Origin of the sequence: Streptomyces sp. NPDC050422, assembly GCF_044458665.1 — a bacterium.
Lineage (GTDB): Bacteria > Actinomycetota > Actinomycetes > Streptomycetales > Streptomycetaceae > Streptomyces.
Genome location: NZ_JBITIE010000020.1, coordinates 1 through 45,237 on the forward strand (window position 1 = coordinate 1; position 45,237 = coordinate 45,237).

The window sequence follows — 45,237 nt, forward strand, 5'->3', positions numbered from 1 at the left end:
GAAGAACCGGCCGCACTACCTGGTCCGGGAATCGAGTGACCACCCGGGCCCGCCCGCTCCGGATCCGCCGATACGTGCCGGCGGCGGCGCTTCGAGCACCTCCGGTTCCACGCGATCCCGCACGCTGCGTCAGTTCATCGTCTTCGCGATGATCGGTATCGTCAATACGGCCGTCTATCTGGCGGTGTACGCGACACTCAACAACTGGATCCCGTACCTGGCCTCACACGTCATCGGATACTGCGTCAGTATTGTCGGATCATTCCTGCTCAACTCCTTCATCACTCTGCGGATCAGGCCGACATGGCGGTCGTTTCTCCGCTATCCGCTGTCGAGCCTCGTCAACCTCGTGCTCTCCGGCGCCCTTCTCTATATCGGGGTGAGTCATCTCGGCATCGGCAAGAACATCGCCGCGCTTGCTGCGGGGATTCTCGCCACACCGTTCTCGTTCCTGGTCGCCCGGTGGGCGATCACCTCGGGTGCGGCCGCCTCCCTGCCACCGGAGCCCGAGCAGGTGACCGCCGGCACCCGCTCCGGCCGGACCGGCGACTGAAGTAGCGCCGCACCACCCCTCCACGCGTACACACAGGCACCGAACGAAGGGCACCGTCACACCCATGACCGCGGAAACACCGGGAACGGCAGGCACCCCGCAATCCACCGAGGACGCGCCTCGCCAGGCCGGTCGCGGCACCGGACAGAGGTTCGGAGCCCCGTTCCGGGCGGCCGCCCTGGCCGTCTTCCCGCTGGGCCTGCTGGCCGCGGCGATGTGGATCGGCCGGCTGGTGCGGCCCGGCGGCGACGACTGGTGCTTCCTGCCCGTGCTGCGGGACGACGGCGTCGCGGGCATGATCGGGAAGTTCTACCTCCACGACAACGGGCGCATCGCGAACGCCCTGATGGTCGCGGCGTACGGGGCCTACGGCGTGGCGGGCCACCAGTGGTACGCCGCAGTCAGCGGGCTCCTGATCCTCGCTGCCGTGTGGGCGCTGGTCGTCGCCGCCCTGCACCGTACCGGGCGGACCGCGCCACGCGGGGTCCCGCTCCTCGTCGCATCGATGATCGTGGCGGTGTTCCTCTTCGCCACCCCGAACACGTACAAGACGTTCTACTGGCCGGCCTCCTCCGTCTCCCACACACTCGCCCCGGTCTTGGCCGCCGCGGCGGTGATCCCCCTCCTGCGCACCCGGACCCGCCGGGGACACGTGTTCGCCCTCTGTGTCTGTGTCGTGGCGGGTCTGTTCATCGGCACCCTTTCCGAAGGAACATCGATCACAGCGGGCGTGCTGCTCTGCGCTGCGCTGCTCCTCAGCTTCCGCTCGTCGCCCGGGCCCGAGCGCACCCGCACCCGCCGCTGGTGCGGCGTCGCGCTGGCCGCTCTGGTCGTGGGGATGATCGTCCTCTACACGTCCCCCGGCTCCCGCTCACGACGCACCCGGTTCGGCACCGACGCCACGTCCCTCGCGGACCCTCAGTCGCTGAGCACCGCACTGCGCATGTTCGGCGACATCCTGGGAACCGTCCTGACCACCTGGACCTACGTCGGCGCACTGGCCGTCGGCATTCTGCTGGGCGTCCTGCTGCGAGACGCCGACGCGCGCACCGACGGCCCCCTGCTCAGCCGGCCTCTCATCCCCGCCGTGGCCGGCGTGGTCGCCTTGCTGCTGGCCGGATACCTCTGCACCCTCGTCACCCTGCCCGCCTTCGGGAACAGCATGATGACGTATGGAACCCGCACCTGGAACGACTACCTCTTCGTCTACGTACTGCTGCTCACCGGAGTCGGCGCCCTGCTGGGCAGAGCCCTGCGGGGCGCCCCCAGATCCGCCGCCGCCCTGACGGCTGCGGCGGCGCTGCTGTGCGCGGTGACCTGTGTGGGGTTCGCCGTCCCCCTGATCGGCCTCGAGCGGGACATGGCCGACCGGGCGGCCCACTGGGACCGCCAGGACCGACTCCTGCGGGAGCAGGTACGGCAGGGGGCCGAAGTCCTGCCGTACGTACCGGCGTCAGTGGGGCACATGCGCGACCCCTTCGGCAACCACGGCCGCACGCTGTGGCCCGGCACCTGTGTGGCCGACTACTACCACCTGAAGCGGATCACCCAGGCGACGGGCTGAACCGGCTCCGCCCACCCCGGCCCGTGCGGGACCGGTATTCCACGGCCCGCGACGGACCGTCGGACGATCGACGAGCTCTCACTCCCCGCCGAGCTGTCCACCCTCTCCCGATGTACGACACTGCTGGCCCACGGACGGCCCAACGCCACCGTGATGCCCGGAGCGGGTGACCTCAGGCGGAGGAGAGGCCTGGCACCGAGTCTCCGTTCAGGGCCCACAGAGCGGCGGTGTACCAGAGGAGGGCCACACCGAGTACGAGCAGGGCGCCCATCATCGGGAGCAGCCGGCCGGGCAGGCGCCTGCTGCGTACGACGATCACCTTGGCCACGAACGCACCGTAGAGGGCGCATCCGGCGAAGGAGTGGATCGCGACCCGCGGGGACGTCGTCTCGATCCCGTAGGTCGTAAGACAGTGGTAGGCGATCGGCAGCGAGAAGAGGAAGGCGAGGAATCCGAGCGCGCGGTGTCCCCGGCGCACCGGTCGGGGCGCGGAGCGGGCACCGGGCACACGGCCGTACATCCACAGGGCGAGGCCGAGCTGGATGAGGGCGAGGCCGAGCAACGCGGTGCTGAGTCGGGCCTTGAGTTCGACTGCGGCGTTGCCATGGTCCCCGAAGAGTCCGTTGTTGTAGTGCGGGGTGTGGTGGGCTCCGAATAGGTAGATCCCGACGGCTACCGCTATAGGCAGCAGCACGGCGAGCACGGCACTGGTTGCGAAGGCTTTGCGGTCGGCTTCGCCGTGGTGCGAACTCATGCCGTCCTACCGGCTCAGCTCTCGACCTGCTTGCCCTTGGCGTCCAGGACGTACCACTCGGCGCCGAACTGATTGAGGGCCTGGCCATTCGTCTGGCCAGGCTTCTTGTCGCCGGCGTAGTAGTACAAGGGATGGCCGTTGTACGTGACCTGCTGGTCTCCGCCGGAGCGCTTGGTGATGCCGAGCAGTTTCTGGTTCACGCCCATGCCGGCCTTGGCGTCCCCCTTGCTGAGCAGCGGAGGCCAGGCTTTGGCGCAGTCACCCGTGCAGTTCGATTTGTTCTTCTTGTCGGCGAGGAAGAGGTAGAGGGTGCGGCCCTTCTCGTCGACGAGAATGGCGCCGTGTTTGTCCACGGACTTCGTGTCGACGGTGGCCGGTTTCGAGGGCGAGGCGCTCGGGGTGGAGCCGTATGCCTCCTCCGATGTGTGGCTCGTACTGTCGGAGCACCCGGTCAGGGCTGCGGCGAACAGTGCGGCGGCACAGGCGGTGGCCATGGTGGCGCGCTTCATCTAGGGCTCCTTGGGTGAGTGTGCGGCGTGGCCCCATGTCTCTCCCCGCCTGTGCCCGCCCACTCACAGCGCCATCGTCAACGCCACTCACTCGGCGGTAACGCTCCGCCGCACCTTCGAAAGACCCAACGACGCCTTCGCCCGGCGTGCCTCCCTCCGCCGCTCGTGCGCCGGACGGTGGCAGCCGGGCTCCAGGATCCGTTCCGCCGAGGAAACCTGACCCGGCTCACGAGGACACGAAGGCCGGTTCCCGCCGACCGGACGCCCAGGCAGCCAGATCAGGGGCGTAAGGAGGCCGGCCGGCTACGGGGTCGGGCCGGGAATCCGCAAGCTCCTCTTTCCGTCAACGTCAGGACTCTTCGTGTTCTGAAGCGAATCGAGGATGGCCAGGCCCTGGCCCACCACACCCGCGGCGATCTGATTGACGCCCTCGGTGCCGTTGAGGACGGTGAGCGTAGCGCTCGACATACCGCGGGCGGCCGCGTCGGCGAGGGCCGGCAGGTTCTCCACCACACGGTTGGCGGCGATCAACTCCTGGTTGCCATCGCGCAGCGAGAGGGCGCGGGCGGCGTTCGCGTCGGCCTGGGCCTGTGCGAGAGTCCGCTCGGTGTAGGCGTTGCCGTCCGCCTCGAACTTGGCACGGTCCCGGGCGGCTTCGGCCAGGGTGCGCTGTCGGTATGCCTCGGCGTCCGCCGGGCGCCTGACTTCTCCTTCGAGGCGCTGGGCTGCCAGTTCGGCCTGGCGCTGGGCGAGCGCGGTCTGTTCTTCGATGACCTCGTGGGACGCTCTGGCCTGAGCGAGCGGGCCGGCCTGGGCGGCGCGGGCGTTGGACTGCTCGGTCTCGGCGAGGAACCCGGCCCGCTTGATCGCGGTGTCCCGCTCGTACTCCGCCTTGAGGGCGGCCGCCTGCTGTTCGCGTTCGGTCGCCTCCTGGTCGGCCTTGGCCTGGGCGATTCGCGCCTGGCTGGCGACTGCGGCGGCATGCGGAGCCGCAAGGTTGTTGATGTATCCCGTGGCGTCCTCGATCTCCTGGATCTGGAGCGCGTCGACGACGATGCCGAGCTTCTCCATCTCGCTGTGACTGCCCGCCATCACCTCCTGGGCGACCCGGTTGCGTTCCCGGATGATCTGTTCGACGGTCAGTCCGCCGACGATGGACCTGAGGTGGCCGGCGAAGATCCGGCCGACGAGCTCCTCCATCCGTTCCTGCTCGGAGAGGAATCGGCGGGCTGCGTTGGCGATCGAAACCGCGTCGTCACCGACCTTGAACACGCAGACCGCGCGCACACTCAGCCGGATGCCCTGCTGGGTTACGCAGTCCTCCGCGATCTCCGCTTCCCGCAGTGCCAGGGACAGCATCCGGGCCTTCTGCTTCACAGGCAGTACGAAACTGCCGTGACCTGTGACGATACGGAACTGTGTCGCCTGCGCCTGCCGTTTCGTACCGGATATGAGCATGGCCTCATTGGGCGCGGGGACCTGCCAGAACAACATGAGAGAACTCCCGTCGAGTATCGGGACGCAACTCACTTTTCAAGGCCTTCGCAGGACCGTTCAGGACGGCAGCGGCTCGACGATCACCGAGCGTGCCGAAATGGAGTCGATGACGACGACCCGTGTGTCTCTTGCGAGGGCGGTGCCGGTACGCGACCACGCCGCGTACGTCTCCGAGCCTCCGCGCACAGACACCAAGACCTCACCCGGTCCATCCGGAGGGATCCCCACGGTGATTCTTCCGATGGCTCCGACCGGGCTTTGGAAGGACTCGTCAGCGCTGGGCATGGGCCCTCTCGCCGGGCATACGTTCCATGATCACTCACGATCGCCTCCGGCCCTGTTCTCGATCGGGAGCCGCCACGGCGCATGAGCCGTCGGTGACGATTCTCCCGATGTCTTCACGGTACTCCCGTCCTCTGCTGGGGTGGGGCGCGGCATCAGTTCCCGCCGCCGGTCTGCTGGGCCTTTCCTGACGATCTTCGGGGTTGCTCCAGAGCCGGGACGACGTTTCCAGTGGCGCCTCGCTGCTACCGCAGCCCGGGATCGCGTGACTCGGCGGCTCCGGCGGCCACCGGCATGGTTACGGTCAGGATCAGCGCGGCGATCATGCCGTCGGAGTCGGGTGAACAGCGCAGCGCGAGCGCGATGCCCGAGATGATCAGCAGCGGAGCCGTCAGGTGAAGCGCGAGACCGGCCGGCAGGATGCGGGGGCGGCGCAGTGTCCGGGCCAGGGCGCGCGGGCGGGGCGGGAGTGAAGGCCGGCGGCGAGCAGGATCTGAGCGGTGTTGAGGCCGACGCGCAGGTCCGCACCCGGGCTCTGTCGCGGTCAGCATGGCGGGACGCTGTCGCCGCGGACGGGCCGGCCGTGCCGCATGAGTGCGCCGGGGGTGCACGTGCTCAGGATGCGTTCAGGTGGGGACTGGCAACGTCTGGCGGCATGACATACGAGACGCAGCAACCCCCTGCCTCCGACAGTGGCACGGCCCGGGTGCGCTGGAACAAGGTCCCCGAGATCACCGCCTACTTCTGGGTGATCAAGGTGCTGTGCACCACGGTGGGCGAGACAGCGGCGGACTACCTCAACGGTCAGCTGGGCATGGGGCTGACCGGCACATCGGTGGTGATGAGTGCCCTCCTGGTCGTGGCCCTGATCGCACAGATGCGCACCAGCGCCTACCGGCCCGGGGTCTACTGGCTGGTCGTCGTGCTGGTCAGCATCGTGGGCACGCTGATCACCGACAATCTCACCGACAACCTGGGTGTGCCGCTGCAGACCACCACCGCCGTGTTCGCGGTGGCGCTGGCGGCCGCGTTCCTCATCTGGTTCACGACCGAGGGAACTCTGTCCATCCGCCGCGTCGACTCGGTGCGCCGCGAGGCGTTCTACTGGGTGGCGGTGCTGCTCACCTTCGCTCTGGGCACGGCCGTCGGTGACTTGTTGGCGGAGCAACTCTCCCTGGGCTACTGGGTGGCGGCGCTGCTGTTCGGCCTCGTGATCGCAGCGGTCGCCCTGGCTCGCTATGCCATGGGGCTCGGCGCGGTCCTGAGCTTCTGGACCGTCTACGTCCTCACCCGGCCGCTGGGCGCGTCGGTGGGCGACTACCTGTCGCAGCCGGCGGACGAGGGCGGCCTGGCCCTGGGCACGGTGATCACGAGCGTGCTGTTCCTGGCCGTGATCCTCGCACTGGTGGTGTTCCTGGCCGTGTCGCGGCGTGATGTGACGGAGCGGGAGGAGTTCAGCCAGCCGGCAACGTGACGACGAACCGGGCGCCGGGGCCGTGCTGTTCGTCGTGTCGCACGTCTCCATCGGCGGAGCGGGCGAGGCGTTGTGCGAGCGGCAGCCCCAGGCCCGCTCCGCCGTGGCCGTCGTCGGGATCGGCTCGCCGTCCCGGACGGAAGAGGTCCGCGTTGAAGGACGGGGGCACGCCCGGACCGTCGTCGGTCACTTCGATGAGAACGCTCCCCTCCTGTCCACGGGCCGTGACCCGGACGCTGGAACGGGCGTAGCGCAACGCGTTGTCCAGCAGCGGGCTCACCGTACGTTCGAGCAAGGCGACCGGCACGCCGGCCGTCAGGCCCTGGTCCGCGACCGCGACCTCGACCTTCCGGGGAGCGGAGCAATGGTCGACGAGGCGGAGCAGGGCGGGCAGTATCTCGGCGGTCCCGGGCAGCGCGGTGGCGGCGGTGCCACGGGCGTCGTCGAGCAGGGTGTCGCAGATCGTTCGCATCGACTGGGCGGCATCGGCGATCGCCGCGCAGGCGAGTTCCGTCTCGGCGGCGGAGCGGGGCCGGCCGCGCCACCAGTCGAGTTCGGCGATGATCCGGGCGAGCGGGTTCCGCAGTTCGTGTGAAAGCTCCCTGGCCAACTGCTGTTCGTGGCGCAGCCCTGCCCGGATACGGTCCAGCAGCGCGTCCAACGAGGTGCCCAGCCGTTCGAGTTCGGCCGGCCGGCTGCCGTGGCCGAAGCGGCCGTCGGCGGCCGACGCGCTCCATCTGGTCGCCTGGTCGGTCATGGCCTGCACCGGGCGCAGTGCGCGGCCCACTGCGAGCCGGGTCAGGACGTAGGTGCAGGCGAGCATGGTGACGTCCAGCGCGAGGGACGCGTACAGCGCGGTCTGCGCGAGGCTGCGGTAGGGGGCGAGGGCGAGCGCGGTGACGACGGCGGCGGGGGAGGGCCCGGAGCCGGGGACGGGCTGGGTGCACAGCCGTATCGGCTCCTTGCCGTCCAGGGTGAGGCAACGGCTGCCGCCACCGGCGGCGAGGGCGTCGGCGGCAAGAGTGAGCGGCCCCTCGACGGCAGCGGGAGGCGCTTCGATCCGCTCCGGCCCGGCGTAGATCCACACGTCGGCGTCGAGCAGATCGTCGTGGGGAACCTCCACCACGCGGGCCGAGGCACCTGTGGTGTCCACGGTCGCGGCCACAGTGGTGGCCCGGGTGTGCAGGTGGTCGTCCGCCTGTTGCTGGAGCCGCTGGCGAACAAGACCGTTGAAGGCGACGGTCAGTGCGAGCACCAGGAGCGCCGCGGCGGTGACGGCGACCAGGGCGAGCCGCCCACGCAGGGTGCCGGGCCCGTGCCGGAGGATCCTCACGAGAGCCGGTGCCCCATTCCCCGGCTGGTCGCGACGGTCAGGGCGCTGCCCGCGCTACGGAGTTTGCGGCGCAGACGGGTCAGGTACTGGTCGAGGGTGTTGTCGGTGACCCGTGCGCCTTCCGGCCAGCCGGCCCGGACCAGCTCCCGGCGCTGCACGAGGCCCCCGGTGGCGGCGATGAGGGTGGCCAGCAGCCGGAACTCGGTCGGGGTGAGGTCGACCGGCTGACCTGCGGCGGTGCAGGTGAAGCGCACCGGATCGAGCACCAGGTCCCCCGCCACGGCCGGAGCCCTGGGGCCGGCACGTCTCAGGGCCGCCCGCAGACGGGCGGCGAGCTCAGCGAGGTGGAACGGCTTGGCCAGGTAGTCGTCACCGCCTGCGGAGAACCCGGTGAGCCGGTCGTTGATCGTGTGGTGAGCCGTGAGAAACACGACGGGGGCCACGTACCCGTTGGCCCGCAGGGCTTGGCACACGTCCCGGCCATCCGCGTCCGGCAGCCCGACGTCCAGCACGACCGCGTCGAAACCTTCGGCGGCCAGGCGCAGGGCACTCGCACCGTTCTGGGCCGGCGACGCGTCGAAGCCCTCGTCCCGCAGGCCACGCAGGAGTACGTCGCGCAGGGCGTGGTCGTCCTCCACGACGAGGATGCGGCCACCCGTCACCGTACGGTTCCTCGACCGGCCAGCAGGTACGCGCAGACGGTCAGTGCCAGCCAGGCGGCGGCGAAGAGCCAGCCGCCGACGACGTCGCTGAACCAGTGCACGCCGAGGTAGATGCGGCTCAGCCCCACGGCCGCGCCCCACATGCCGATCAGGACGGCGGCCACGCGCGGGATGCGCGGGCCCCGCAGGCGCAGGGCAGCGATCAGCAGGCCTGCTGTTATTGCGCCGGTGGTGGCGTGACCCGACGGGAAGGACCAGCCCGACGCGTGCGTCGCCCAGTCGGCGAGCGGTGGCCGGGGGCGGGCGACCCGCGTCATGACTCCGTAGCGCAGCACCTGCGCGGAGCCGAGACAGAGCGCGAGTGAGGCGGCAGTGATGACACGCCGCCTGATGGTGCCGCCCACGGACAGGCCCGCAAGGACCACCGCGGCGAAAGGAATGACTCCCGTCCCTGTCGCGGTGACCGCGCGGAAGAGAGCCACCGCAGCCGCGGACCGGTGCGTCAGGGACCAGTGGTGCAGCGCCGCGTCGCCGGGCAGCAGCCCGTGCGTCGCGCGGAGCGTGGCCGCGGTGAGCAGGGCGAAGGCGGCCGCGGCGGCCAGGGCCACTTGGCCGCACAGGCTCACGGGCGGGCGGCGCGTCACGCTGCGGCCGACCATGGGACGTGTACGGCCATGAACGGTGGCCTCTCACTGAATGGGGGCAGACGTGCGGGCGCCGGCCGGGGACAGGGCGATTGAGCGACTACAACCATGTAGACGTTCTGCTGAACTGTAGACGATCGGGAAAGGGCGGAAGGGCGTGGTGGAGTCGTCGGGCGTGATCCGGAGGGTGCGGAGACTCTCAGCCGAGGCCGGTGGTGTGTGACGAGGGCTCGGTCGTGAGCGTCTTGACCCGGCGGAGAGTGAGGACGGTCTCCGCCGTGTGTACGTCGTCCAGGGCGCCGATCTTCTCGGTGAGGAAGTCGTAGAGGCCATCGGTCGTGCGGCAGAGCCCGGAGGCGGCGAGATTGGTCCGCCCGGTCACGGCCGCGGCGAAACGCACCTCGGGGTACTGTGCGAGGGCCCGGCCGGTGTGCACCAGTGCGTGAGGAGCGACGGTGAGCCAGCAGCCGGTGAACGCGCTGCGGGCGTTGGACGCGATCGGCTGTGCCGAGGCGTGCATGGCCGTCGGATACGCGACCACGGCCTGGGGTCACATGCTGGATGTGGACGGCAATCTCATCCGCGAGATGCCCGGGGTCCGCATCCCCGGGTCCGACCTGCCGCCCATGAACGGCCTCACCAGGCCGCAGCTCCACAAGATCCTGACCGACAAGGCGCTCGAAGTCGGCGTCGTCATCCAGTACGACATGACGTTCACGACCCTTGCCGACGGGCCCCGTGGATACCACCATCGTGCTCAGTGGTTGCGGCGCCGGAGCCGACAGCGCGAGCGACAGCTCCGTCACCCTCGGCTTCGTCAACGGCGACACCAGCGAGTTCGCCACGTGCCTGCAGAAGGCCGTCGAGAAGCAGACGGAAGAGGTCGGCGCGAAGCTCTACTTCACCAACTCCAAGATGGACCCCGGCAAGGAACTGTCCAACATCGAGGACATGATCTCGCGCAACGTCGATGCGCTGATCGTGCAGACGGTCAATGTCGACGCGCTCGACGGAGACATCGCGAAGGCGGAATCCGCCGACGTACCCATCTTCCTGACGTCGGTCGCGACCGACGACGTCGACGGCATCCTCGGCGCGGCCGTCGTCGACCTCAAGAAGCTCGGCGCCCTGGACGCCGGCTGGATCGAGAAGGACGCCGGCGGGAAGCAGGCCGAGGTGGGCATCGTGGCGGGGGCGCCCGGGGCCGCGTCGGACCTGATGGTGGCTGGATTCACCGGGGCTCTGCCGGCGAATGCGAAGGCGGTGGCGAACCAGCCCGGGATGTTCAACCCCGTCGAGGCCCAGGACGTCGCGGAGAACATGATCCAGGCCCACCCGGGCCTCGACTACGCCTTCGTCGCCAACGAGGAGATGGCGTTCGCGGTCCGCAAGGCGTTCGACGAGGCCGGCGGGAAGGGGGTCAGGATCGTGACCGAGAACGGTACGGACAAGGGGCTGGCCGCCGTCAGGGACGGACGGTTCTCCGCCACCGTGGCCAACTCACCGCAGGTGATCGGCGAGACGGCGGTGAAGAACGCCGTCGCCAGGCTCGACGACCCGGCGAAGGCCGACAAGATCGCCCAGATCCCTCTCGCCCTGATCACGAGAGAGAATCTGGACGAAGCACCGCAGTACTGCGCCGAATAGCTCCGGCGGGCCGCTACATCGCAGCCCGTTCGGGTGTGCCGCCCGCCGCAGTGGCCGCCGCCTCGGCAGGGGGCTGGGCGGGGGAGCGGTGGGGCTTGACGCCGATCATGCCGACGGCGGTCAGGACCGCTGCCACGGCGGCGGCTATGCCGCAGATCAGGAAGGCGTTGCCGAAGCCGCTGCCCAGGGCGTCGAGCGCGAGATCGTGCGCCGCCGACCCCGGGGTGCCGGCCGGCAGGCTGTTCACGGCGATCGGGCCGCCCTCCGCGGCGATCCCGCGCGCGGCTCCGAGGTTCTCCACCGACAGGTCCGCCCCGCCCAGGTTCGATGAGAAGGCCGATGCCGCCTTGCTCAGGGCGACCGCGCCGACGACGACGGGTCCGAGCGCGAAGCCGAGGTCGCGGAGCATGTTGGTCGTCGCGCTCGCCATGCCCGCCAGTTGCGGAGGCACGCTGTCCAGCGCCACGGCCGTCACCGAGCTGACGCACAGTGCGAAGCCGACGCCGATCAGAAGGTCGGGAACGACGAAGGCGGTCAGGTCGAGGTCGGTGACATCGAGCTGGGTGCACAGGAGGCAGCCGACGGCCATCAGGAGGAATCCCGACGTCAGCAACCAGGTCGGGGCGACCCGGTGCAACAGCCGGGAGACGACCGGGATCAGGACGAACGCGGGCCCCTGCAGCAGCAGGAACGGGACGGCGACGCGCAGCGGGTCCTGGTGCTGGATCGGGCCGAGCCACATGCTCGTCGCGAAGCAGGCGCCGAGGAAGGCGAGCATGCCGATCACCGCGACGACGGACGACACGGCGAAGGCCCGGTTCCTGAACAGGGTCAGGTCGAAGATCGGGGACTCGGCGCCCACCTCGACCAGGACGAAACCCGCGAGGAAGCAGAGGCCGAGCATGGCGGACAGGATCACGGGGAGGGTCGTCCACCCCGACTCGGGCCCCTCGACGGCGGCGTACAGCACCAGGATGAGACCCAGGGCGAAGGTGATCTGGCCCGGGACGTCGAGCTCGCGGCGCTTGGCCGATCTGGACTCCGCGGTCAGCGAAAGCGTGAGCACGATGGACAGTGCGGCGAGCGCGACAAGGACGAGGAAGGAGCCGCGCCAGGAGCCGACCTTGGCGAAGGCCCCGCCGAGGAGGGGGGAGACGGCCGCACCGGCGGACAGGAATCCGCTCCACAGCGCGACGGCCTGAGCCCGTTCCCGGGGGTTACGGGTGACCGAGGCGAGCATGGTGAGCGAGCCGGGGAAGAGGGCTCCGGCGCCGAGACCGTTGATCGCGGCACCGATCCAGAGGACCTGCACACTCGGCGCGACCGCGGCCACTGTGCTGCCGACGGCGATGAGGGCCGCGCCGGCGGTGATCAGCTTCTTGCGGCCGAACCGGTCACCGAGCACGCCGAAGGTGAACTCGAAGCAGACCACCGCGATCATGAAGGCCGAGGTGATCCAGGTCAGTTGCGAGCCGTGGGTGTTCAGGTCCTCCTGGAAGAGTCCGTTGAGGGAGGCCGGCAGCGCGTTGGCGACCTGCGCCACGAACACCGCACAGCTGGTGGCAGCCAGCGTTCCCGCGTAGCCCGGCTTCCGGGCAGCCCCCGCGGTTGGGCCGTGGGACGTCGTCGTCCCGTTGTTGAGCGTCATTGCTTTCTCCCTGGCTGGGAAGGGTGTGTGCCCCGCCGTCGGGCGGGACGGGCTCCGGCCGACGGCCGTAGCGAGGGGGAGGGGAGCGTTGCGTCGCTCACCGTTCACGCCGGGCCCCTGGATCCGGGCACGCCGACGGGGTTGTCGTCGAGTGCCGCGGGTCTCTCCTGTGCGGACAGGTGCTACGAGCCGCCGCCGTGGTCATGGCGGAGGGGGGAAGGGCACGCGGCTCGAATCCAGCGCGGTGCCGTGGAGAATGTCACTTCGCCTTACGGTGTGTCAATGAAATCTACGTAACCTAAGGTGAATTGCCTTGATGTAAAGCGATGTGGTTCCGCCGGCCGGCTCAGAACGCCGCGGCCAGGTCCGTTTCCACCGCGCGTGCCGCGGCGTTGAGGGTCGCGACCAGGGACGGGAGGTCGTGGGGGTGGTAGCGCACGCTGGGCATCGACACCGACAGGCCCGCCTGCGCCGTCCCGCCCTCGCCGCGCACGGGGACGCCCACCGCGACGAGGCCGCGCTCGGAGCGTTCCTGGTTCACGGCGAAGCCGTTGCGGGCGATGCGCGTCAGTTCGCTCCGCAGTTGTGCGAGGTCGGGGCGGTCCGCGGGGCGGTCGCGGTAGCGCGTGGCGGAGTAGATCTCCGCCAGTTCGGCGTCGTCCAGTCCGGACAGGAGGAGCAGCCCCGCGGTCGTACGGTGGGCGGAGAACACCATTCCCTCCCGGGAGCCGACCCGCAGCGCCTGCCGGCTCTCCACGCTCGCGATGAACCTGGCCGTGTCCCCGGTGCGGATGGTGAGGTTCGCCGTCTCGTCCAGCAGGCTGACCAGCCGGTGGAGGTGGGGGAGGGCGGCGGCCCGGAGCCGGGACACCTGCGACTGCGAGTGGGCCGCCAGTTCGAGGACGGGGCCCGCCCGGTAGACCCGGTTCTCGTCCTGCACGGCGAAGTCCCGGTAGACCAGCATCGCCAGGAGCCGGTGAGCGGTGGACCGGGCCACTCCCAGCCGCTCGGCGATCTGCGAAACGGTCGCCGTGCCTTCCAACTGCAGCATGGTCGCAGCCCGCAGGGCGTGGTCGACGCTCGCGATGGGATACGGCGGCGGCGTCTTGAGCGGCTTGTCCACGGGGGCCTCCTGGGTACGGCCGCGGCTCGGCGGGACCCTTCAGGGGGCCCGAGCCCGAGCCCGAGCCCGAGCCCGAGCCCGAGCCCGAGCCCGAGCCCGAGCCCGAGCCCGAGCCCGAGCGTGGAGCCCGAGCGTGGAGCCCGAGCATCGAGCCGCAATTCTGCTCTCCAGAATCTACATGTCTTGTCTGCGAACCCGACGCACGCTGAGGCCGTGACTCAGTCCTCCCTCGCTCAAGACACCGCCACGGGCTCCCCCGTCCGTCTGCAGGCCGTTTCCGCGGCCGGTCAGCCCAAGGTCACCCCGGCACTCGAGGAGCTGTACCGGGGCTTCGAACAGGAACTCCTCGTCCCGCTGTGGACCGAGATCGGTGACCTGATGCCGACGCACCCACGCTCACGTGCCGTCCCGCACGTGTGGCGCTGGGAACAGCTGCGGGCGCTCGCGGCACAGGCCGGAGAGCTCGTCCCGGTCGGCCGCGGCGGAGAACGCCGTGCCATCGCACTGGCCAACCCGTCCCTGGGCGGCCGGCCCTTCGCCACGCCCACCCTGTGGGCCGCCATCCAGTACCTGATGCCGGGGGAGGACGCCCCCGAGCACCGCCACACCCAGCACGCGTTCCGGTTCGTCGTCGAGGGCGAGGGCGTGTGGACGGTCGTCGGCGGTGACCCCGTGGCCATGCGGCGCGGCGACTTCCTGCCGCAGGCCGGGTGGAACATGCACGCGCACCACAACGCCACCACCGAGCCGATGGCCTGGATCGACGGACTCGACATCCCGTTCCAGTACGCGAACGAGACCCAGTTCTTCGAGTTCGGCCGGGACGAGATCAGCGAGGCCGAGCACTCCACTCCCGACCGCTCGCGCGCCGAGCGCCTGTGGGGACACCCCGGGCTGCGCCCGGTCGCGGCCGCCGGGCCCAATCCGGGCACTCCCCTGCTCGCATACCGCTGGGAGCACACCGACCGGGCCCTCGGTGACCAGCTCGCCCTGGAGGCGGAGGGCTTCGCCGGCACCGTCGAGCCCGGCCACGCCGCCGTACGGTTCACCGACCCGGCGACCGGCGCCGACGTGCTGCCGACCATCCGCGCCGAGATGCACCGCGTCGTGCGCGACGCCGAGACCGCTCCGGTCCGTGAGACCGGCTCATCGGTCTACCAGGTCTTCGACGGCTCCGGCACCGTCACCGTCGGCGAGAAGTCCTGGACCGTGACGCGCGGCGACCTCTTCGTCGTCCCCTCCTGGCAGCCCCTGTCCGTGCGGTCCGAGGCCGGCACCACCGACTCCGACTCCGGCGCCCTGGACCTGTTCCGCTTCAGCGACTCCCCGATCTTCGAAGCCCTCCGGCTCGACCGCACCCATGTGGAAGGAACCACCCGATGAAGCTCGCCACCCTCCGTACCGACGGCACCACCAAAGCCGTCCGGGTCGACGGCGACGTCCTGATCGACCTCGGCGTCCCCGACGTGGGCACCCTGCTGGGCCGGGACGACTGGGCCGAGTACGCCGCCGCGGCCACCGCCGAGAACGCGGGGACGTACACCGTGGAAGGCGCCGAGTACGCGCCTGTCGTCCCGCAGCCCTCGAAGGTGATCTGCGTCGGGCTCAACTACCGCACCCACATCACCGAGATGGGCCGGGACCTGCCCGAGCACCCCACCCTGTTCGCGAAGTTCGCCGACTCGCTCATCGGCGCGGGCGACGACATCCTCCGGCCGGACGAGACCGAGCAGTTCGACTGGGAGGTGGAACTCGCGGTGGTCATCGGCAAGCGCGTGCGCCGCGTCCGGGGCGAGGACGCCGAGCAGGCGATCGCCGGGTTCACCGTGCTGAACGACATCACCTGCCGGGACTGGCAGTTCCGTACGCGTGAATGGCTGCAGGGCAAGATGTGGGACTCCAGCACCCCCGTCGGCCCCTGCCTGGTCACCCCCGACGAACTGTCGGGCGGCGTGCGCCCCGCTCTCGACGTCCGGCTGACCGTGGACGGCGAGGTCATGCAGTCCGACTCCACCGCCGACCTGCTCTTCGACCCGGTCGCGCTCGTGGAGTACGTCTCGACGATCACGCGCCTCAACCCCGGCGACATCATCGCCACCGGCACCCCGGGCGGTGTCGGGCACGCCCGCAAGCCGGGCCGTTACCTGGTGGGCGGCGAGAGCGTCGTCGCCGAGATCGACGGCCTCGGCCGCCTGGAGAACCGCGTCGTCAAGGAGAAGTCCGCCTGATGTCCCGTACCTTCGAGGACGCGCGCCGCTGGGCGCAGCTCGGCACCGCACTGTTCGTACAGGCGGCGGACCTCGCCGACGCCGGACTGGACGCACCGAGCGCCCTGCCGGTCTGGACCCGCAAGCACCTGGTCGCGCACGTCGCCGCCAACGCCGACGCCCTGGGCAACCTCGTCCACTGGGCCGCCACCGGCGAAGACACGCCGATGTACGCGTCGCCCGAGGAGCGCGCCGCCGGTATCGAGCGGGGCGCCGGGATGGCGGCCGTCGAACTGACCGCCTGGCTGCGCCGTTCCGCGGAGGAGCTGGCCCGCTCGACGGCCGCCCTCGGTGACGCGCAGTGGCAGGCCCCGGTCGTGACCGCCCAGGGCCGCACCGTGCCCGCCACCGAACTGCCCTGGATGCGCGCCCGAGAGGTGTGCGTCCATGCGATCGACCTGGGCACCGGTCCGACCTTTGCCGACCTGCCGGCCGGCTTCCTCGCCGCACTCTGCGACGACGTCGTCGCCAAGCGCGCCAAGGACGGCGGACCGGCGCTGGTTCTGGAGGCGACGGGCACCGGCGCGTTCTGGAAGCTCCCCGGGGAGGGCGAGCCGACCGTGATCGTCGGCGACCTCCACGAGATCACGGCGTACCTCACCGGGCGCGCGCACACACTCACCACGGCGGACGGCGGACCCGTACCGGCCCTGGCCCGCTGGCTCTGACCGCTGGGGCCCAACAGCGCATCGACGACTTCAGCAGCCCGCACGCGATTCGAGGAAAAGACGATGAACCACCCTGCGACCCCACCCGCCGGCGAGAACCCTGACGTGATCATCGTCGGCGGCGGTATCGGCGGCCTCAGTTCCGCCTTCGCCCTCGCCCGGCAGGGGCTGCGCATACGTGTCCTCGAACGGGCCCCGGAGTTCGGCGAGGTCGGTGCGGGCCTCCAGATCGCGCCCAACTGCACCCGCATCCTCGACGAGTACGGCCTGCTCGACGAGGCCAAGGAACTGGGCGTGCTCCCGGAGAACATGGTGATGCGCGACGCCCTCGACTCCACGGAGCTGACCCGGCTCGACCTGCGGGATCTGGAGCGGCGCTACGGCTTCCCGTACATGGTGATCCACCGCAGCGACCTGCACGGCATCTTTCTGCGCGCCTGCCGGCGGGCCGGTGTGGAGCTGCTGACCGACCAGGCGGTCGTCGACTACGAGCACACCGACGGCGGAGCTGTGGTCCACCTGGAGAACGGTCGGACCGAGGAGGCGCCGGTGGTCATCGCCGCCGACGGCCTGCACTCGGTGGCTCGGCGCAAGCTGGTCGGCGACGACGTGGTCAGCTCCGACTACGTCGCCTACCGCGCGGCCGTCCCGATCGACCGGGTCCGTGACAACGGCATCGCGGAGAAGGACGTCACCGTGTACGTCGGCCCGCGCTGCCACTTCGTGCAGTACGCCCTGCGGGGCGGAGACATGTTCAACCAGGTCGCCGTGTTCGAGTCACCGAAGGCGCTGGCCGGGCAGGACGACTGGGGTACGCCGGACGAACTGGACGCGGCCTTCGCCGCCACCTGCGACACCGTGCGCAAGGGCATTCCCCTGATGTGGCGCGACCGCTGGTGGCAGATGCTCGACCGCGACCCGATCGAGACGTGGGTGCACGGCAGGATCGCGCTGCTCGGCGACGCCGCCCACCCGCCGCTCCAGTACATGGCGCAGGGCGCGATCATGGCGATCGAGGACGGCTGGGTCTTCGCCCGGCATATCGCCCGGCAGTCCGCCGCGACTCCGGGGGCCCTGGACTGGGACGCCGTGCTCGCCTCCTACGAAGCGGTCCGCGTCGAGCACTGCCGCCGGGTGCAGACCACCGCCCGCGCCTGGGGCGAGCTGTGGCACCTGGACGGGGAGAAGCGGCTGCAGCGCAACGCGATCATGCGCGGCCGGGACGACCACGACTACGGATTCACCGACTGGGTGTACGGCCCCACAGCGCTGTCCCCCGACGAGGAACCCGAGATGTTCACGCCCGTCCCGCTCGCCTCGGCCCGCAGCGGGGAGCGGGCGGAGAGCGTCGCTCACGAGGGGGCTCCGTCATGATCACGACCATCGCCGCGACGGTCGACGAGGCCGTCGCGGGTGTCGAGGACGGTTCGACGGTCCTGGTGGGCGGATTCGGTCTGGCGGGTATGCCGTTCGACCTCATCGACGCCCTGATCCGGCAGGGTGCCGGCGAGCTGACCGTGGTGTCCAACAACGCCGGGAACGGCGATGTGGGGCTGGCCGCGCTGCTCAAGGCGGGCCGGGTCCGCAAAGTGATCTGCTCGTTCCCCCGGCAGAGCGACTCCTACGTGTTCGACGAGCTGTACCGGGCCGGGCGCATCGAGCTGGAGGTCGTGCCGCAGGGCACCCTCGCCGAACGGATGCGGGCCGCAGGCGCGGGTATCGGCGCCTTCTACTGCCCCGTCGGCGCCGGCACCCTCCTCGCCGAGGGCAAGGAGACCCGGGAGATCGACGGGCGTGCCCACGTCCTGGAGTACCCGATCAAGGGCGACGTGGCCCTGGTCTCCGCCCTCCGCGCCGACACCATGGGCAATCTCGTCTACCGGAAGACCGCCCGGAACTTCGGCCCCGTCATGGCCACCGCGGCCACGACGGTCGTGGCCCAGGTCACCGAGATCGTGCCCGTCGGGGAGATCGACCCGGAGGCCGTGGTCACGCCCGGCATCTACGTCGACCGCCTCGTACGGGCCGAGGCCCGACACCTCACCGTGCAAGGAGCCCGCTGATGCCGGCCACCCACACCACTCGCGGAACGGCTCCTGTGGAGCACCTCGGCCGCGGCCCGCTCACCACCGACGAACTCGCGGCCCGTATCGCCCGCGACATCGCGCCCGGTTCCTACGTGAACCTCGGCATCGGACAGCCGACCAGGATCGCCGAGCACCTGCCGGCGGACGCGGGGATCGTGCTGCACACCGAGAACGGCATGCTCGGCATGGGCCCGGCCGCGGCGGACGACGAGATCGACCCCGACCTCACGAACGCCGGGAAGGTGCCGGTCATCGAGCTGCCCGGCGCGGCGTACTTCCACCACGCGGACTCCTTCGCGATGATGCGGGGCGGTCACCTCGACGTGTGCGTCCTCGGCGCCTTCGAGGTGTCGGCCCACGGCGACCTGGCCAACTGGCACACCGGCGATCCGGACGCCGTCCCGGCCGTCGGCGGCGCGATGGACCTCGCCGTCGGCGCACGGCAGGTCCTGGTGATGATGAGGCTGTTCACCCGGGACGGCGCACCCAAACTGGTCCCCGTCTGCACCTGCCCGCTCACCGGCACCGGCTGCGTCAGCCGCGTCTACACCGACTACGGCATCTTCGCGCCCGGTCCGGACGGGGTGCGCGTCCTGGAGACGTACGGCATCACGGTCGCGGAGCTGAGGGAACTGCTCGCGGTCGGCCTGATCCCATGAGCCACCCGTCGGAAACCGCGTGAACGCCGGTCTGTCGCTGTACGGCACGTCAGGACTCGGTGCGGTGTGTGTGGTGTACAGCCGGTCCGTGCGATCGACGCACCACAGCGCGTTAGGATCCGGTCATGGCGAACCTTCGTGAGGCACAGAAGCAGATGACCCGTCGCCTGCTGCTGGAGTCGGGAATCGAGCAGTTCAAGACGAAGGGGTACGCCGTCACCACGGTCGACGACATCGCGACCGCGGCGGGCACGACGCGGGCGACGTTCTACGCGTACTTCTCCTCCCGCAGCGAGCTGATGAAGGCGCTCATCGACGAGCAGCTCAACGAGGTGCTGCAGCGCGTCGGCTCTCCCGAGCACGGCTCCACCGCGCAGGGCCTGGTGGCCACCGTCGCCGACGGTTCGCCGGAGGCGATCGCCGCCTGGCTCCGTCGCACCGCCGACAGCTGGCCGGCCATCCGGCCCATCATCCGGGTCGGCCGCGACGCCGCGGTGGTCGATCCGGAGCTCACCGACCTGGTCGAGCGATGGATGGAGGAGGCCATCGGCGATATCGAGGACGGACTGGCGGCGGCCGGGCGCCTGGAGCCGTATCAGCGTCACTTCCGGGGCGTGCTGGCGATGGCGCAGCTCGACTTCGTCGCCCAGAACTGGCACCAGGCCGACTGGAAGCTCACCCGCGACCAGATGCTCGACGAGCTCGCCACCAGCTGGGTACGCCTGCTGCACTGAGCGAGGCCGCGGTCACAGGCTCGCGGCGGCGTCGAACAGCAGCGCCCGCAGCCACTCGGTGAAGTACTGATCGCTCAGGCGCGGGTTCCAGACGATGTCGATCCCCAGCCCCGGGAGCGGGAAGGGGAACTCCTCGATCCGCAGATCGGTGAGTGCGCGCATGGCGGTGGCCACCTGGAAGCGCAGGAGCGCGACCCCACCGCCGGCCCGGGCGACGAGGAAGGGCACCAGCAGGAAGTCGGAGATCAGCTGGCCGACCCGGTAGGTGATCCCGTTCTCCTCCAGCAACGAGTAGGGGAAGACGCGTCGTTCGGTGTCGACGACGATGTGCCGCTGCGTGGTCAGCAGTTCGAGCGCGCTCGCCTCCGGCGGCGTGTCCGGTGAGGCCACCACCACACAGCGGTCGTTGTACAGCCGCTCGCGCGGGTACGGAGCGAAGTGGCCCTCGGAGAGCAGCACCACATCGACGCCCTTGTCGGTGAAGGTGGCCTCGGTCGGCACCGTGATCGTGCGCACGCGCAAGGTGGCGTGCGGGGCCCGCTCGGCGACGAGCCGGGTCAGATGGGGCCCGACGACGAAGGCCGTGCTGTTCGTCATGGCGACCGTGATCACGCGCCGGTCCGTGGCGGGGTCGAAGCACGGGAAGTCCACGATGCGTGCCGTCTGCTCCAGGGCGCTGCGCAACGGTGCGATCAGCTCCAGAGCGCGCGGGGTGAGCGTGACACCGGTCCCCTGCCGGACGACGAGGTCGTCCCCCAGCAGCCGCCGCATGCGTGTGAGGGCGTGACTCATCGCCGGCTGCGAGAGACCCACCCGCTCCGCCGCCCTGGTCACCGAGCCCTCTTCCAGGAGTGCGAGGAGGGGCACCAGCAGGTTGAGGTTGACCGATGCCAGCCGGTCCAACCCCGAACCTCTGGTGCCCTCTTCGCCGTCGCTCATGGAGCCAACCTTACGAGTCCGCCCGGGTCATGCGACGCAGCCGGGGGATCGGGATCCGGTAGTTGAGCGCCACGGCCGCCCCGGTGCCGTCGGCGTGTGACCAGCGCATCAGCGCGGGCCCGCCACCCGGACCGCCGTCGACGTACGCGGGTTCGCCCTCCAGCGGCAGGAAGCCCACAGCCTTGAGGCGCAGCCCGAACTGTTCGGTCCAGAAGTACGGCTGGAGCCGGAGCGGGGGCGCGTCCTCGCCGTGGACGAGTGCCCGTGCGGCGGTCTTCGCCTGCTCGATCGCGCTGCTCCACAGCGGCAGGCGGCGCAGACCGTACGGGGTGGGGACGGCCGCGAGGTCGCCGGCGGCCGCGACGCCGGGGCGGACGAGCCCGCGCGCGTCGACCGGGATGACGCCGCCCTCGGCGACAAGTCCCGTGTCCGCGAGCCACTCCGTGTTGGGGATGTCGCCGACGGCCGACACGAGAAGGTCCGCTTCGAGGACCGTGCCGTCGTCGAGTACGGCCCGGGAGCTGTCCCCGGACCCTTCGATCCGGGCCGATCCGGTCTCCACGAGGGTGAGCCCCTGTTCCCGTGCGGCCCCGGTGAAGAGGCCGGCGAGGTAGGGGCCGAGCCGGCGCGTCAGGGGCGTGCCCTGTGAGACGAGGGTGACCCGGCAGCCGGCGGCCAGGCACCCGGAAGCGATCTCCATCCCGAGCGGGCCGCCGCCGGCCACCACGACCGAGGGCCGGCCCGCCAGCCGGCTGCGCAGGTTCAGGGCGTCGTCCAGTCCCCGCAGGGTGAGCTCCCCGGGCTGGGCGGACAGCCGTCGTGCCCGGGAGCCGGTGGCGAGGACGACACGGTCGTACGGCAGGGCGGTGCCGTCGTCGAGCGTGAGGAGCCGGCGGTCGAGGTCGAGCCCGGTCGCGCGTACGCCGAGGAGTTCCGTCGCCCCGTGGCCGGCCGGGGGGAGCTCGTGCGACGTCATGTCCGCGCCGTCGAGCAGGAGCGCCTTGGAGAGCGCCGGGCGGCTGTAGGCCGGGTGCGGTTCGTCGCCGACGATCGTCAGCTCGCCTTCGAAGCCCGCCTCCCGGAGCGTGTCGGCCGCGGTGAGGCCGGCGATTCCGTTGCCGACGACCACGACGCGGTCCCGCGTCGCGCCGCTCATGCGATCCTCAGCGCGGCGACCGGACACACACGGACGGCGGCGTTCGCCGGGGCGGCGTCGGCGCTGTCGATCTCCTCGCGGTCGAGGACGAGCTCGCCGTCGTCGTCGAGGTGCATGAGCCGCGGTGCGGCTTCCTCGCACAGGCCGTGGCCCTCGCAGCGGGGGCGGTCGAGAACGATCCTCATGCGGGAATCACCTCCAGGACGTGGAGCTCTTCGATGCCCCGGGTGATGTTGCTGGGAATCCTTGCCTCGGGCCCGGTCACGAGGCGTTTCACGCGCCGGGACAGTGCGTCGATCACCGCGTGGGCCTCCAGCCGGGCGAGCCCCTGACCGGCGCAGCCGTGCGGGCCGTAGCCGAACGAGAGGTGGTCGACGGGGTTGCGCCCGACCAGGAAGGTGTCCGGGTCCTCGAAGTGCCGGGGGTCGCGGTTGCCGGCGCCGAACAGGATGGCGACCTGGGCGCCTGCGGGGATGACGGTCCCGTCGATCTCGACCTCCTCGGTGGCGCGGCGGCCCCAGGCGTGCACGGGGGCCCAGAAGCGAAGCGCTTCGTTGAACGCAGCCGGCACCAGCGAGGGGTCTTCACGGACCAGGTCGAGCTGGTCGGGGTGTGAGCCGAAGAGGGCGACGATGTTGCCGATCGCCGCCACCGTGGTGTCGACACCCGCACCGAGGTACTGGTGGATGATGGCGCCGGCCGAACCCGGCGCGATGGCGCCGCGTGCCTCGGCGTCGAAAATGCCGCGTCCCACGGACCCTTCGGCCAGATCGGTGGCCCGGACCTGGGAGCACCAGGCGTACAGCTCACCGGCGATGGGGAAGTTCTCCGCCGTGCGCGGGTTCATCGGACCGATGACCTGCATGGCGGCCTGTCCCCAGCGCAGCATGTTGTCACGTGCCTGGCCGGTGAAGCCGATCAGGTCGGCGACGACCTCCAGGGGGAAGACCCGGGCAAGGGCGTCGATGGCCTCGAAGCTGCCCTGTTCGACGAGTTCGGCGACCAGGGCGTCGGCCTTGCTCTCGATGCGCCCCTTCAGCCCGCGCAGCGCACGGGGTGAGAGGTTCTCGGTGAGCGTCGCCCGCAGCTGGGTGTGCATCGGCGGATCGGACGCGAGCGAGGTGCCGCTGAGGGCCTCGTTGACCATCGGGTTGAACCCGATGGAGTCCGAGGAGAACGACTGCCAGTCGGCGAGCGCGCCGCGGATGGCTTCGTACCGCGTCAGCACATGGACGTCGTTCTTCCTGAGGTGGACGACGGATCCCTGTTCCCGCAGCTCGGCGTAGACGGGATAGGGGTCGAGTACGACCTCGTCCGCGAAGAGGTCGATATCGGAAGTGCATGGGGTGGTCATGCGCCCAGTGAAGTGGCTGGCATCACATCCAACAAATGAATGATTAACATGCAGCCACATGCAGACGATGGATGAATGCTCTCCTCCCGTCGGTTCCCGGTGCACCCGTAGATGAATATTTTTTCTAGGTGTCTGTTTCATTGACGCCATGTAAAGCGAATGGCTACGGTGACTCCAGCCACAAGGTGCAATGCACCCCACCCGTACATGTGAGGGCAGGCATGAGCGTCAAGACCAACACCGTGAACACCGTTCTGGGGCCGGTGCCGACCGAGGATCTGGGCGTCGTCTCGGTCCATGAGGCCCTGCTGTCGGTGGTCCCGGGCGCGGAGTACGCCTTCGACATCACCATCGACCGCGCCGAGGTCTTCGAGACCCTCGCCGCGAAGCTGACGGACTTCCGGGTCCACGGCGGCGGCACGATCGTCGACAGCACCGGCATGTTCCACGGCCGGGACGTCCGGCTGTACGAAGCCCTCTCCCGCACGACCGGCGTGCACATCGTCGCCTCGACGGGACAGGGCCCGGAGGAACTGCTCGGCGGCTACTTCCTCACGCCGCAGACCAACCCGCCGACGCCCTGGCCGGCCGAGGAGTTCGCCGACCTCTTCACCAAGGAGGTCACCGAGGGCATGGTGGTCCCGCGCGTGGAGCGGCGCGCCGCCGCCGGTCTGGTGGCCACCGTCGCGACCCGTGAGGGAATGACCGCGACCGACGAGAGCCTGCTGCGTGGCGCGGCGCGGACCGCCCTGAACACCGGCGTCGCCCTCTCCGTCCGCTACGGGAGCGACGCCGTCCACGACCTCGATGTCGCCCTGGACGAGAAGCTGCCGGCCGACCGCGTCGTCGTCGCCGGACTCGACCGCAAGGACGCCGTCGCCGCCGGCGCAGCTCAGGAGGCCGCCCGCCGCGGCGCCTACGTCGCACTCGACCACGTCGGCCCGGAGGACGAGGACCACATCAGCGACGCCGAGCGCGCCGCACTGGTCGCCGACCTCGTGCGGTCCGGCTACGGCGACCGGGTCCTGCTGTCGAGCAGTGCGACCGGGGTGGCGAAGGGCCACGCAGGCAACGACCTGCCGTACAGCCACATCCTGACCACTTTCGTCCCGCTCCTGAAGACACAGGGTCTCAGCGACGAGGACGCGCAGCGGATTCTCGTGGACAACCCGCGCGACCTGCTGTCGGTGCGCTGAGCGCGCCGACGCGCACGACCATCAAGTCTCTTCATTCAAAGGTGAGTGTTGTGTCGAGAGTGAACACCGTCCTCGGGACGATCCCGGCCGAGGAGCTGGGCCTCGTGGCCATCCATGAGCACATTGGCTACGGCATGCCCGGCTCCGAGCTGGACACGAAGTGGTGGAAGACACCCGAGCAGCGGTACGAGGAGACCGTACCGAAGCTGCGCACGTTCCATGAGAGCGGCGGCGGGACCTTCGTCGACGCGACCGGGATCTGCAACGGCCGTGACGTCGACTACTACAAGTCGCTGTCGGCCAAGACCGGCGTCCACATCGTCGCCTGCACCGGCTTCGTCGGTGGCGACACCGCCCTGCCGCACTTCGCGCGGGCCGAAGTGGACTACCTCACCCGGCAGTTCGTCCACGAGATCACCGTCGGCATCGGGGACACCGGCAGCCGTGCCGGTGTCATCAAGGTCGGCGTGAGCCGCGGCGGCCGCATGACGGACCTGGACAAGCGCATCTACCGCGCCGCGGCCCGTGCCTCGCTCGCCACCGGTGTGCCGATCCTGACCCACCTTGCGATCGACGCCGAGAACGCCATCGCGATCTTCGCCGAAGAGGGACTGCCGCTGGACCGCGTCCTGTTCGGGCACGTCGACGACGGCGTGAACGCCGACAAGACGCGTGACGTCTGGATCGCGGAGCAGGGCGGACGTATCGGCTTCGACACCTTCGGCTACGAGACCGAGCTGCCGGATCCGCCGTTCTGGGCCCGTCCCCGCAAGGAACGCCTCGAACACTTCCTCCGGTTCATCGGTGACGGCCGGCTGAAGCAGGTCCTCGCCTCCGCCGACGCCAACTGCTCCCCGCTGGGCTGGCCGGGCGTGAAGGGCCACACCGTCAACTACCTCTTCGACGACCTCATCCCCGACCTCCGCGACGCAGGTCTCGACGAGGCCGCGATCAAGACGATCTTCGTGGACAACCCGGCCGACTTCCTCACCATCCAGAAGTAGAGAGAACCACCATGCAGCTCTCAGACCTCAAGAACCTCAAGATCGCCATCGTCGGAGCCGGGTACGGCGGTGCCGCGGCGGCCAAGGCCCTGAGCCTGCTCGGCGCGGACGTCAACGTCTACGAGCAGGCCAACCAGATCCGGGAGGCCGGCGCAGGCATCGGTCTGCGGCCCTCCACGATGAACCGGTTCCGCGAGTGGGGGATCTTCGACGCGATCGCGAAGGTGACCTCGCCGAGCGAATTCTTCGAGATCCTCACGCCCACCGGCGGCCCGATCATGAAGGAGGCGTGGCCGCCCGCCGGCGAGCAGACCCACACCCACCTCATCCACCGCGGCGACTTCATCGACGCCCTCCTCGGCGTGCTGCCCGAGGGCATGGTGCACCTCGGCCACAAGCTGGAGACCATCCAGGACAAGGGCGACGGGGCCGTCCTCACCTTCGCCAACGGTGCGAGCGTCGAGGCCGACCTGGTCATCGGCGCCGACGGCATCAAGTCGGTCGTCCGCCGGGAGCTGTTCAGCGACAAGGAGCCGGTCTTCTCCGGCGAGCACGCCTACCGCGCCGTCATCTCCGCCGACGACGCCCACGGGCTGGTCGTCGACGACAACCTCCGGATGTACATCGGCCGCGGCACGAAGATCTATCTGCTGCCGCTGCGCCACCGCAACCAGGTGTCGTTCGACATCACCGCCCTGTGCCCGGACGGTACCTGGGCGCCGGAGGTCAGCAAGGAGGAACTCCTGGCGACGGTGGAGGGCTTCGACGAGCGCCTCGTGAACATCACGCGCGACCTCGACATGGACACCGTGAACATCCGCGCCGTCTACGACATCGACTCGATCGACACGTGGCACTCGGACTCCGTCGTGCTGATGGGCGACGCCGCGCACTCGATGCTGCACCACCAGGGCCAGGGGGCGAACTCGGCCGTCGAGGACGCGGGCGCGCTCGCGGACGCCCTGCGCGAGGCGGACTCCGTCAAGGAGGCGCTGGCCCTGTTCCAGGTCACCCGCAAGCCGGTGACCGACAAGCTGCAGGCGGTCTCGCGTCAGGGCTGGACCGAGGACGAGATCGACGAGGTCTTCCCCGGGCAGAAGCCCGCGTCCGCCGGCGCGAAGGACTGACGCCATGACGTTGCATCCCGAGATCGCCAAGTTCATCGCCGGCCTGCCGGCCCATGCCCCGGGCCCGCTCGACCCCGTCGCCATGCGCGCCGGTGACGAGGTGCACGTCCCGCCCCTCGACGAGCGCCTGCCGCTCCACGCGGTCGACGACATCACCGCTCGGACCGCATCGGGTGAGGTGCCGGTTCGGATCTACACGCCCGCCGAGGCCGACAGCTACGGCGTACTCGTCTACCTCCACGGCGGGGCGTTCTTCCTCGGCAGCCTGGACACGCACGACCACGTCGCGCGTTCGCTGGCGAAGGAGACCGGACTCGAGGTCATCTCCGTCGGCTACCGCCTGGCGCCCGAGGCGGCCTTCCCCGCCGGCCTCGACGACTGCTACGCGGTCGTGCGCTGGGCCGCCGAGGAGGGTGAGAGCCTCGCCTGGGACGGCACGACCCTCGCCCTCGCAGGCGACAGTTCCGGCGGCACCTTCGTCGCCGCGGTCGCGGCCAGGGCCCACGACGACGGCTTCCACCGGATCACGCACCAGATCCTCTACTACCCCTCCCTCGACCTGGACTTCGATGTCGACCGCTACGCATCGCTGCGCGAGAACGCCGTGGGCTACGGCATGGAGACGGCCGGTCTGAAGCCCTTCAACGCCTTCTACCTCGACAGTGGCGCCGACCCCGCGGACCCGCTCGTCTCGCCGCTCAAGCGGTCGGACCTTACCGGCCTGCCGCCGGCCCTCGTCGTCACCGCGGAGCACGACCCGCTGCGCGACGAGGGCGAGCTCTACGGGCTGCGGCTGCGGGAGGCAGGCGTGGACGCGACGGTGAGCCGGTACGAGGGCGCGGGCCACGGGTTCGTCCAGCACTTCTCCTGGATCCCGGAGTACCACCGGGTGTTCGACGAGACGCGCGCGTTCCTCGACCGGCACTGACCCGGCCGCCCAGCCCCACGTACGCCCGGAAAGAGAAGACCATGTCGCACGCAGTCAACGTCCATCCCCTGTTCTCGCCGTGGGGCCGGTTCGGCCTCTACAGCTTCTTCATCGACGCACCCGAGCCGGCCATCGTCGACACGGGGATCGCCTCCTCCCCGGCCGAGGGGATGGCTCCCGCCCTGGAGGCGATCGGCCGGCGCATCGAGGACGTGCGCTGGATCCTGCTGACCCACGGTCACATCGACCACATCGGCGGGGCGCACGCCCTGTGGGAGCTCACCGGCCGCCGCGCGCAGGTGGTGATCCACGAGTCCGACGCACCGATGCTCCGCTCGCGGCGGGCCCACGTGGAGGAGTACCTCGCGGGCCGGGGCCGGTACCTGGGCGACCCCGAGGGCGAGGCGAAGGTCGCGGCCGCCACCCAGGCCGTCATCTCCGGCGAGATGGAGCCCTCCCTGCTCGTCAACGGCGGGGAGACCCTCTCCCTCGGCGGCGACGTCACCGTCTCCGTTCACGCGATCCCGGGCCACACCCCCGGATCGGTCGCCTACGCCCTCGACGGGCAGCGCTCGGTGTTCGTCGGCGACGCCGTGCAGGTCCACGGGGCCGCCAACGGCTTCCCCGGGTACACGCACCCGGCGGCCTACCGCGCCGGCCTGGAGTACGTGCGGGACGAGCTCCGCCCGGAGCACCTGTACCTCGGGCACCCGTACCGCCGCGCCGACGGCACCCCCTACGGCGTCGAGCTCGACGCCGCGCAGGCACAGGAGGCCCTCACCCAGAGCCTCGAAGCCGAGGGCCGGGTCGGCGCCGCCGCCTGCGGCTGCCTGGAGGCCGGCCTGCGGGAGACGGACTCGCCGTACTCCCCGTTCGCCCCCGCCGCCGAGGAACTCGGCTACACCGGCGACCCCGCGCTCGAACCGTCCCCGTTCTTCACCTCGATGCACGGCTACCGCACGCAGCACCACCAGAACTCGTAGCACAGGAGCTTCGCACTCATGACCGACTTCCAGACGATTCAGGCGGGCGGGCAGAAGATCTCCGTCCGCAAGGATCTCCGCGTGCCCATGCGCGACGGTGTCGTGCTCGCCGCCGACACCTACAGCGGCGTCGACGACAAGCCGCGTCCGGCGCTCGTGGCGCTCAGCCCGTACGGCAAGGAGCTGCAGGTCCTCGCCCTCACCACGCCGCCGCAGCGGCGGCCCAGCCCGATGTGGGACGGCTGCATCGAGGCCGGTGACATCGCGCGCGTCGTCCAGGAGGACTACGTCCATGTCATCGGCGACCTGCGCGGCTCCGGAGCCTCCGAGGGTGAGCACATCGGCAACTACAACGCCGGCGGCGTCTCGCTCGGCCAGGACGCGTACGACTTCATCGAGTGGGTCGCGGCGCAGCCGTGGTGCGACGGCAACGTCGGGATGATCGGCATCTCCTACTTCGGCTCGATGCAGGTGCTGGCTGCCGCCGAGCGGCCGCCGAGCCTCAAGGCGATCTTCGTCAGCGGCGGCCACTACGACTTCTACGAGACGACCTACCACGGCGGCGTCATGTGGTTCATGCCGCGCGCCGCCCGTGAGGGCCGTGGCGGCGACTCCGGCTGGGCCTTCACCGACGGCGTCAAGTCCCGGATGCTGGAGACGTTCTCGCCAGAGGAGATCAAGGAGCGCGTCGCCGAGCGGCTCCAGGACCCGGACGTGGCCGCCTGGCCCAACCTGGTCCACGTACTGAACTACCCGAAGAACCACGAGGCATGGTTCGACATCGTGATGAACGACGTCGACGGCGAGTGGTACGAGGAGCGCAACCCGATCACGCTCGCGCCGCAGATCGACATCCCGGTGTGGCTCCAGATCGACCAGGGCCGCGGCTGGACGATGGACGGCACCATCGAGCTCTACCACGCGCTGAAGGGCCCGAAGAAGCTCGACATCGGCCCCTACCCGCCGATGCAGTCGCGCCCCTTCGTCGAGGAGCACGACAAGATGTTCCGCTGGTACGAGTACTGGCTGAAGGGTGTCGACAACGGCATCATGGACGAGCCCGCCGTCAGCGTCCACGTCGAGGGATCGCGCGCGACCGTCACCGGCACGCAGTGGCCGCCGAAGGACGTGGAGCACAAGCCGCTCTACCTGCGCCCGCGCCGCAAACTCTCCTGCGAGCCCGAGCTCATGGGCGCCGAGTACGCCGCCCCGGACGGTTTCTACCAGGCTCCGCTGACGGTGACCGACAAGGTGGAGATCCTCAGCTGGAGCACCGACCCGTTCACCGAGCCCACCGAGATGATCGGTCAGGGCGCGGCGCACCTCTTCGTCGAGATCGACCAGCCCGACACGAACTTCATCCTGCGTCTGTGGGACGAGGCCCCGAACGGCAATCGGCAGCTGATCACGTCCGCCTACCTCAAGGCCTCGCATCGCGAGCTCGACGAGGAGCGCACCACGGAGGGCGACCCCCACCACCCGCACACCCGCGCGGTGCCGGTCGAGCCGGGGAGGATCGAGGAGTACGTGCTGCGCGTCTACCCGTTCGGGGCGACGTTCCTGCCGGGCCACAAGCTGGTCGCGGAGCTCTCCAACGCCGAGCCACTGGCCGACGAGCACAACGCGCTGCTGCCGCCGGACGCCTTCCACCTGCCGGTGGGTCGTCCCGTCACGCACAAGATCTACCGCGACGCCGCGCACCCCTCCCGGCTGGTGCTGCCGTTCACGAAGGTCTCGGTCACCGGGGCCTGACGGTGAGAGCACAGCGGAAGCCGCCGTGTCCGGTCGTGCTGTCAGGGGTGTTGGAGGTACGCGCGGCGATCCGGTAGCGGTTGCAGTACGAGCGGTGGCACAGGTACGAGCCGCCGCGCAGCACCCGGCTCTCGCCGTGCGGCGGCCCGGCCGGGTCCGAGCGGGTCTCCGGCCGGGCTTCGGCGTGCCAGTCGGCGCTGAACCGGTCGGCGCACCACTCCCACACGTTGCCCGAAGTGTTGTACAGGCCGAACCCGTTGGGGGCGTACGCCTTGGCGGGCGCGGTGCCCACGAAGCCGTCCTCGCGCGTGTTGCGTACGGGGAAGTCGCCCTGCCAGATGTTGCAGCGGTGCCTGCCGTTCGGGGTCAGCTCGTCGCCCCACGGGAAGCGCGCCCGGACGAGGCCGCCGCGGGCTGCCTTCTCCCACTCGGCCTCGGTCGGCAGCCGCTTGCCCGCCCAGCGGGCGTACGCCGACGCGTCGTTCCACGACATGTGGACCACCGGGTGGTCGCGGCGGTCGCCGACCGAGGTGCCCGGGCCCTCGGGGGCGCGCCAGTGAGCGCCGGTCACCGCGCGCCACCACGGGGCGCCGGGTACCGTGCCCGGCAGTACGGCGTGCCGGGCCTCCTGCGGGACGAAGGAGCCGAACACATAGGACCAGCCGATGAGTTCGGCCTCGGTGCGATAGCCGGTGGCCTTGACGAACACCGCGAAGCGGGCGTTGGTGACACAGGCCGCGTCGATGTGGAACGGGGCGAGATTCACCTCCCGTACCGGCCCCTCGCCGTCGGCCGGGAACGCGTCCTCGTCCTCGCCGCCCATCAGGAACGGACCGCCGGGCACCGCCACCATGCCGCGCAGCAGCTCGGCGGGGCGGCGCTCGGGTACGGCGAAGTCCGCCGGGGGAGCGGAAAGGGTGGTCGTGGCTGCCGTCGCGGCGCTCTCGCGGGCCGGCCCGCAGCAGGCGTTCACTGCGATGCTCCCGGGTCCAGAAGCTCCGCCAGGTCCTGGCCGGTGGTGCGCAGGAGCAGGGCCACCCCGCCGAGCGCTGCCGCGTCGCCGCCGAGCGTGGAGCCGCGTACCTCGATGGTGCGGGGGGCCGACGGCAGGGAGAGCGCGGCCAGCTGTTCCCGGATCGGTGTGAGGACGAGGGCGTCGAGGGACGCCGGTTCCCCGTAGACGACGATGCACTCGGGATCGAGCTGGGCGGCGAGCGCCGCGAGCACCCGCCCGGCGACGACGGCCGCGGCCCGGATCACCGCGGCCGTCTCCGGCTGGCCCCCGGCGGCCAGTGCGATCAGCTCCGCCGCGTCCGCCGCCCTCACTCCGCGATCGGCGCAGGCGGCGAGCAGTGCGGGGACGGAGATGATCCCCTCCAGACAGCCCCGGCCACCGCAGTGGCAGGGTTTCCCCTCGGGGTCGCAGCTGGTGTGGCCGATCTCCCCTGCGGTGCCGTGGGCGCCGTGCACCAGCGCGCCGTTGACGACGAGCCCGCCACCGACCCCCTCCGACCAGCGCAGGTAGACGGCGTTCTCGATCCCGCGCGCCGCTCCCCAGGTCACCTCGGCGAGAGCCGCGAGCCGGGAGTTGTTGTCGGTGAGCACGGGGGCGTCGAAGTGCCGGCCCAGCTCCTCGGCGACATGGCCGGCGAACGGCGTCATGGTGCGCGGGTTGCCGGAGGCAGGGTTCTGCACGAAGCCGGGAAGGCCGAGACCGATGCCCGCGACGGGGGCGAGGCTGATGTTCTCGCGCCGCACCAGGTCCTCGACGGCACGGATCGCCTGCGCGGCGCGTTCGGCCGCGCCGCTGTCCGCGGGGACGGGGGCGCTGTGGCGGCCGACGATCTCATGGGCGCAGTTGGCCACGACCACATGGATGTGGTGGCGCTGGAGATCGATGCCGATCAGCTCGGCACCCCGGGAGTTGAGCGAGATCTCCAGGGCGGGCCTGCCGCGGCCGCGGGGCTGCTCGGGGTCCGGTGCCTGCTGTTCGATGACGGCCTTGCGTTCCAGCAGATCGGACACGATCGCGAACAGCGTGGTGCGGGAGAGACCGACCCGTGCCTTCAGCTCACCGCGGCTCAGCGCGCCCGACCGGCGCAGTTCGCCGAGCACGGCGGCTTCGTTGGCTCTGCGCAGGCGTTGGAGGGCATCGGTGCGTTCCGTCATGGACGCATGGTCGATCGGTCAAGGGGTTTCTGTCAACGGCCCGGACGAATTCACACAATGTTTATTCCCAAGGGTTGACGTAAAAAAGTCACCGTCCCTACAGTTCCGGTCAATTGCCTGCACCGGCACGCGTCGAGGCACTGCCGGAACGCGTGCCGGCCGGCTCCCCGGCAGCACAGTGAGTGACCACCGAAAGGGCGGCCCGAGTGGCTCCGCGCAACGTCCTGTTCCTGATGACCGACCAGCACCGGGTGGACACCCTGGGCTGTTACGGCAACCCACTCGTCGACACCCCCGCCCTGGACGCCCTGGCGGCCGAGGGGACCCGCTTCGACCGCTTCTACACCCCGACGGCGATCTGCACCCCGGCCCGCGCCTCGCTGGCCACCGGCCTGCACCCGTTCCGCCACGGCATGCTGAACAACCCCGAGCGCAACGGCGGGAGCAAGGACGAGCTCTCCGACGAGGACCCCATGCTCTGGGGCCAGCTGAAGGACCAGGGCTACTCGGTGGGCCACGTCGGCAAGTGGCACATCGGCCGCGAGCGCGGCCCCGAGTTCTACGGCCTGGACGGCGAGCACCTGCCCGGCGCGCTCAACCCCGTACACCACCCCTCGTACGAGAAGTGGCTGGAGGACAACGGCTTCCCGCCCTTCGCGGTGAGCGAGCCCGTCTTCGGGACCGCCGCCAACGGCACCGGCCGTGGCCACCTCATCGCGGGCCGGCTCCAGCAGCCCGCCGAAGCCACCATCGAGGCCTTCCTCACCGACCGCACGATCGGCCTGCTCGACCGCTACGCCGCCGACTGGAAGGCGAACGGCACCCCGTTCATGCTGTCCTGCCACTGGTACGGCCCGCACCTGCCCTACCTGATCCCCGACAGCTACTACGACCTGTACGACCCCGACGACGTGCCCCTGCCCGCGTCGATGGCGGAGACCTTCGCCGGAAAGCCGGAGGTGCAGCGCCAGTACAGCGCCTACTGGTCCGCGGACGACTTCGACGCCGCCGCCTGGCGCAAGCTCATCGCCGTCTACTGGGGCTACGTCACGATGATCGACCACCAGGCCGGCCGGCTGATCGAGGCGCTCAAGGGACACGGCCTGTGGGACGACACGGCGGTCTTCTTCACCGCCGACCACGGCGAGTTCACCGGCGCCCACCGGCTCAACGACAAGGGCCCGGCGATGTACGAGGACATCTACAACATCCCCGGCATCGCCCGCGTCCCCGGCGCCCCCGCGCAGGTCAGCGACGACTTCGCCTCCCTCGTCGACCTCAATCCGACCATTCTCGAACTGGCCGGGGCGCCCGTGCCCGAGCTGTGCGACGGCACCAGCCTGCTGCCCCTGCTGCACGGGGCCGACTCCGGCGACACCCGGGACGAGATCGTCGCCGAGTTCCACGGCCACCACTTCCCGTACTCCCAGCGCATGCTCCGCGACCGGCGTCACAAGCTCGTGCACAACCCGGAGAGCGTGCACGAGCTGTACGACCTGGAGACCGACCCGCACGAACTGCACAACGTGTACGAGGCCCCCGCCTACGCGGCGGTCCGGCGCGACCTCACCGTGCGGCTCTACCGCGAGCTGCTGCGTCGCGGCGACCCGGCCTACACCTGGATGAGCTACATGGCCGACATCGGCGGCGACCGGGCCGCTGACGTCGACGGCGTCGCGGAGGAAGTGGCATGAAGGCATCGACCGAAGCTCCTGAGGAACACCGGACGAAACCTCCCGGGGGAGGCTTGCGGAACGCGGCCCCGAAGAGCGCGCGGAGTGTCAGGAAGAAGGCGCGGGGAACGGGCCGGCTCACCGCGGTCCTGCTCGGCCTCGCCTCCGCCGCGCTGGGACTGCTCGTCTGGGTCGTCCTCGCGAACAGCGGCATCGAGGGCTTCCCCGGCCCCGTCGCCGTGGCCCGCAGGGCGGGTGAACTCATCGCCGACGGCACGCTCTTCGAAGACGCGGGCGCCAGCCTGAAACGCGTCCTCATCGGCTATGTCCTCGGAGTCGCCCTGGCGATCCCCGTCGGCTTCCTCATGGGCTGGTACCCCGTCGTCCGCAGACTGATCGAACCGTGGCTGCAGTTCTTCCGCATGGTGCCGCCGCTCGCGATCATCCCGCTCGCCATCGTCCTCATGGGCATCGACGAGACCCCCAAGATCTTCGTGATCTTCCTCGCGTCGTTCCTGTCCTCCGTCGTCTCCACCTTCCAGGGGGTCGTCTCCGTCGACGTCACCCTCGTCAACGCGGCCCGGGTGCTCGGCGCCCGTGACCCGCAGGTCTTCCTCGGCGTCGTGGTGCCGGCCTCCACCCCGTTCATCCTGGTCGGCATGCGGATCGGGCTCGGCGCCTCCTGGGCGACCGTCGTGGCCGCCGAACTCATCGCGGCCCAGGGCGGACTGGGCTTCCGGATGCAGCAGGCACAGCTCTACTACGACCTGCCGACCATCTTCGTCCAGCTCATCGCGATCGGTGCGATCGGACTCGCCATGGACCGGCTGCTGCTCGTCGCCGAGCGCCGGCTCACCCACTGGCAGGAACGGCGGTAACCATGCCCACTATCCAATTCCATGACGTGACCCGGGACTTCGCGGTCAAGGACGGCGACTTCCTGGCACTGGACCGGGTGAGCCTGGACATCGAGGACGGCGAGTTCGTCACCGTCGTCGGCCCCTCCGGCTGCGGCAAGAGCACCCTGATGAACATCGCCGCCGGACTCCTCGACGCGACCGGCGGCGAAGTCACCGTGGACGGCGTCCCCGTCCACGGCCCCGCCCCCGAACGAGGCGTCATCTTCCAGCAGTACGCCCTCTTCCCCTGGATGACCGTCGCCGCCAACGTCGAGTACGGACTCAAGGTGGCCGGTGTCAAAAAGGCGGAGCGCCGGCGCCGCGCCCGCGAGGTCATCGAACTCGTCGGCCTCACCGACTTCGCCGACGCCCTGCCCAAGACCCTGTCCGGCGGCATGAAACAGCGCTGCGCCATCGCCCGCGCCTACGCCGTGGATCCCAAGGTCCTGCTCATGGACGAGCCCTTCGGCGCGCTCGACTCCCTCACCCGGGTCCGGATGCAGGAGTCGCTCCTCGACACCTGGGGCCGCGACCGGCGCACCGTCATGTTCATCACCCACGACGTCGACGAGGCGGTCTTCCTCGCCAACCGCGTCGTCGTCATGGCGGCCCGCCCCGGCCGCATCCACACCGTCATCCCGGTCACGCTGCCCTATCCGCGTACCGAGGAACAGCGGCTGTCGTCCGAGTTCGCCGAACTGCGCGCCCAGGTGTGGCACGCCGTCCACCACCAGCCTGCCCCGCTCGAAGGAATGGTGTCATGAAGTCGCTCCCTGCCGTCCGCCGCCGAACCGCCGGCCTGCTCCTGGCCCTGGCGCTCCTCTCCACCACCGCCACCGCCTGTGGCGACGACTCCTCCGACGACGCCGCCGGCGGATCGCAGAAGGTGAAATTCGGTTACATCGCCGACTACAGCGGTTCCGTCGCGCTGGCCGTCGCCCAGAAGCAGGGGCTGTGGAAGAAGGCCGGCCTCACCCCCGACCTGAGGGTCTTCACCAACGGGCCGCTCCAGGTCACGGCTCTGGGAACCGGCAGTCTGGACTTCGGCTACCTCGGCCCCGGCGCACTGTGGCTGCCCGCTTCCGGCCGCGCCTCCATCGTCTCCGTCAACATGCTGGGCCTCGCCGACCGGGTCATCGCCCGGCCCGGATCCGGCATCGAGAAGCCCGCCGACCTCAAGGGCAAGAAGATCGCCGTAGCCGAAGGCACCTCCGGCGACATGATCCTCAACCTCGCGCTGAACGAGGCCGGTCTGAAGCCGGACGACGTCACGAAGGTCGCCATGGACGCCTCGACCGTCGTCACGGCGTTCTCCTCGGGGCAGGTCGACGCGGCCGCCACCTGGTACCCGCTCATCGACACGATGAAGAAGAAGGTGCCCGATCTGAAGGAGATCAGCGAGACGCAGGACTACTACCCCAAGCTGACCTTCCCCAACGTCTTCGTCACCCAGCCGAAGCTGGCCTCCGGCAACCCGGAGCTCGTCAAGAAGGTGACCGGGGTACTCAAGGAGGCCGGTGACTGGATCGCGGCGCATCCCGAGGAGTCGGAGACCGTGGCAGCCGACTTCCTGAAGCTGCCGGCCGGTCAGCTCAAGGGCTCCACCGAGTACGTGAAGATCCTGCCCTCGGCCGAGCTCACCAAGCTCACCCAGGACGGCACGGTCGACGGCTGGTTCGACGAACTGGCCGGCGTCTTCAACCGGATGGGGAAGCTCCCCGAGCCGGGCAAGGCCTCGGACTACTACCTCGGCGACCTCTACGCCGCAGCCGGAAAGGCGGACCGCTCATGAACGACGCCTCGCTCGACGACCACACCACCGCATCGAGTGCCGTGAGACGGCGCGGATTCCTCGTGGGAGCGGCCGGCCTGGCCGGCGCGGCCCTCCTGCCGGGGATCACCGCCACGGACGCCGCGGCAGCCGCGGCACGGCCGGCGGGCGCCCCGCTCAAGGTGGCGTCCGGCGGCCGGGCCGGCGCCACCGTGCTCTGGTGGGGCGGCGGCAGCGCCGAGTTCGCCGCCACCGAACTGCGCGACTACCTCCACCGGATCACCGGCGCCCGCCTCCCGCTGCGCGCCGTCCCCGACCCCGGCGCCGCCCTGCCCGAGGGCGTCACGGGCCTGGTGGCCCTGAACGCGGGGACCGGCGGACGGGACGGCATACCCGAGGCCCGGCTCGCGGACGCCGGCCGGGAACTCGCCGGCGCCCCCGAGGACTCCTTCACCCTGCTCGGCGACGACACCTGCCTCCTGCTGACCGGCCAGGGCGACCGGGCGCCGCTGTACGCCGTCTACGCCCTCCTGGAACGGGCCGGCGTGCGCTTCTTCGCCCCGGCCTTCCCCGCGTACGAGGGTCACCACGAGTACGTACCGAAGAGCCGCACCCTCGCGCTCCCCGCCGTGCGCCTCACCGACCGGCCGGGCTCGCAGTTGCGGCGGCAGTACGCCGAGGAGGGCTTCAGTCACACCGCGAAGAGCCTGCCGCCGCTGCTCGACTGGATGGCGAAGAACCGGCTCAACACGTTCGTCTACCCGACCGACTACCTGGGCCTCGGCGTCACCACGTACGACGGCGTGCGGGAGGTACTGGTCCGCGAAGCCGGCAAGCGCTCCCTGCGCATCGAGACCGGCGGTCACGGATACGACAGCTTCCTGCCGAAGGCCGACTACCCGCAGTTCTACGCGTCCGGCGGGCCGCTCTTCGACATCTACAACCCCGAGGCCCTGGACGCGTACGTGGCCAAGGTCCTCGCCTTCCTCCGGGAGCGTCCGGAGATCACGGTCTTCGACTGCTGGCCGCCGGACGTCGGCGCCTTCCAGAAGCCGATCCTCGACCGCTACGGCAGCCCCGCCAACGCGGAGTCGGTGGTCGTCAACGAACTGGTCCGGGTGCTGCGCGAGGAGCTGCCCGGGGTCCGGGTCGAACGGATCGCGTACGCCTCCACCGTGCGGCCGCCCGATCCGGAGTACGCGAGCGACCCCGAGGTCATCGTGGACTTCGCCCCGTACTCCCGGAACTACGACGGCCACCTCGGCGACCCCGCGATCGGCGCGAACGTCTCCTTCGCGAACAACTTGCGCGCCTGGCGCACCACCCACCGGGGCCCGCTCGCGATGTACGAGTACTACCGGCGCTATCGCTGGCGCAGCCTGCCGGTGCACCCGCTCGCCACCATCGCGGGTGACGTCGGCTTCGAGTCGGGGCTCGGCATCAACGGCTACGGGATGTACAGCGAGCCGGGCGACTGGATCACGTACGAACAGGTCCAGAACCTGTTCGCCGCGCTGGCCTGGGACAGCACCCTGGACGCCGGCGCGTTCCTCGACGGGTACCTCCAGGCCCGCTTCGGCGCCGGGGCGGCGGCCGCGATGGGGCGTTACTACGACCTGACGCGCTTCGACCCGGACACCCACGGTCCCGCCGTACTCACCACGAACTACACCCAGGCCCGCGCGGCCCTCCAGGAAGCCACCGGGCAGGTGACCGGGGCGGCGCCCCGTACACTGCTCGACCGGCTGATCCGCAACCTCGACATCGCCCTGGCCGACATGAGGGTCGGACTGGCGCCGGCGGGCAGCGCCGAACTCGACACCGCCCGCCGGGAGTACCGGACGCTCGTGCACCGCAACCGGTTCACCGGCGTCTGCCTGACCAACATGCAGGCCTGGTGGCGGTGGAACGGCCCGCAGGGCCAGGCACCGTACGACGACGCGCAGATCCGGCAGGGGGTCGTCGACACCTACGCGAGCCCGGCGGCGGGCTTCGGCAACCCGGGCCTCCTGGTGCTCGAACCGGCCGGTGACTCCGTGGCCCTCGATGTGGAGGCCCAGGACGTCGACTTCACCGGCCACACCGTCCACTGGTCGGCCACCGCTCCCGACGGTGTCCTCGTGGAGCCGGCCAAGGGCACGCTGAGGGTGCGCGGAACGCGGGGCGGGGTCCAGCGGGTGGCCGTGCGCGCCACCGCGGGCGCGGCGCCCGGCACGGGCCGGATCACGCTGGACTTCCGGCTGGCCGACGGGACGCGGCTGGTCCCTTCGGAGGTAGCGGCCGACATCCGCTGACCTGCGCGGCGGGTCGACCGGATCCGCGGCCCCGGGCCGGCGGATCCGGTCGGCCGGTCTGCCCACTGACCGCCCGGTATTCAACATTATTAAACGTCTAGACCAAACAGGATCGAACGAAAGTCCTTGACGGCCTCGCCTCGGTGCGGGATTCTCCTGAACACTTCGCTGGTTTAGACCACTTGGAGACTCTGTGCGACGTCGCGATGTGACCACGCTCGCCTGCCTGCTGGCCACGGCAACCGCCGTAATGTGCCTGGCATCTCCCGCCGGCGCCGCCCGACCTGCCGGTCCGGCCGGCGCCGGCGCCGGCGCCCTCCCACCGGTCTCACCCGCCCCGCAGTCCATCAGCCGCTCCGGCTCCGACGCCACCGTCACCGGCCGGGTTCTCGTCGTCGCCGACGACGCGACGGACTCCGCCGCCCTCGACCGCCTCGTCGCCGAGCTCAAGGCGCACGGCGCCCGCCGGGTCGACGTCGTGACGCCCGGTCACGTGCCACCGGCCGCCGCCGGCCTGCTCACCGTGCGGCTCGGTTCCTCCACCCGCCCGGACATCGGCCGCGCACTCGGCACCACGAAGGCTCCCGATCACGCCGAGGGCTACGCCCTGCGGGTCTCCGGGTCCGGCAGGTCGGCGGCCCTCGGCGGCACGGACGCCGCCGGACAGTTCTACGCCGTGCAGACACTGCGCCAGCTGTTCACGCGTGCCGGCGACGGCTGGAAGGTGGCCGGCGCGCAGGCCACCGACTTCCCCTCCATGCCGCTGCGCGGCACCATCGAGGGCTTCTACGGGCAGCCGTGGACGCACACCGAGCGGCTCGACCAGATGGACTTCTACGGCGACGTGAAGGCCAACACCTACATCTACGCGCCCAAGGACGACCCCTACCACCGCGGCAAGTGGCGCGAGCCCTACCCCGCCGACAAGCTCTCCGAACTCGGCGAACTGGTGCAGCGGGCCACCGCCAACCACGTCCGGTTCACCTTCGCCGTCTCCCCGGGCGAGTCCATCTGCTACTCCGACGCGGCCCACCGCAAGGACCTCGACGACAAGCTCCAGGCCATGTACGACCTGGGCACACGGGCCTTCTCCATCCCGCTGGACGACATCAGCTACACCCGCTGGAACTGCGAGGGTGACCGGGCGAAGTTCGGCGAACCCGGCCGCGAGGCGGCCGCCGAGGCGCAGGTCGACCTGCTCAACGAGGTGCAGCACGACTTCATCGCCACCCACCCCGGCGCACAGCCGCTGCAGATGGTCCCGACCGAGTACGGCGACCTGACCGACACCGCCTACAAGCAGACCCTGCGCGCCACGCTGGACCCCGCGATCGAGGTGATGTGGACCGGCACCGACGTCGTGCCGCCGAGCATCTCCAACGAGCAGGCCGAAGCGGCGGCGAAGCTGTTCGGGCGCAAGGTGTTCGTCTGGGACAACTACCCCGTCAACGACTACGGGAACACCAGCGGGCGGCTGCTCCTCGCACCGTACGACAAGCGTCAGGCCGGCCTGTCCACACACCTCACCGGCATCGTGGCGAACCCCATGAACCAGCCCTACGCCAGCAAGGTCGCCGTCTTCGGAGCGGCGGGCTTCGCCTGGAACGACACGGCCTACGACGCACGCGCCGAGTGGCACCGCGCCATGTCCTACCTCGCGGGAGGCGACCGGGCGGCGACCGATGCCCTGCTCGTCCTCGGCGACCTCGAGCACATGGCACCCACCTTCGGCGCCACGCCCTGGCAGCCCCAGGCCCCCGAACTCGCGCGCCGTACAGCGGCGTTCTGGACCTCCTGGGACTCCGGCGACCGGACCGGCGCACTCGCTGAACTGCGCCAGTACGCCAACGCCATCAGGAACGCTCCCGAGGTCATCCGCGGCGGTGCCGTCCAGCCCGGATTCGTCACCGACTCCGCGCCCTGGCTGAACGCCACCGCGCTGTGGGGCAGTGCAGCCGTGACGATGCTGGACGCGCTCGACGCCTGGAGTGCGGGGGACAAGGGCACGGCCGCACGCCTGCTCGCCGCCTCGCAGGGGCTTCAGGACCAGGCACGCGCCGTGCGGGTGGACCCGCCGCGCAACTCGTGGGGCAGCGTCCGGCCCAAGGTCGGTGACGGCGTGCTCGACACGTTCCTCGCGCAGGCCGCCGGCCGCATCCAGTAGCCGGGAATCCCCTGCCCGCTAAGGGTCCGCGTCGCACAGGGCCGGTCCGTCCGGTCCCGTGCGACGGATGAACCGCACCATCAGCGCACCAGCGAAAGGGCGTTCATGACGAACCACCCCCACCGGCCGGGCATCCGGCGGCGCCGTGCCGTCGTCGGCGGCCTGGCCACCGGCCTCGTGCTGACCCTCGCCGCACCGCTCCCGGTCTCCGCGCACACCGCGAGGCCGGCGGCGGGAACCCCTGCCGCCGCGGCGGTCACCCACCGATTCGCCGGCAACGACGGCCGCCCCCACACGGTCACCCGGGACGAGAAGTCACTCAGGATCGACGGCGAGCGGCTGGTCGTGTGGTCCGGAGAGTTCCACTACTGGCGGCTGCCGAGCCCCGACCAGTGGCGCGACGTCCTGCAGAAGCTCAAGGCGTCGGGCTTCAACACCGTGTCGCTGTACTTCTTCTGGGGCTTCCACTCCAGCGAGCCCGGCTCGTACGACTTCAGTGGCGTCCGTGACATCGACCGGCTCCTCACCATGGCCGAAGAGGAGGGCCTCTACGTCATCGCCCGTCCCGGCCCGTACATCAACGCCGAAGTGAGCATGGGCGGCCTGCCGCCGTACATGAGCACGCACAAGGGCGAGCAGCGCACCTCCGACCCGCAGAACCTGGCGGCGGACCTGGAGTGGCTGAAGGCCGTCAACGGCATCATCGGCAAGCACCAGATCACCGACGGCGGCGGCAGCGTCCTCGCCTACCAGGTCGAGAACGAACAGATCGACAACTCGGCCAAGCACATCGACTACATCGAGAAGTTGCAGAGCGCCGTCGTCGAACAGGGCATCACCGTCCCGCTGTTCCACAACGACTACGGCAACGGTCACGGCTGGAACGTGCCCGGCGGTCCGGGTGGCTCGAAGCTCGACCTCTACGCCTTCGACACCTATCCGCTGGGCTTCGACTGCGCGGGCGGCCGGGGGAAGTTGAGCGACTACGAGTCACGGGTCCGCGGCTACTCGCCCCAGACCCCCGTCTTCGTCGCCGAGGGGCAGGGCGGTGCGTTCACCGCCTGGGGCCGCGACTTCCAGACGAGCGACTGCGCGAAGTTCACGGACGCCGCGTTCACCCGCCAGTTCGCCGTGAACAACCTCGCCAACGGTGCCACCCTGTTCAACTCCTACATGGAGTACGGCGGTACCAACTGGGGCTGGACCGGCGACCCCGGCTCCGGATTCACTTCCTACGACTACGGGGCGGCGATCTCCGAGAACCGCGCGATCACCCCGAATCTCGCCGTACAGAAGGAATTCGGCTACCTGCAGAACGCCGTGAGGCCGATCGCCTCCGCCCAGGCCGTCACCGCCCCGCCGGTCACCGTCACGGGCGGCGGCCCCGTCAAGGCCCAGCAGCGCCTGTCCACCGAGAAGGCGGGCGACACCTCCGTCTCGGGCAACGGCACGCGGCTGATCACGCTGCGCCACCCCGATTCGAACGACACCACGACCAGCCGCGTCACCTTCTCCTTGGACCTGGCCGACCCGCCCGCTCCGCCGGAGGCCGCCTCGTACCGCTGGAACGACTCGGACACCGGTACGCTGAAGTTCACCGGTTCCTGGGAGCACGCCACCGGCCAGTCGTGGACGGGCGGGGACCACAAGGACGACGAGACGTTCTCCTCCGTGGCCGGGGACAGCGTCGAGGCCACCTTCGACGGTCCGACCGTGCGCTGGATCGGGCCGGACTCCTCCAATCACGGCACCGCCGACGTCTACGTCGACGGCGTCAAGAAGGCGACGATCGACAGCTACGCCGCGTCTCCCGCCTTCCAGCGCGTGCTGTACGAGGCGGACGACCTCGGCGCGGGCTCCCACACGCTCAAGATCGTCGTCACCGGCGAGAAGGGCACGGCCGCCTCGCAGGGAACGTTCGTCTCCGTCGACGCCATCGACACCACGCCGACCACGAAGCCCGTCGGGGACGCGGCATACCCCCGCGTCCCCCAGAAGCCGGACACCGCGATCACCGTGGACGGCCGTGATGCCACGACCCTCGTCGCGGACTACGCCTTCGGGCCGCACCGGCTCGTCTACTCCACTTCGCAGGTGCTCACCCAGCTGAACGCGGGACGCGCTCTGCTCGTCCTCGACGGTGCGAAGGGCACGGACGGCGAGACCGTACTGCGCTACGCGGAGAAGCCGGAGGTCACCACCCTGGACGGAGCTCCGGTGGAGTCCACCTGGGACCCGCAGCGGGGGGACCTGCGGATCAACTACGAGCACGGCGGCACCCGGACGGTGCGCGTCTCGGGCGGTGGCCGTGCCGCACTCACGGTCGTGATCTCCGACCGGGGGGCCGTCGCGGACACCTGGCAGCTCGACGCCGGGAGCAGCGAGGTGCTGGTCCTCGGGCCGGAGCTCGCCCGCACGGCCCGTGTCACGGGCGCCCGCCTCGATCTGACCGGTGACACCCGGACGACCGGGCGGCTGAGGGTCTTCGCGCCCACCGGCGTGAACACCCTCACCTGGAACAACCGCCCGCTGCCGACGAGCCGCGACGCGGCAGGGGCGCTCGTCGCCGATCTGCCCGGTCCGGCGGACGTGTCGCTGCCGGACCTGGACTCCTGGCGCACCGCCGGGTCCGATCCCGAACGCACGGCAGCGTTCGACGACTCGGGCTGGACGAAGGCGGACCGGACCACGGCCGACAATCCGCGCCACGGGCCCGGGGCGGTCTCCGGCGTCGTACTGGACACGGACGAGTACGGGTTCCACGAGGGCGATACCTGGTACCGCGGCCACTACACGCCGGCCACCGCCGGAAGCACGGTCGAGGTCACGGTGAAGACCGGCACCGCCGGCCACGCCCTCGTCTGGCTGAACGGTCGCTACCTCGGCGCCCAGGGCGACGGAACTGCCACCCACACGGTCCCGGCGGGGCTCGTCGAGCCGGGCAAGCCCGCCGTACTGGCGGTCCTCGTACGGAACATGGGCCAGTACGAGGACTGGAGTTCCGACGGCCGGTCCAAGGGCGGTCGCGGCCTGGCCGACGTCGACATCGCCGGAGCGGGCAAGGCCGACTGGCGGATCCAGGGCGCCCTCGGCGGACCGGAGCCCAAGGACACCGCACGCGGTCTCTACAACAACGGAGGTCTGTACGGGGAGCGCATGGGCTGGCACCTGCCGGGCGCACCGGACACGTCCTGGGAGCAGACCGGCGCGCTCAAGAGCGCACGCCCGGGCGTGCAGTGGTACCGCACCACGGCCCGACTGAACCTGCCGAAGGGTGCGGACACGGCGGTCGGTCTGCGGATCGGCGACGACAGCGCGAAGGCGGACAAGTACCGCGTCCAGATCTTCGTCAACGGCTGGAACACCGGTCAGTACGTCAACAACGTCGGTCCGCAGAAGGAGTTCGTCATCCCATCCGGCTTCCTGAAGGCGCAGGGCGAGAACACCGTCGCGCTGGCGATCACCGCCGAGCAGACGGGCGTCGGACCCGACTCGGTCGAGCTGGTCAACCAGGGCACCGTGCTGGGAGGCGTCGCGGGCAGGCAGAACGCGGCGCCGGGCTACGCGACGGTGCACGGCAAGCGCACGGCCGGGTAGCCGGTCCGCGCGGCGGCCCGGGGGGGCCCCCCCCGCCGGGGGGGGGGGGGGGCGCCCCCCGCCCCCCGGAAATCGCCCCCACCCAAAGGTGTGGGGGCTACACCCAGAGTTGTGGCCCCGAACGGG

General features: G+C 70.5%; 41 protein-coding genes. 24 read left to right on the forward strand and 17 right to left on the reverse strand.

Going from position 1 to position 45,237, the window contains the following annotated elements:
• Together ACIBJG_RS28915 and ACIBJG_RS28920 are read left to right on the forward strand one after the other, a co-directional pair.
• The coding region (locus tag ACIBJG_RS28915) for a GtrA family protein (RefSeq protein ID WP_399311815.1) at nt 1–553 on the forward strand (553 nt) is incomplete at its 5' end.
• A 64-nt stretch (nt 554–617) separates the two neighbouring features.
• Complete coding sequence (locus ACIBJG_RS28920) at nt 618–2,117, forward strand: DUF6056 family protein (RefSeq protein WP_399311817.1); 1,500 nt, start codon at nt 618–620, stop codon at nt 2,115–2,117.
• Nucleotides 2,118–2,289: 172 nt separating this feature from the next.
• Here ACIBJG_RS28920 and ACIBJG_RS28925 read toward each other — a convergent pair whose 3' ends face one another.
• The 5 genes from ACIBJG_RS28925 to ACIBJG_RS28945 all read right to left on the reverse strand — a co-directional run bounded on the left by ACIBJG_RS28925 (nt 2,290) and on the right by ACIBJG_RS28945 (nt 5,710).
• On the reverse strand, nt 2,290–2,871 hold the full coding sequence (locus ACIBJG_RS28925) for a DUF6529 family protein (protein WP_399311819.1): 582 nt from the start codon (nt 2,869–2,871) through the stop codon (nt 2,290–2,292).
• A 14-nt stretch (nt 2,872–2,885) separates the two neighbouring features.
• Nucleotides 2,886–3,380 (reverse strand): hypothetical protein, encoded by a 495-nt coding sequence (locus ACIBJG_RS28930; protein ID WP_399311820.1) that lies wholly within the window; start codon nt 3,378–3,380, stop codon nt 2,886–2,888.
• Between the two features lie 303 nt (nt 3,381–3,683).
• Nucleotides 3,684–4,874: an SPFH domain-containing protein gene (locus ACIBJG_RS28935; protein ID WP_399311822.1), complete on the reverse strand. Its 1,191-nt coding sequence runs from the start codon at nt 4,872–4,874 to the stop codon at nt 3,684–3,686.
• A 60-nt stretch (nt 4,875–4,934) separates the two neighbouring features.
• The gene (locus ACIBJG_RS28940) at nt 4,935–5,069 is read right to left on the reverse strand and encodes a hypothetical protein (protein ID WP_399311824.1); all 135 of its coding nucleotides are present in this window, start codon (nt 5,067–5,069) and stop codon (nt 4,935–4,937) included.
• Nucleotides 5,070–5,404: 335 nt separating this feature from the next.
• Nucleotides 5,405–5,710, reverse strand: a complete 306-nt coding sequence (locus ACIBJG_RS28945) for a hypothetical protein (RefSeq protein ID WP_399311825.1) — start codon at nt 5,708–5,710, stop codon at nt 5,405–5,407.
• 104 nt (nt 5,711–5,814) lie between these two features.
• Here ACIBJG_RS28945 and ACIBJG_RS28950 point away from each other — a divergent pair, with 104 nt between their 5' ends.
• Nucleotides 5,815–6,633 (forward strand): hypothetical protein, encoded by an 819-nt coding sequence (locus ACIBJG_RS28950; protein ID WP_399311827.1) that lies wholly within the window; start codon nt 5,815–5,817, stop codon nt 6,631–6,633.
• Here ACIBJG_RS28950 and ACIBJG_RS28955 read toward each other — a convergent pair.
• From ACIBJG_RS28955 to ACIBJG_RS28970, 4 genes are all read right to left on the reverse strand, one after another.
• Nucleotides 6,614–7,966: a sensor histidine kinase gene (locus tag ACIBJG_RS28955; protein ID WP_399311829.1), complete on the reverse strand. Its 1,353-nt coding sequence runs from the start codon at nt 7,964–7,966 to the stop codon at nt 6,614–6,616. The two genes, ACIBJG_RS28950 and ACIBJG_RS28955, sit on opposite strands and share 20 nt — an antisense overlap.
• Entirely contained in the window at nt 7,963–8,628 is a 666-nt protein-coding gene (locus ACIBJG_RS28960; protein ID WP_399311831.1) for a response regulator transcription factor, read from the reverse strand. Before ACIBJG_RS28960 ends, ACIBJG_RS28955 begins: the two co-directional genes overlap by 4 nt.
• Nucleotides 8,625–9,272, reverse strand: coding sequence for a phosphatase PAP2 family protein (locus ACIBJG_RS28965; RefSeq protein WP_399311833.1), 648 nt, complete (start codon nt 9,270–9,272; stop codon nt 8,625–8,627). The genes ACIBJG_RS28960 and ACIBJG_RS28965 overlap by 4 nt, the downstream gene beginning before the upstream one ends.
• A 199-nt stretch (nt 9,273–9,471) precedes the next feature.
• Nucleotides 9,472–9,792 carry an Lrp/AsnC family transcriptional regulator gene (locus ACIBJG_RS28970; RefSeq protein WP_399311835.1) on the reverse strand — a complete coding sequence of 107 codons (321 nt, stop codon included), beginning with the start codon at nt 9,790–9,792 and terminating at the stop codon, nt 9,472–9,474.
• Nucleotides 9,793–10,010: 218 nt separating this feature from the next.
• Here ACIBJG_RS28970 and ACIBJG_RS28975 point away from each other — a divergent pair, with 218 nt between their 5' ends.
• On the forward strand, nt 10,011–10,919 hold the full coding sequence (locus ACIBJG_RS28975) for a sugar ABC transporter substrate-binding protein (protein ID WP_399311837.1): 909 nt from the start codon (nt 10,011–10,013) through the stop codon (nt 10,917–10,919).
• A 13-nt stretch (nt 10,920–10,932) separates the two neighbouring features.
• Here ACIBJG_RS28975 and ACIBJG_RS28980 read toward each other — a convergent pair whose 3' ends face one another.
• A complete protein-coding gene (locus ACIBJG_RS28980; RefSeq protein WP_399311839.1) occupies nt 10,933–12,567 on the reverse strand; it encodes an MFS transporter in 1,635 nt (544 codons plus the stop codon).
• A 346-nt stretch (nt 12,568–12,913) separates the two neighbouring features.
• Complete coding sequence (locus ACIBJG_RS28985; protein ID WP_399311841.1) at nt 12,914–13,690, reverse strand: IclR family transcriptional regulator; 777 nt, start codon at nt 13,688–13,690, stop codon at nt 12,914–12,916.
• Nucleotides 13,691–13,903: 213 nt separating this feature from the next.
• Between ACIBJG_RS28985 and ACIBJG_RS28990 the strand changes: the two genes are divergently transcribed.
• From ACIBJG_RS28990 to ACIBJG_RS29020, 7 genes are all read left to right on the forward strand, one after another.
• Nucleotides 13,904–15,073, forward strand: a complete 1,170-nt coding sequence (locus ACIBJG_RS28990) for a cupin domain-containing protein (RefSeq protein WP_399311843.1) — start codon at nt 13,904–13,906, stop codon at nt 15,071–15,073.
• Complete coding sequence (locus ACIBJG_RS28995; RefSeq protein ID WP_399311844.1) at nt 15,070–15,918, forward strand: fumarylacetoacetate hydrolase family protein; 849 nt, start codon at nt 15,070–15,072, stop codon at nt 15,916–15,918. Before ACIBJG_RS28990 ends, ACIBJG_RS28995 begins: the two co-directional genes overlap by 4 nt.
• The gene (locus ACIBJG_RS29000; protein ID WP_399311846.1) at nt 15,918–16,625 is read left to right on the forward strand and encodes a maleylpyruvate isomerase family mycothiol-dependent enzyme; all 708 of its coding nucleotides are present in this window, start codon (nt 15,918–15,920) and stop codon (nt 16,623–16,625) included. Before ACIBJG_RS28995 ends, ACIBJG_RS29000 begins: the two co-directional genes overlap by 1 nt.
• 63 nt (nt 16,626–16,688) lie before the next feature.
• Entirely contained in the window at nt 16,689–17,999 is a 1,311-nt protein-coding gene (locus tag ACIBJG_RS29005) for an FAD-dependent oxidoreductase (RefSeq protein ID WP_399311848.1), read from the forward strand.
• A complete protein-coding gene (locus ACIBJG_RS29010) occupies nt 17,996–18,688 on the forward strand; it encodes a 3-oxoacid CoA-transferase subunit A (protein ID WP_399311850.1) in 693 nt (230 codons plus the stop codon). Before ACIBJG_RS29005 ends, ACIBJG_RS29010 begins: the two co-directional genes overlap by 4 nt.
• On the forward strand, nt 18,688–19,371 hold the full coding sequence (locus ACIBJG_RS29015; RefSeq protein WP_399311852.1) for a 3-oxoacid CoA-transferase subunit B: 684 nt from the start codon (nt 18,688–18,690) through the stop codon (nt 19,369–19,371). Before ACIBJG_RS29010 ends, ACIBJG_RS29015 begins: the two co-directional genes overlap by 1 nt.
• A gap of 125 nt (nt 19,372–19,496) precedes the next feature.
• A complete protein-coding gene (locus ACIBJG_RS29020) occupies nt 19,497–20,105 on the forward strand; it encodes a TetR/AcrR family transcriptional regulator (RefSeq protein WP_399311854.1) in 609 nt (202 codons plus the stop codon).
• 12 nt (nt 20,106–20,117) lie between these two features.
• Here the strand turns inward: ACIBJG_RS29020 and ACIBJG_RS29025 are convergent, their stop codons facing one another.
• The 4 genes from ACIBJG_RS29025 to ACIBJG_RS29040 are packed head-to-tail and all read right to left on the reverse strand — an operon-like array spanning nt 20,118 to nt 23,554.
• Nucleotides 20,118–21,044 carry a LysR family transcriptional regulator gene (locus ACIBJG_RS29025; protein ID WP_399311856.1) on the reverse strand — a complete coding sequence of 309 codons (927 nt, stop codon included), beginning with the start codon at nt 21,042–21,044 and terminating at the stop codon, nt 20,118–20,120.
• A gap of 10 nt (nt 21,045–21,054) precedes the next feature.
• Nucleotides 21,055–22,200 carry an NAD(P)/FAD-dependent oxidoreductase gene (locus ACIBJG_RS29030; protein ID WP_399311858.1) on the reverse strand — a complete coding sequence of 382 codons (1,146 nt, stop codon included), beginning with the start codon at nt 22,198–22,200 and terminating at the stop codon, nt 21,055–21,057.
• Nucleotides 22,197–22,385, reverse strand: a complete 189-nt coding sequence (locus ACIBJG_RS29035; RefSeq protein ID WP_399311860.1) for a ferredoxin — start codon at nt 22,383–22,385, stop codon at nt 22,197–22,199. Before ACIBJG_RS29035 ends, ACIBJG_RS29030 begins: the two co-directional genes overlap by 4 nt.
• Nucleotides 22,382–23,554 carry a cytochrome P450 gene (locus tag ACIBJG_RS29040; RefSeq protein WP_399311862.1) on the reverse strand — a complete coding sequence of 391 codons (1,173 nt, stop codon included), beginning with the start codon at nt 23,552–23,554 and terminating at the stop codon, nt 22,382–22,384. The genes ACIBJG_RS29035 and ACIBJG_RS29040 overlap by 4 nt, the downstream gene beginning before the upstream one ends.
• 221 nt (nt 23,555–23,775) lie before the next feature.
• Here ACIBJG_RS29040 and ACIBJG_RS29045 point away from each other — a divergent pair, with 221 nt between their 5' ends.
• Genes ACIBJG_RS29045 through ACIBJG_RS29070 form a run of 6 tightly spaced genes read left to right on the forward strand, consistent with a single transcriptional unit; the run spans nt 23,776 to nt 30,544 of the window.
• Nucleotides 23,776–24,750, forward strand: coding sequence for a phosphotriesterase (locus ACIBJG_RS29045; RefSeq protein WP_399311864.1), 975 nt, complete (start codon nt 23,776–23,778; stop codon nt 24,748–24,750).
• 50 nt (nt 24,751–24,800) lie between these two features.
• Nucleotides 24,801–25,754: a phosphotriesterase gene (locus ACIBJG_RS29050; protein WP_399311866.1), complete on the forward strand. Its 954-nt coding sequence runs from the start codon at nt 24,801–24,803 to the stop codon at nt 25,752–25,754.
• 11 nt (nt 25,755–25,765) lie between these two features.
• On the forward strand, nt 25,766–26,881 hold the full coding sequence (locus tag ACIBJG_RS29055) for an FAD-dependent monooxygenase (RefSeq protein WP_399311868.1): 1,116 nt from the start codon (nt 25,766–25,768) through the stop codon (nt 26,879–26,881).
• 4 nt (nt 26,882–26,885) lie between these two features.
• Nucleotides 26,886–27,809, forward strand: coding sequence for an alpha/beta hydrolase (locus tag ACIBJG_RS29060; RefSeq protein ID WP_399311870.1), 924 nt, complete (start codon nt 26,886–26,888; stop codon nt 27,807–27,809).
• 41 nt (nt 27,810–27,850) lie between these two features.
• On the forward strand, nt 27,851–28,792 hold the full coding sequence (locus ACIBJG_RS29065; RefSeq protein ID WP_399311872.1) for an MBL fold metallo-hydrolase: 942 nt from the start codon (nt 27,851–27,853) through the stop codon (nt 28,790–28,792).
• 18 nt (nt 28,793–28,810) lie between these two features.
• Nucleotides 28,811–30,544 (forward strand): CocE/NonD family hydrolase, encoded by a 1,734-nt coding sequence (locus tag ACIBJG_RS29070; RefSeq protein ID WP_399311873.1) that lies wholly within the window; start codon nt 28,811–28,813, stop codon nt 30,542–30,544.
• Here ACIBJG_RS29070 and ACIBJG_RS29075 read toward each other — a convergent pair.
• Both ACIBJG_RS29075 and ACIBJG_RS29080 read right to left on the reverse strand, forming a co-directional pair.
• Nucleotides 30,531–31,517 carry a formylglycine-generating enzyme family protein gene (locus tag ACIBJG_RS29075; protein WP_399311875.1) on the reverse strand — a complete coding sequence of 329 codons (987 nt, stop codon included), beginning with the start codon at nt 31,515–31,517 and terminating at the stop codon, nt 30,531–30,533. The two genes, ACIBJG_RS29070 and ACIBJG_RS29075, sit on opposite strands and share 14 nt — an antisense overlap.
• Nucleotides 31,514–32,713: an ROK family protein gene (locus ACIBJG_RS29080; RefSeq protein ID WP_399311877.1), complete on the reverse strand. Its 1,200-nt coding sequence runs from the start codon at nt 32,711–32,713 to the stop codon at nt 31,514–31,516. The genes ACIBJG_RS29075 and ACIBJG_RS29080 overlap by 4 nt, the downstream gene beginning before the upstream one ends.
• Nucleotides 32,714–32,919: 206 nt before the next feature.
• Here ACIBJG_RS29080 and ACIBJG_RS29085 point away from each other — a divergent pair, with 206 nt between their 5' ends.
• From ACIBJG_RS29085 to ACIBJG_RS29115, 7 genes are all read left to right on the forward strand, one after another.
• A complete protein-coding gene (locus ACIBJG_RS29085) occupies nt 32,920–34,407 on the forward strand; it encodes a sulfatase-like hydrolase/transferase (protein WP_399311879.1) in 1,488 nt (495 codons plus the stop codon).
• Complete coding sequence (locus ACIBJG_RS29090) at nt 34,404–35,264, forward strand: ABC transporter permease (protein WP_399311881.1); 861 nt, start codon at nt 34,404–34,406, stop codon at nt 35,262–35,264. The genes ACIBJG_RS29085 and ACIBJG_RS29090 overlap by 4 nt, the downstream gene beginning before the upstream one ends.
• A 2-nt stretch (nt 35,265–35,266) precedes the next feature.
• The gene (locus ACIBJG_RS29095; protein WP_399311883.1) at nt 35,267–36,049 is read left to right on the forward strand and encodes an ABC transporter ATP-binding protein; all 783 of its coding nucleotides are present in this window, start codon (nt 35,267–35,269) and stop codon (nt 36,047–36,049) included.
• Nucleotides 36,046–37,077, forward strand: coding sequence for an aliphatic sulfonate ABC transporter substrate-binding protein (locus ACIBJG_RS29100; RefSeq protein ID WP_399311884.1), 1,032 nt, complete (start codon nt 36,046–36,048; stop codon nt 37,075–37,077). The genes ACIBJG_RS29095 and ACIBJG_RS29100 overlap by 4 nt, the downstream gene beginning before the upstream one ends.
• Entirely contained in the window at nt 37,074–39,350 is a 2,277-nt protein-coding gene (locus ACIBJG_RS29105; protein WP_399311886.1) for a DUF4838 domain-containing protein, read from the forward strand. The genes ACIBJG_RS29100 and ACIBJG_RS29105 overlap by 4 nt, the downstream gene beginning before the upstream one ends.
• Before the next feature lie 250 nt (nt 39,351–39,600).
• Complete coding sequence (locus ACIBJG_RS29110; RefSeq protein ID WP_399312127.1) at nt 39,601–41,514, forward strand: beta-N-acetylglucosaminidase domain-containing protein; 1,914 nt, start codon at nt 39,601–39,603, stop codon at nt 41,512–41,514.
• A 105-nt stretch (nt 41,515–41,619) separates the two neighbouring features.
• Entirely contained in the window at nt 41,620–45,111 is a 3,492-nt protein-coding gene (locus ACIBJG_RS29115; protein ID WP_399311888.1) for a beta-galactosidase, read from the forward strand.
• Nucleotides 45,112–45,237 lie beyond the last annotated feature (126 nt).

Excerpts from the sequence above, each read along its gene's own strand:
- ACIBJG_RS29045 (WP_399311864.1), top strand. The coding sequence starts at position 23,776 with ATGAGCGTCAAGACCAACACCGTGAACACCGTTCTGGGGCCGGTGCCG.
- ACIBJG_RS28925 (WP_399311819.1), bottom strand. The coding sequence starts at position 2,871 with ATGAGTTCGCACCACGGCGAAGCCGACCGCAAAGCCTTCGCAACCAGT.
- ACIBJG_RS28920 (WP_399311817.1), top strand. The coding sequence starts at position 618 with ATGACCGCGGAAACACCGGGAACGGCAGGCACCCCGCAATCCACCGAG.
- ACIBJG_RS29010 (WP_399311850.1), top strand. The coding sequence starts at position 17,996 with ATGATCACGACCATCGCCGCGACGGTCGACGAGGCCGTCGCGGGTGTC.
- ACIBJG_RS29100 (WP_399311884.1), top strand. The coding sequence starts at position 36,046 with ATGAAGTCGCTCCCTGCCGTCCGCCGCCGAACCGCCGGCCTGCTCCTG.
- ACIBJG_RS28970 (WP_399311835.1), bottom strand. The coding sequence starts at position 9,792 with ATGCACGCCTCGGCACAGCCGATCGCGTCCAACGCCCGCAGCGCGTTC.
- ACIBJG_RS29000 (WP_399311846.1), top strand. The coding sequence starts at position 15,918 with ATGTCCCGTACCTTCGAGGACGCGCGCCGCTGGGCGCAGCTCGGCACC.
- ACIBJG_RS29015 (WP_399311852.1), top strand. The coding sequence starts at position 18,688 with ATGCCGGCCACCCACACCACTCGCGGAACGGCTCCTGTGGAGCACCTC.
- ACIBJG_RS29055 (WP_399311868.1), top strand. The coding sequence starts at position 25,766 with ATGCAGCTCTCAGACCTCAAGAACCTCAAGATCGCCATCGTCGGAGCC.
- ACIBJG_RS29115 (WP_399311888.1), top strand. The coding sequence starts at position 41,620 with ATGACGAACCACCCCCACCGGCCGGGCATCCGGCGGCGCCGTGCCGTC.
- ACIBJG_RS28930 (WP_399311820.1), bottom strand. The coding sequence starts at position 3,380 with ATGAAGCGCGCCACCATGGCCACCGCCTGTGCCGCCGCACTGTTCGCC.
- ACIBJG_RS29110 (WP_399312127.1), top strand. The coding sequence starts at position 39,601 with ATGTGCCTGGCATCTCCCGCCGGCGCCGCCCGACCTGCCGGTCCGGCC.
- ACIBJG_RS28945 (WP_399311825.1), bottom strand. The coding sequence starts at position 5,710 with ATGCTGACCGCGACAGAGCCCGGGTGCGGACCTGCGCGTCGGCCTCAA.
- ACIBJG_RS29105 (WP_399311886.1), top strand. The coding sequence starts at position 37,074 with ATGAACGACGCCTCGCTCGACGACCACACCACCGCATCGAGTGCCGTG.
- ACIBJG_RS28935 (WP_399311822.1), bottom strand. The coding sequence starts at position 4,874 with ATGTTGTTCTGGCAGGTCCCCGCGCCCAATGAGGCCATGCTCATATCC.
- ACIBJG_RS29025 (WP_399311856.1), bottom strand. The coding sequence starts at position 21,044 with ATGAGCGACGGCGAAGAGGGCACCAGAGGTTCGGGGTTGGACCGGCTG.
- ACIBJG_RS29060 (WP_399311870.1), top strand. The coding sequence starts at position 26,886 with ATGACGTTGCATCCCGAGATCGCCAAGTTCATCGCCGGCCTGCCGGCC.
- ACIBJG_RS29005 (WP_399311848.1), top strand. The coding sequence starts at position 16,689 with ATGAACCACCCTGCGACCCCACCCGCCGGCGAGAACCCTGACGTGATC.
- ACIBJG_RS29040 (WP_399311862.1), bottom strand. The coding sequence starts at position 23,554 with ATGACCACCCCATGCACTTCCGATATCGACCTCTTCGCGGACGAGGTC.
- ACIBJG_RS28980 (WP_399311839.1), bottom strand. The coding sequence starts at position 12,567 with ATGACGCTCAACAACGGGACGACGACGTCCCACGGCCCAACCGCGGGG.
- ACIBJG_RS29095 (WP_399311883.1), top strand. The coding sequence starts at position 35,267 with ATGCCCACTATCCAATTCCATGACGTGACCCGGGACTTCGCGGTCAAG.
- ACIBJG_RS29070 (WP_399311873.1), top strand. The coding sequence starts at position 28,811 with ATGACCGACTTCCAGACGATTCAGGCGGGCGGGCAGAAGATCTCCGTC.
- ACIBJG_RS28995 (WP_399311844.1), top strand. The coding sequence starts at position 15,070 with ATGAAGCTCGCCACCCTCCGTACCGACGGCACCACCAAAGCCGTCCGG.
- ACIBJG_RS29090 (WP_399311881.1), top strand. The coding sequence starts at position 34,404 with ATGAAGGCATCGACCGAAGCTCCTGAGGAACACCGGACGAAACCTCCC.
- ACIBJG_RS29020 (WP_399311854.1), top strand. The coding sequence starts at position 19,497 with ATGGCGAACCTTCGTGAGGCACAGAAGCAGATGACCCGTCGCCTGCTG.
- ACIBJG_RS28950 (WP_399311827.1), top strand. The coding sequence starts at position 5,815 with ATGACATACGAGACGCAGCAACCCCCTGCCTCCGACAGTGGCACGGCC.
- ACIBJG_RS29035 (WP_399311860.1), bottom strand. The coding sequence starts at position 22,385 with ATGAGGATCGTTCTCGACCGCCCCCGCTGCGAGGGCCACGGCCTGTGC.
- ACIBJG_RS29065 (WP_399311872.1), top strand. The coding sequence starts at position 27,851 with ATGTCGCACGCAGTCAACGTCCATCCCCTGTTCTCGCCGTGGGGCCGG.
- ACIBJG_RS29030 (WP_399311858.1), bottom strand. The coding sequence starts at position 22,200 with ATGAGCGGCGCGACGCGGGACCGCGTCGTGGTCGTCGGCAACGGAATC.
- ACIBJG_RS29080 (WP_399311877.1), bottom strand. The coding sequence starts at position 32,713 with ATGACGGAACGCACCGATGCCCTCCAACGCCTGCGCAGAGCCAACGAA.